General features: G+C 39.4%; 47 protein-coding genes (1 of these 47 running past the window's edge). 17 read left to right on the top strand and 30 right to left on the bottom strand.

Annotated elements, in window-relative coordinates:
* On the bottom strand, positions 1–422 hold the 5' portion of the coding sequence (locus HPC41_RS00260) for an HD domain-containing protein (RefSeq protein ID WP_172392015.1). The gene continues 172 nt to the left of window position 1, outside the view; only the first 422 of its 594 coding nucleotides appear in the window; it begins with the start codon at positions 420–422; its stop codon lies beyond the left edge, outside the window.
* Between the two features lie 187 nt (positions 423–609).
* Between HPC41_RS00260 and HPC41_RS00255 the strand changes: the two genes are divergently transcribed.
* From HPC41_RS00255 to HPC41_RS00225, 7 genes are all read left to right on the top strand, one after another.
* The gene (locus tag HPC41_RS00255; protein WP_172392014.1) at positions 610–1,632 is read left to right on the top strand and encodes an LLM class flavin-dependent oxidoreductase; all 1,023 of its coding nucleotides are present in this window, start codon (positions 610–612) and stop codon (positions 1,630–1,632) included.
* 13 nt (positions 1,633–1,645) lie between these two features.
* Positions 1,646–2,731 (top strand): NAD(P)-binding domain-containing protein, encoded by a 1,086-nt coding sequence (locus HPC41_RS00250; RefSeq protein ID WP_172392013.1) that lies wholly within the window; start codon positions 1,646–1,648, stop codon positions 2,729–2,731.
* Between the two features lie 46 nt (positions 2,732–2,777).
* Positions 2,778–3,548 (top strand): helix-turn-helix domain-containing protein, encoded by a 771-nt coding sequence (locus HPC41_RS00245; RefSeq protein ID WP_172392012.1) that lies wholly within the window; start codon positions 2,778–2,780, stop codon positions 3,546–3,548.
* Positions 3,549–3,642: 94 nt separating this feature from the next.
* Positions 3,643–4,140 (top strand): anthrone oxygenase family protein, encoded by a 498-nt coding sequence (locus HPC41_RS00240; protein WP_172392011.1) that lies wholly within the window; start codon positions 3,643–3,645, stop codon positions 4,138–4,140.
* Positions 4,141–4,485: 345 nt separating this feature from the next.
* On the top strand, positions 4,486–4,989 hold the full coding sequence (locus tag HPC41_RS00235; RefSeq protein ID WP_172392010.1) for a hypothetical protein: 504 nt from the start codon (positions 4,486–4,488) through the stop codon (positions 4,987–4,989).
* 32 nt (positions 4,990–5,021) lie between these two features.
* On the top strand, positions 5,022–5,201 hold the full coding sequence (locus HPC41_RS00230; RefSeq protein WP_172391971.1) for a hypothetical protein: 180 nt from the start codon (positions 5,022–5,024) through the stop codon (positions 5,199–5,201).
* A gap of 156 nt (positions 5,202–5,357) precedes the next feature.
* Positions 5,358–6,440, top strand: coding sequence for a hypothetical protein (locus HPC41_RS00225; protein WP_172392009.1), 1,083 nt, complete (start codon positions 5,358–5,360; stop codon positions 6,438–6,440).
* A gap of 386 nt (positions 6,441–6,826) precedes the next feature.
* Here the strand turns inward: HPC41_RS00225 and HPC41_RS00220 are convergent, their stop codons facing one another.
* Positions 6,827–7,630, bottom strand: coding sequence for a hypothetical protein (locus HPC41_RS00220; RefSeq protein WP_172392008.1), 804 nt, complete (start codon positions 7,628–7,630; stop codon positions 6,827–6,829).
* A gap of 356 nt (positions 7,631–7,986) precedes the next feature.
* On the opposite strand from HPC41_RS00220, the gene HPC41_RS00215 reads away from it, so the two are divergent.
* Positions 7,987–8,610 (top strand): hypothetical protein, encoded by a 624-nt coding sequence (locus HPC41_RS00215; RefSeq protein ID WP_172392007.1) that lies wholly within the window; start codon positions 7,987–7,989, stop codon positions 8,608–8,610.
* Between the two features lie 86 nt (positions 8,611–8,696).
* Here HPC41_RS00215 and HPC41_RS00210 read toward each other — a convergent pair whose 3' ends face one another.
* The 4 genes from HPC41_RS00210 to HPC41_RS00195 all read right to left on the bottom strand — a co-directional run bounded on the left by HPC41_RS00210 (position 8,697) and on the right by HPC41_RS00195 (position 11,633).
* The gene (locus HPC41_RS00210; RefSeq protein ID WP_172392006.1) at positions 8,697–9,209 is read right to left on the bottom strand and encodes a hypothetical protein; all 513 of its coding nucleotides are present in this window, start codon (positions 9,207–9,209) and stop codon (positions 8,697–8,699) included.
* Positions 9,166–9,543 (bottom strand): hypothetical protein, encoded by a 378-nt coding sequence (locus HPC41_RS00205; protein WP_172392005.1) that lies wholly within the window; start codon positions 9,541–9,543, stop codon positions 9,166–9,168. The genes HPC41_RS00210 and HPC41_RS00205 overlap by 44 nt, the downstream gene beginning before the upstream one ends.
* On the bottom strand, positions 9,530–10,024 hold the full coding sequence (locus HPC41_RS00200) for an N-acetylmuramoyl-L-alanine amidase (RefSeq protein ID WP_172392004.1): 495 nt from the start codon (positions 10,022–10,024) through the stop codon (positions 9,530–9,532). Before HPC41_RS00200 ends, HPC41_RS00205 begins: the two co-directional genes overlap by 14 nt.
* A 313-nt stretch (positions 10,025–10,337) precedes the next feature.
* Positions 10,338–11,633 carry a M20 metallopeptidase family protein gene (locus tag HPC41_RS00195; RefSeq protein ID WP_172392003.1) on the bottom strand — a complete coding sequence of 432 codons (1,296 nt, stop codon included), beginning with the start codon at positions 11,631–11,633 and terminating at the stop codon, positions 10,338–10,340.
* Between the two features lie 568 nt (positions 11,634–12,201).
* Here HPC41_RS00195 and HPC41_RS00190 point away from each other — a divergent pair.
* Together HPC41_RS00190 and HPC41_RS00185 are read left to right on the top strand one after the other, a co-directional pair.
* Entirely contained in the window at positions 12,202–14,391 is a 2,190-nt protein-coding gene (locus tag HPC41_RS00190; RefSeq protein WP_172392002.1) for an ATP-binding protein, read from the top strand.
* Positions 14,392–14,602: 211 nt separating this feature from the next.
* Positions 14,603–15,493 carry an SIR2 family protein gene (locus tag HPC41_RS00185; RefSeq protein WP_172392001.1) on the top strand — a complete coding sequence of 297 codons (891 nt, stop codon included), beginning with the start codon at positions 14,603–14,605 and terminating at the stop codon, positions 15,491–15,493.
* A 112-nt stretch (positions 15,494–15,605) separates the two neighbouring features.
* On the opposite strand, the gene HPC41_RS00180 is transcribed toward HPC41_RS00185, so the two are convergent.
* Together HPC41_RS00180 and HPC41_RS00175 are read right to left on the bottom strand one after the other, a co-directional pair.
* Positions 15,606–16,757 carry an FAD-dependent oxidoreductase gene (locus tag HPC41_RS00180; RefSeq protein ID WP_246250229.1) on the bottom strand — a complete coding sequence of 384 codons (1,152 nt, stop codon included), beginning with the start codon at positions 16,755–16,757 and terminating at the stop codon, positions 15,606–15,608.
* Between the two features lie 27 nt (positions 16,758–16,784).
* Entirely contained in the window at positions 16,785–17,414 is a 630-nt protein-coding gene (locus HPC41_RS00175) for a helix-turn-helix domain-containing protein (protein ID WP_343043773.1), read from the bottom strand.
* A 314-nt stretch (positions 17,415–17,728) separates the two neighbouring features.
* On the opposite strand from HPC41_RS00175, the gene nudK reads away from it, so the two are divergent.
* Positions 17,729–18,310 (top strand): GDP-mannose pyrophosphatase NudK, encoded by a 582-nt coding sequence (gene nudK, locus HPC41_RS00170; protein WP_172392000.1) that lies wholly within the window; start codon positions 17,729–17,731, stop codon positions 18,308–18,310.
* 22 nt (positions 18,311–18,332) lie between these two features.
* Here nudK and HPC41_RS00165 read toward each other — a convergent pair whose 3' ends face one another.
* The 5 genes from HPC41_RS00165 to HPC41_RS00145 all read right to left on the bottom strand — a co-directional run bounded on the left by HPC41_RS00165 (position 18,333) and on the right by HPC41_RS00145 (position 20,778).
* Positions 18,333–18,758, bottom strand: coding sequence for a hypothetical protein (locus HPC41_RS00165; protein ID WP_172391999.1), 426 nt, complete (start codon positions 18,756–18,758; stop codon positions 18,333–18,335).
* A 96-nt stretch (positions 18,759–18,854) separates the two neighbouring features.
* Complete coding sequence (locus HPC41_RS00160; protein WP_172391998.1) at positions 18,855–19,286, bottom strand: MarR family winged helix-turn-helix transcriptional regulator; 432 nt, start codon at positions 19,284–19,286, stop codon at positions 18,855–18,857.
* A gap of 46 nt (positions 19,287–19,332) precedes the next feature.
* The gene (locus tag HPC41_RS00155) at positions 19,333–19,968 is read right to left on the bottom strand and encodes a nitroreductase family protein (protein ID WP_172391997.1); all 636 of its coding nucleotides are present in this window, start codon (positions 19,966–19,968) and stop codon (positions 19,333–19,335) included.
* Between the two features lie 12 nt (positions 19,969–19,980).
* Complete coding sequence (locus HPC41_RS00150) at positions 19,981–20,349, bottom strand: DUF1304 domain-containing protein (protein ID WP_172391996.1); 369 nt, start codon at positions 20,347–20,349, stop codon at positions 19,981–19,983.
* 3 nt (positions 20,350–20,352) lie between these two features.
* The gene (locus HPC41_RS00145) at positions 20,353–20,778 is read right to left on the bottom strand and encodes an organic hydroperoxide resistance protein (protein WP_172391995.1); all 426 of its coding nucleotides are present in this window, start codon (positions 20,776–20,778) and stop codon (positions 20,353–20,355) included.
* A 185-nt stretch (positions 20,779–20,963) separates the two neighbouring features.
* On the opposite strand from HPC41_RS00145, the gene HPC41_RS00140 reads away from it, so the two are divergent.
* Both HPC41_RS00140 and HPC41_RS00135 read left to right on the top strand, forming a co-directional pair.
* Positions 20,964–21,878 (top strand): helix-turn-helix domain-containing protein, encoded by a 915-nt coding sequence (locus HPC41_RS00140; protein ID WP_172391994.1) that lies wholly within the window; start codon positions 20,964–20,966, stop codon positions 21,876–21,878.
* Between the two features lie 93 nt (positions 21,879–21,971).
* Positions 21,972–22,733, top strand: a complete 762-nt coding sequence (locus HPC41_RS00135; protein ID WP_172391993.1) for an SDR family NAD(P)-dependent oxidoreductase — start codon at positions 21,972–21,974, stop codon at positions 22,731–22,733.
* Positions 22,734–22,937: 204 nt separating this feature from the next.
* Here HPC41_RS00135 and HPC41_RS00130 read toward each other — a convergent pair whose 3' ends face one another.
* The 10 genes from HPC41_RS00130 to HPC41_RS00085 form a co-directional block, all read right to left on the bottom strand.
* Positions 22,938–25,094: an IPT/TIG domain-containing protein gene (locus HPC41_RS00130; RefSeq protein WP_172391992.1), complete on the bottom strand. Its 2,157-nt coding sequence runs from the start codon at positions 25,092–25,094 to the stop codon at positions 22,938–22,940.
* 89 nt (positions 25,095–25,183) lie between these two features.
* Positions 25,184–28,495 (bottom strand): TonB-dependent receptor, encoded by a 3,312-nt coding sequence (locus HPC41_RS00125; protein ID WP_172391991.1) that lies wholly within the window; start codon positions 28,493–28,495, stop codon positions 25,184–25,186.
* A 37-nt stretch (positions 28,496–28,532) separates the two neighbouring features.
* Positions 28,533–29,531 carry a fasciclin domain-containing protein gene (locus HPC41_RS00120; protein ID WP_172391990.1) on the bottom strand — a complete coding sequence of 333 codons (999 nt, stop codon included), beginning with the start codon at positions 29,529–29,531 and terminating at the stop codon, positions 28,533–28,535.
* A 2-nt stretch (positions 29,532–29,533) separates the two neighbouring features.
* Complete coding sequence (locus tag HPC41_RS00115) at positions 29,534–30,877, bottom strand: fasciclin domain-containing protein (RefSeq protein WP_172391989.1); 1,344 nt, start codon at positions 30,875–30,877, stop codon at positions 29,534–29,536.
* Positions 30,867–31,979, bottom strand: coding sequence for a fasciclin domain-containing protein (locus HPC41_RS00110; RefSeq protein WP_172391988.1), 1,113 nt, complete (start codon positions 31,977–31,979; stop codon positions 30,867–30,869). The genes HPC41_RS00115 and HPC41_RS00110 overlap by 11 nt, the downstream gene beginning before the upstream one ends.
* Positions 31,980–31,991: 12 nt before the next feature.
* A complete protein-coding gene (locus HPC41_RS00105) occupies positions 31,992–33,197 on the bottom strand; it encodes a hypothetical protein (RefSeq protein WP_172391987.1) in 1,206 nt (401 codons plus the stop codon).
* Between the two features lie 198 nt (positions 33,198–33,395).
* Entirely contained in the window at positions 33,396–35,129 is a 1,734-nt protein-coding gene (locus HPC41_RS00100; protein WP_172391986.1) for a DUF4397 domain-containing protein, read from the bottom strand.
* Between the two features lie 4 nt (positions 35,130–35,133).
* Entirely contained in the window at positions 35,134–38,601 is a 3,468-nt protein-coding gene (locus HPC41_RS00095) for a TonB-dependent receptor (RefSeq protein ID WP_172391985.1), read from the bottom strand.
* 130 nt (positions 38,602–38,731) lie between these two features.
* Positions 38,732–39,928, bottom strand: a complete 1,197-nt coding sequence (locus tag HPC41_RS00090) for a FecR family protein (protein ID WP_172391984.1) — start codon at positions 39,926–39,928, stop codon at positions 38,732–38,734.
* 60 nt (positions 39,929–39,988) lie between these two features.
* Complete coding sequence (locus HPC41_RS00085; RefSeq protein WP_172391983.1) at positions 39,989–40,609, bottom strand: RNA polymerase sigma factor; 621 nt, start codon at positions 40,607–40,609, stop codon at positions 39,989–39,991.
* Positions 40,610–40,932: 323 nt separating this feature from the next.
* Here HPC41_RS00085 and HPC41_RS00080 point away from each other — a divergent pair, with 323 nt between their 5' ends.
* The 4 genes from HPC41_RS00080 to HPC41_RS00065 all read left to right on the top strand — a co-directional run bounded on the left by HPC41_RS00080 (position 40,933) and on the right by HPC41_RS00065 (position 44,124).
* On the top strand, positions 40,933–41,499 hold the full coding sequence (locus HPC41_RS00080) for a Crp/Fnr family transcriptional regulator (RefSeq protein ID WP_172391982.1): 567 nt from the start codon (positions 40,933–40,935) through the stop codon (positions 41,497–41,499).
* 59 nt (positions 41,500–41,558) lie between these two features.
* A complete protein-coding gene (locus HPC41_RS00075; protein ID WP_172391981.1) occupies positions 41,559–42,140 on the top strand; it encodes an NAD(P)H-dependent oxidoreductase in 582 nt (193 codons plus the stop codon).
* 128 nt (positions 42,141–42,268) lie between these two features.
* The gene (locus HPC41_RS00070; RefSeq protein WP_172391980.1) at positions 42,269–43,543 is read left to right on the top strand and encodes an adenylosuccinate synthase; all 1,275 of its coding nucleotides are present in this window, start codon (positions 42,269–42,271) and stop codon (positions 43,541–43,543) included.
* A gap of 11 nt (positions 43,544–43,554) precedes the next feature.
* Positions 43,555–44,124 (top strand): Crp/Fnr family transcriptional regulator, encoded by a 570-nt coding sequence (locus HPC41_RS00065; protein ID WP_172391979.1) that lies wholly within the window; start codon positions 43,555–43,557, stop codon positions 44,122–44,124.
* Positions 44,125–44,234: 110 nt separating this feature from the next.
* On the opposite strand, the gene HPC41_RS00060 is transcribed toward HPC41_RS00065, so the two are convergent.
* From HPC41_RS00060 to HPC41_RS00030, 7 genes are all read right to left on the bottom strand, one after another.
* Complete coding sequence (locus HPC41_RS00060) at positions 44,235–45,470, bottom strand: porin (protein WP_172391978.1); 1,236 nt, start codon at positions 45,468–45,470, stop codon at positions 44,235–44,237.
* 488 nt (positions 45,471–45,958) lie between these two features.
* A complete protein-coding gene (locus HPC41_RS00055) occupies positions 45,959–46,762 on the bottom strand; it encodes a hypothetical protein (protein WP_172391977.1) in 804 nt (267 codons plus the stop codon).
* A 22-nt stretch (positions 46,763–46,784) separates the two neighbouring features.
* Positions 46,785–48,326: a RagB/SusD family nutrient uptake outer membrane protein gene (locus HPC41_RS00050; protein ID WP_172391976.1), complete on the bottom strand. Its 1,542-nt coding sequence runs from the start codon at positions 48,324–48,326 to the stop codon at positions 46,785–46,787.
* A gap of 20 nt (positions 48,327–48,346) precedes the next feature.
* Positions 48,347–51,520 carry a SusC/RagA family TonB-linked outer membrane protein gene (locus HPC41_RS00045; RefSeq protein ID WP_172391975.1) on the bottom strand — a complete coding sequence of 1,058 codons (3,174 nt, stop codon included), beginning with the start codon at positions 51,518–51,520 and terminating at the stop codon, positions 48,347–48,349.
* 390 nt (positions 51,521–51,910) lie between these two features.
* The gene (locus HPC41_RS00040) at positions 51,911–53,272 is read right to left on the bottom strand and encodes a SusD/RagB family nutrient-binding outer membrane lipoprotein (protein WP_172391974.1); all 1,362 of its coding nucleotides are present in this window, start codon (positions 53,270–53,272) and stop codon (positions 51,911–51,913) included.
* Positions 53,273–53,282: 10 nt separating this feature from the next.
* Positions 53,283–56,345 carry a SusC/RagA family TonB-linked outer membrane protein gene (locus tag HPC41_RS00035; protein ID WP_172391973.1) on the bottom strand — a complete coding sequence of 1,021 codons (3,063 nt, stop codon included), beginning with the start codon at positions 56,343–56,345 and terminating at the stop codon, positions 53,283–53,285.
* A 356-nt stretch (positions 56,346–56,701) separates the two neighbouring features.
* Complete coding sequence (locus HPC41_RS00030; protein WP_172391972.1) at positions 56,702–56,914, bottom strand: hypothetical protein; 213 nt, start codon at positions 56,912–56,914, stop codon at positions 56,702–56,704.
* Positions 56,915–57,671: the final 757 nt, after the last annotated feature.

Genomic DNA, 57,671 nt, shown 5'->3' with positions numbered 1-57,671 from the left:
GGTTCTAAACGATCCATTGCCCTTGCAAATTTTGCTTCTTGGGTTTCTCCAGCTTCAAACTCTTCCCAGATGTTAATAAGATCTTCGGCTTGAGACTCCGGTAAAAGGCCAAATATTCTGTTGGCAGCCAAGCGCTCCTCCTCCGTATTGCTATGCGCTTTTTGTGTATCGTAGATAAAGGTGTCGCCTGCATCAATTTCGACAATATCATGAATCAGTACCATCTTAATAACTTTCAGTAGGTCCACAGATTCATCAGCGTGTTCAAATAAAATCATCGCCATCAAAGCTAAATGCCAGCTATGTTCCGCATCATTCTCATACCGGTCACTATTGAAAAGCTTAGTCTTTCGTTGAATGTATTTAAGTTTATCAATTTCCTTGATAAAGTCAATCTGTCTTAATAATTTTTCTGGAGTCATAGCAATTCTATTTTCATGTTTACGATATACAAAATTAGGACATTAATAAGTTCCCTCAATTGTCAAATGGCAATTAAGGGATAACTATTCCGACAGCTAACTTTATTGACATCCGTCGGACAAATTTGAGCTCGCAAATCAGTGTAGTTTTGTTAAATTTGATAAACATCAAATCCCATCCTGACGCATGAAGAAAATAGGATTTTTATCTTTTGGGCATTGGTCCAAACATCCGGCTTACAGCACACAGACAGCAAGCGACACCTTGCTTCAGTCCATCGATCTGGCCGTAGCAGCAGAAGAAATAGGTATAGACGGGGCTTACTTTAGAGTACATCACTTTGCCAACCAGCTTGCATCACCTTTTCCCTTACTTTCGGCTATTGGTGCAAAGACCAGTACAATTGAAATAGGTACCGGAGTGATTGATATGCGCTATGAGAATCCGCTATACATGGTGGAAGACGCTGGAGCAGCTGATTTAATTTCAGAAGGCCGATTACAATTGGGAATTAGTAGGGGTTCACCCGAGCAGGTGATAGACGGATGGCGCTATTTTGGTTATGAACTTGCTGAAGGGGAAACCGATGCTGATATGGGACGTAGGAAGGCGCTGGAATTTCTGGAAAAGCTTAAAGGTGTAGGTTTTGCCGAGCCCAACCCTTACCCGATGTTTCCGAACCCACCGGGCTTACTCAGGCTAGAGCCACATGCCGCCGGGCTACGTGACCGCATCTGGTGGGGAGCAGCCTCAAATGCAACAGCAATATGGGCAGCTCAGAATAGAATGCACTTACAGAGTTCGACATTGAAGTACGATGAAAATGGAAAACCTTTTCATGTACAACAGGCTGAGCAGATACGCTTATATAAAGAAGCATGGAAAGAAGCAGGGCATCATGGGGAGCCGAGAGTTTCCGTGAGTCGCTCAATTTTTGCGTTGGTAGATGACTTAGACCGCTATTATTTTGGGCAGGAGTCGGATCGAGCTGATAAAATTGGGTTCATCGAAGCGGACAAACGTGCTATTTTTGGCCGCAGTTATGCCGCCGAGCCTGATCAACTTGTGAAAGAACTCGCTCAGGATGAGGCAATCCAAGAAGCAGACACCGTCCTCTTAACAATTCCAAATACCTTAGGTGTAGATTACAATATCCATGTACTATCCGCTATTTTGGAACATGTCGCACCTGAATTAGGCTGGCGTTAGCGCTCTTATACAAATGATAAACAACATTCGTTACAAAACCAAAATCGCAGTAATCGGTGCTGGCCAAGCGGGTCTTTCTTCAGCTTATCATCTGAAAAAACTGGGGCTGGAAATTAATCGGGACTTCATTATTCTGGATGAAGCTCCTTCCCCCGGCGGAGCATGGCAATTTCGATGGCCTTCACTGACACTGAGTACCGTAAACAAAATCCATGACTTGCCGGGCATGTCGTTTGAAGAAACATTAAAAAATAATGAGACTGAAGTGCAGGCAAATATTGCTGTTCCACATTACTTCGATCTTTATGAAAAGAGATATGGCTTGGAGGTGTATCGTCCAATCAAAGTGGATCGCGTATCTTTATATGGACAACGTTTCCACATAGACACTGCTAAGACCTTATTTTCTGCGGAGGGCATTATAAACGCAACAGGCACCTGGGAGAGCCCATATATTCCATATTATCCGGGAGCAGATTTATTTCACGGACAACAACTGCATACGAAAGACTTCAAAACAGCGGACTATTTCAGAGGTAAGCATGTTATCATTGTCGGAGGTGGTATTTCGGCCATCCAGTTGCTGGATCAAATTTCAACTGTGACGACCACAACTTGGGTGACGCGACGACCACCTCTGTTTCGCGAAGGTCCGTTTGATGACATGGCTGGCCACAATGCTGTAGCAATGGTCGAAGAACGTGTCAGACAGGGCTTGCCGCCATTGTCGGTAGTATCAGTAACAGGACTCCCCTATTCCACTGAAATTCAGGCGATGGAAAAACGAGGTGTGCTCAAAAGATTTCCGATGTTCAGCGAAATAACCGAGACTGGTGTAAAATGGGAAGATGGCAGAGAAGAAAAAGCTGATATTATCCTGTGGAATACGGGATTTAAAAGTTCATTGAAACATTTAGACCCAGTATTGCCTAAAGAAGAAAATGGGGGCATCCTAATGGATGGACGACTTGCTACGATGGTTGCTAAGGAACCTCGAATTCATCTGGTGGGTTATGGCCCCTCTGCCTCCACGATCGGAGCCAACCGCGCCGGAAGTGCGGCAGCAAGGGAACTTGTAAAAACACTGAATCTTTTGTAGAGTTATTTAAGTCTATTTGAAGTCTCATCCAAAACTAGTTATCACGATGGATATCCAAAACATTGTTCAAAGTCAATCTACACTGTTTGTCAAAGATATCCTCGTATTTGAAAACAAGGACGATGTGGAAACAGTGCTACCGTTTTTTGCAGATGGGTACCCGGGACTTCTATTCCATCAAACCGAAAATGGTTTGACCATACAGCCGCATGGCAAAAAAATGCCAACAATCTTCTTATATGGTCAAACGATCAAGCCCATAGCTATAGAAGTGAATGGCCCCTTTCAAATTATTATTTTTCAGTTTTATCCATTTGTTTTACGCGCGTTCTGGGGGATCAATCCCGAAGATATAAATGACAGGTGCCATGATCTAACTAATGGGCACGAAAATGAGATCAATAAGATGATTTCTGAGATCCTATTGGTACCAACTATACCGGAAAAGATCACGATTATCGAAAATTTACTGCTCGATTATTTTGAACAGAAAAGAAATAAGCTCGATTTTTTAATAAGAGAAGTAATTCAATATATTATCGACAGCAAGGGTACTATTCCCATCAAAGAAATTGCTAAAAAAGAAAAATTGAACATCCGGACACTCGAACGAAGATTTCTCAAAGAAACAGGCATTTCTGCAAAGCAATTTGCGAAAATAGTCCAATTTCAGTCTTCGCTCAACCAACTGACGACAAAAGATTTTAGCAAAAAAAGTGATATCGTCTATGCGAATGGCTTCGCCGACCAATCACACTTTATCCGGGTATTCAAAGCCTTTACAGGAATGACTCCAAATACATTTGGTAAAATGTAGTATTGTCGTTTTTATTCTATTTTGGAAGCTTATTGATGACGATTTTTGATAAAGGAAATTAAATAAAATCGCTACTCTTTTAAATTCGACTGCAATGAAATTACATGAAATCACGATAGCAGCAGCAGCAATCACTTCAGCATTAATATCAGGCCTGTTTTTCGCATATACATTCTCTGTCAATTTAGGACTTCAGAAACTGGATGACAAGACTTATCTGATGGCGATGCAAAACATCAACAGAGAAATCTTAAATCCAGTATTTTACAGCTGTTTTCTGGGGGCACCATTATTGTTAATTACTTCGTCAGTCCTGTATTTTGACCTTTCATCTCCGAAATTCTATTTGATATTGACGGCATGCTTAAGTTATATTATCGGTGTATTTATGATTACCGGCGCCAAAAACGTTCCCTTAAATAATCAACTGGATTCGTTCGATCTTTCAAAAGCATCATCAGATGCCATACACCAGATGCGCCTTCTAATTGAGGATCCCTGGGTATTCTGGAACAATATCCGAACTGTATTCTCCTTTATAACTTTATTTTGCCTCATCATCAGCCTTATCTTTTTCAGAACCAAAGATTAAGGAAAAATATAGGCATTCGCTCAAATTATATAATTTTGTAATATCCTTAGCAGGCAGTTCCGCTCTATTTTTAGACCTCTTTATTGCTTAATCCACTCGCTATTGTGCTTTCTCCCACAACCAACAAGACCAAGCGTCTTAGAGGTTACAATATTACAGGCAATTGATTATTCGAAAAGCGAAAAAAGCAAAAGAGCTCACGGATTTAAATTCGTTCACAACGAATTTAAATCCTGCAACAAAGGGCAGCATATTCTATTGTACTTTTATAAAAAATAAGGACAAAAAGTCCGAATGAAATGATCATTATCTTAAACTAATCAAAAACAATAAAACTATATTTCCATGAAAACACAAAGAATAATCGCCGCCACGCTCGCTGCATCTGTAAGTTTAATATCCTTATCATCATGCAATGGCACATCAGTAGATACGATCAAAGCAATGGAATCCAGCTATGACAATCACAACAAAACTATTGAATTAATTGGTGAATTTGATGCTCCTTCCTTTACCTTTTCATCGGGTAAATCAAAGACAATGGCAATGAATTTTATTGTGAAACCGCATGCGATCAGTTCCGAAAAATTCACAGCATTTAGCGTGATACTACCTGTTGGAACAGAAAACAACAATGTTCTATTTGAACTTCCGGCAGATCAAAAGAACTATACGCTCAAAAATTTCAATGTTATTGATAAAAATGGTGAGAAAATCAATCTTGACACACATACTACGTTTAAAATGACCGGCACCGTACATTACAGTGAATTAGAAAAACCTGAAGGTGAGCGCGACAAAACCAATTTCAACTACAGGATAACGGACGTAACATTTGAAAAAGAATAAGAACGATCAAACACATAACAAAATTTAAAGAAATGATAAATATTGAGCTTGGAAACAGTTTTTCATTTGGATGGGTAATTATTGCAATTGCCCTGATTATGGCCCTGGGGATCTACATCGCTTACAGAAAACAGCAAGTGATTAAAATAAAATACCTAATCGCAGTGATCATTATGTTGGTTATAGGAATAAAATGGCTTTTTGAAAATTAAAACGACGAGTAGGCTGGCAACTCGGTACAAACTAATCCTGAAGACAACCCGGGTAAGTAGAAAAACTTTCATAGTTGAATAGATTTATTTTTGTAAATTCAAATTTGAAAGTGCACGCGATCGCGATCGGCACCGAATGTCAAAAGTCAGTTTACGATGAAGTTTATTTTCGCTTTTATTATTTTTTTCTTTTTCTCCTGTGTATTCGCTCAGGAACGTCCGCAATTTGTCCCTTTTAAATTCGAAGGTAAATTAGGCATATTGAACGTTTCGGGAACGGAACTTGTTTCTCCCGATAGTTTTATAAACGGTCCCGGTAATTATGATGTGGTTGGCGATTTTCAAAGCTATATCGTAGCGAAAAATGAAGGGGGGGACGAGGTCATTGATGCCTACTCAGGGAAAGCACAGTTTTCGGGGTACTTGGATAGGACCTGCGGCCGTTTGAGAATCAAGAACGACAGTTATTATCACTTTGAATTGAATGGAAACTCTGTTCTACTAAGGCCAGGAAATTCACCAATACGGCTTGCTACACACTATAAAAAAATTGAACCAAATATTGACGCTTGGGACAATGAAAGTTTAGATGGCAAACAATATCTCTGGGCATTGAAAACAGATGAAACCTACGATGTTTTAACTCCCGATAATAACTTTGCGCCCATTAATTCTTTACCCAGTTTTGAAAGTTTTGATCTCATATATCGAATAAATGAAAATGCTCCCATGACGCTGATCGGGTTTGTGCTAGGAAGCAAAACCGCGATCCAACGTGTGTTCGGTCAGAAATACGGTATTCCCGAATCGAACCTTGCGGTTGAAATTTATAACACTGATTTTAGCAAGTTAGGTACCGTCGCTTATGAACGTGATGCAATCGCACAATTACTCAATCAAGAAATTGAACTGCAGGGAAGCATGATACCACCGCCGAGCATATCAAACCAGATAGTTACCCCTCAAAATAAAGCAATTGTATTGAACAATGAATTTAGCCTAATACCAGCAAAAGATGATCAAACACAACTGATACTCGTCAATACACAGCAAGGGAACCTTCCTGTTCTGGGAAATGACCGCTTCGATTATAGATATATCAGTACACCCAAAAGTTTAAAGGCTCTTTTGCAAATCAGACATGCTGAAACTGGGACTTTCTTTTATTTTGATTTTAACGGACTCTATTTTCCAAAAGGAATCCCTTTAATCCCAAAAAATTACAGAAAGTGGAAATGATAAATTCGTAATGTCCCTGATGGTATGTGACCGGCACAACACAACTCGAAATTCATCGCGTACGATCTATTCTTTCAATTTGTCAGAATTGAAAGCAATGAACATGCAAGAATAATGAGCAACCAATTTTCTTTATGTACGTTATACGTAATAGCGCATATAATATATACTGTTCGACGCTATGACATCATACATTAGACATGTTCACCGACCTTCAATCCACCGCCAAATATAGCAAATAAAACTAATTTAATTAGTTTTATTTGCTATATTATTTAGTTTAAAAATTAACAGGCTGTAACTATGTATTTTAATTTCCAAAAATATAAAGCTGTGCATCATTTCAGCCTGCTTAAGGTGGAGAAAGTGGTGGGTCAAGACAAGCCTTATAATGAGCGGCTGATATCAACAACATTAAAGATCTGATCCACATCATCCAAACTGACTTCAAAATCTGGATAGGTAGCTTTATCTAAATTGAGAGAACGTAGTGTAAGGATTCCATTGGTGACATCGTGGTTGGCTATTTCCTTAATAATTACTCCTTCATAGCGATGTACGATGACCCAATATCTATATTTATGGGTATGGAATTTTGATTGCCATAGTTCACGCTTAATCAGACGTCCAGTAACAATATCACCATCAAGGACACTAGCGTCAGTCCCATCAGTCATACTATCTCCACTAACTTCAAAAGAACGGTAAGCACCTTTGTGAAATTCATTTACCGTAATAAAATGCGCCGGTAAATCGTCCATGTATTCCGCATCTGAAAAACCCGAAAGATAACCAGCTTTTGCCTTCTCGGTAACAAGCTTGGTCTGCATCAGATAACGTCCCGGAGATACCTCAAAGAATATATTGTTTTTATTTTCATCAATAAACTTAACATCATTAGAAAAATATCCAATGGACTTACCGTTTCCTACATTGATCATTGAAATAGTATCAGACTGAGAAGCTCCAGGCTCATTTCGTTCTCCTTTCCCATAGAGCAACCAATCGTATTGAACTTGAGGAAAAGCATTTTGAATCCTGGTTTTCATCGTAAGACCAATCGGATATTCACCTTTCTTGATACGCGAATATACCTGCTCGCGCACGCCCAATATGCCCGCAAACTCCCGGTTGGTAATCCCCATCTCCAAGCGCAAAACTTCAAAATTATTAGCTGGATAAGTTTCCATGTTTTTATAGGATATTTAACAAATGTTACACTAAATCATAACAATCTGACACTAAGTTACACAACTTATTAAACCTAAACAAATAAATAAACAAAATAAATACATTAATATTTGATTATCAAATAATTAATACTAAACAAATAAGTTTAACACTTTTTAAAAAGCATAAATTATTCAGTAAAATAATCATAAAAACGCTTGAATGATTAACAAATTTGTTTAACTTTGTTTAACAATATATATTCATAATGACAGATCGCTCAGCGGCACTATCACCAGCAGGAAAAAGGCCACTCGTGGCATGTATTAAAAGACGATAAGACAGAGAAAATAATATTCATTTTAAAACATCAAATATGCAACGCTTCTTCACAACAAATTCACAGCTAGAAAGGTCCTTCGCATTGAACCAGGGTTATATTAGTACCCAGGACATTCATCCAAAACAGACACAGCAGGTAGAGTTTATGTCAGTTCTACTTCCACAACAAGAATTAACCACATCCCCAATACAACAAAATGACAAGATCAATTCCCTACGTATGAACACATTATATTATTCTTTCATTTTGAGTTTCTTAAAAGAAAATCATCCTGAGATATTGAGATCAATAGATAAGATATATGAACCCGATCTTACCAAAATAAGTCAAGTCATCGACTGTTATTGTGAATTTATGGGTATCCCCAACCAACAGATTAAGGGCGAATACATCAATTACAAGGACATCCAACATCGTTACAAAGCAATCGCAGTCGTTTTACGGATTTTTCAGCCGGAAAAACTGGACAACCTAAAGACGAAAGTAAAAAGCACGATATACAAAGAACTCGGCCCATATCTAAAGATTAATAGCGATACCTTACAAAAATCTATTATTTGTGCTTGCAATCAATTTGACCTATATAACGATTTCAGGAAAGATATTAAACAGGCTGTAAATTACTATTTTATCAACAAACGTTTCAATGATAAGTAAGAAAGTTTCCCAAAGAACGCTAGATTATTATACCGATCAAAGGACACAAGCAGACAGGTTGCTTCCTTTGATCGGCATAGTAGGCTTTAATCCTTCCCCCCTATCCTCCTTCGCATCCACCAAATCACGGCGCCTGCCAAGACAAGTAGGCCGATAAAAAAATACAGCATGCTTGTTACCACTGGCCTAGCTGTTCGTGTTGTCATTTTATCCGCCAACTGGAGTTTTTCCTCTTTGTGCAAGACACGCTGTTCTACCGCCTGTCGCTGCTCGGAAACAGATTGCTTAAATCTCTTACTGCTATCCACATTACGGGTTAGCTTCTTATGGATCTTTCCTTTAATTATATTTATCGTTCCATCCGGACTGATCTCCATTTTTTCACCCTCAATATGCATCAGATCCACTGTATGTACCGAAAGACGGTTATGAGACTGTGCAACTTCCAAGCGTATCCTACCAGAGTCCACTTTTGACAGTAGGGTCATTTCTTCATTCGTCTTCAGGATTTGTGACTCCTTTGTTCTTACTGTCTTTTTAAATAGACCGCAGCTACTAACGAGCAGTAGCATTACGGTCAATAGAAATATATTTTTCATTTTTTACTTTTTTTAGTTCAATTTGCAATTCATTATAGAGTTTCATCAGATCATCATATTTAACCTGCAATTCCGCTAGCGTTTTCGAACAAGCCACACGGTCCTCATTGGCAAGTTTGAGCCCCTGATTAAGATCCTCAATAATAGCCCTTAAATGCTCTATATCCTTTTCAAGCCGGTTTGCATAGCTCTCCCACTTATCAATGACCTTTCCAGCATTATCCACATTTGTAGCTTCCACTTCTGCCTGCTGTTTCGGCCGACCAACAAGGTAACCTCCAATAGCTGTAGCAATAGGAATAATTAACTTTTCTAAAATTTCAAATAGTTCCATCGTGACTCTTTTTTAGTAGTGGCTTAAACTTCTTCCAGGGGAACTGCTTCCCCGGATCCTCCTTTCTCCCTGGAGCAATATCGCTATGTCCTAAAATCTCCTGAATCGGATAATGAGCAATAATTGCCTGGCATACTTCAATCGCTGCATTGATTTGCTTTTCGGTATAAACTTCTGTTCCCTTATTTTGCAACTCGATTCCAATGCTATACCTGTTCAAATCGTTCAATCCTCCCCAAAAACTCAAACCCGCATGCCAGCATTTAACGTTAAATGGTGCCAACTGTGTCACTATCCCTTCCCTACTGATGTGCACATGAGCCGAAACTTTACTTCTCGGATCCGACATCCAATGAATGGCACTAGTCGCATTAGTGGCACCATCATAATGTATAATGATATAAATAGGGTTAATAATCCCGTTCTTATTCGGTGTATCGTGAAAGGAAACTCCTATCAATTGATGTTCTTTAATATCCATGTCTTCTTTAATTTTTTTAAATTTCCTGATCGTGAGTAAGCGCTTATTTTTTATTAAAATCTAGATTTCTGTTTTATTCAATATATGCTGCAAATGACTACTCCCGCAGCTATTTCAATACAAATTTAAAGGAGAACCAAGCCTGAAAAATCAAATTCCGTAGGTATATAAGCGGTATGAAACAGCTACCGAATATCAGTCAAGGACTGAGCAAACAAAAAGCCACATCGCTATTGATGTGGCTTAAAAGATACACTGAATAAATTCTGAGAAAAATCAAAACCATTTAATTTAATGAACTTATTTCCCGATACTATTCTGACAGTCTTCTACTTAATAGATACGCAAATGCACTAACTCCGGTTTTTAAACAGGTATCATCAATTTGAAAATGAGAGGTATGGTTCATAGCTACAATTCCTTTACTAAAATTAGATCCGCCAAGAAAGAAATAGACACCTGGAATTTTTTGCTGAAAATAGGCAAAGTCGTCGTTAAAATAGGGAATCTGACCTTGACTTAAGTAAATATCTATTCCTTTTTCCTGTCGAAGAATTTGATAAGCTTCGCTAGTCAATCTAGCATCATTCATGACCGTAGGATTCTCTCGACTAAACGAAATGGATTGGACGTACCTGGATAATCCCATTTCCTCTACCGCAGTTCTTACTTTAGGAAGGATATTCGGAATTGCAGCACTATTAGTCTCATACATTTCTAACGCCAAATTTTGTATTTCCCCATTTTTCGAAACATGGAACTTACCATCGGCAAATGAATAATCAAGGAATATTGTATTGGGGCTGGCCACGCCAAGCGCTGGATCTGCTATTTTCTGTATATCCGCCGGGTTAGTTCCTTTAGGAATTCTGTTCAATTTCTTTGCAACAACAGCAGAGATTTTATTAAGTTGTTCCGAATTCAATGTTATCCCTTTCATTTGGACATGGATCTCTCTTTGATGGGCAAACATTTCATTCGGCTTTACGAAGATTTGGCCAACAGGAAAAGCTGTTACGTGGAGCCCATAGATTTCTTCGATCCCTAAATCAGCCAAAAAATTAGTTTCCATAATCTTCTTTGCCCCATTAAAGGTCTCTTCCTCTGGTTGAAAAATAAAATAAACGTCCCCTTTCATCTGTTTCTTATTCTGAGCCATTACCTTGGCAATCCCCAATGCAATAGCCATATGTGCATCGTGGCCACAACCGTGGTGAACGCCCTTGGTATGAGATTTATAGAGCTCATCCAGATTACTATCCATCGCCAAGGCATCCATGTCGGATCGCCAGGCAATTTTTCTACCTGCCTTTTTACCCTTCAAAATGCCTATCACACTTTGACCATATAGATCTGATTTTACTTCTAAGCCCAATTTTACCAGATATTGCCGCACAAATTCCTTCGTCATGATTTCCTTACCCGAAAGTTCGGGATGCTGGTGCAGATGATTTTTAATACCGACAAACTCCGCGAAATGCCGCTCGGCCTGCCCTGTTATTTGAGATCGGGAGATCCCAGTAGTCTTATTTAATCTACAGGCCTGAAGCATGCAACTTGCCAGCACTAGCAAACCGATTTTTACACTTACTCTAAATTGTTCCATCATTTGGGTCAGTATGTAATTTATTAATGAAAAGTAGTGAATAAGAGGATCCCAAAAATAAATTTTAGGCCAACACCCCTAAAAAAACGGTAAATGTATGCTATAGACAGGTAAGTAATCTTGAGCAAAAGATTTAGGTCTCAAACTAACTTTGCTTTAACAATATAAAACATATTTGCTATTCCGTTGTTATTTGATCGTTATAGCATAGGATGAGTTATATCGTTAAGGCTAGGAAATCGGTTCACCTAGCCTTTTTTGTCAACAACAATAGAATGCTCATTCAATCCACAATTTTCTTATCTGACATTATGCTATCAGCATGTCGCTAGTTTTATAAATGGCTAATCAATCCCATTGCTTAGTGAAATGTAGCTTTAACTACAACGCCAACCTTTGGTACCACCAAAACTGATAAAACAACATCACTTTATTACACTTGACGCTATGCTGCCTTGCTATTCCAGAAAATAAAAAATAGCGCTTTGCGTGTCATGAACATTTCTTTAAGCGTAATAGCTATGCCTTAATTATTTATTTTGTACTTTAGGAGAATATATCGAAGGCGTTTATGGACAACAATCATTTTTCTAATTGCGACCAAGAAGCCATACATCTTTGTGGTCAAATACAGCATTTTGGTTGTCTCCTCCTTTTTGACGCCGCTCTTAATTGTATAGGCTGGAGCGCAAACTGGGAAGACACAGGATTACCTAAACAAAGTGTATTCCTGGGGCAAACCTTGATGGGTTTTATTGATTCTCTTGGTATCCAACATACGATTGATCTTAATGAAATCATACAGGATCATACTGATAGCTTCAGGTATCGCTATGTGGCTGATATTTCTCTAGCGCATACAGCACATTATCTAAGTATTTATCCTTTTGACAATAAGATATATGTTGAAATAGAGCAGCATCGTTCACAGTCTCATCGATTTAAAAATACATTCTTTTATGCCAAGCATATCAATGACAGTGGCGATACCTGGAAAGCGCTGGCCGAGAATATTTTTACAGTGACAGGCTATGATCGTGTTATGATCTATAAATTCTCGGAAAATGGGGATGGTCAGGTTATTGCCGAACATGTCGTTGGCGGACTTGAACCATTGTTAGGTTATCATTATCCAGAATTTGACATTCCCAAACAGGCTCGTGAGCTTTACACAAAAATATTTGCCAGGGTCACACCAGATATTGATGCGGCTCCCATACCGGTTTGGGGCATTGAGCCCGAAAACTTGGATCTATCCATGACTGCGATCCGTGCAATGTCACCTATACACCTGCAATATCTGCGAAATGCACAGGTGAAAGCAAGTGGCAGTTTTTCCATTATCATTAATGGAAAATTGTGGGGACTCGTCGCTTGTCAAAATAGAGTCCCCAAGTACATTGATTTAGCGCAACGACATCTTTCCGTTTTCATTGTGCAATATGCTGTCAATAGTTTTTTGGCCAAGAAGCAAATTGAGGATAATAATTTCAAACTTAAGACCAAGAGTGTCGCATTTGAGATCAGGCAAAACCTGTTTACAAAGAAAGATCTTGATAAGGTAATCAGCTCTCTGACATCGAGCTTAATGGACATCCTCCAAGCCGATGGAATAGCCTTCAAATATCTTGACAGATGGCATATTGTCGGCATTACACCACAAAAAGAAATGATATTAAGCCTGGACAACCACTTCCGAAAGACAGTTACTGAACCGTTATTCTGGCAATCGGATTTCCAATGGCCACAAGATAAAGAAGACAAAATTTTTACTTTCCCAGGAATTGCCCTAATTGATCTAGAAAACAAATTGGATTTCAAAATCTATTTCTTCCGAAAGGAAGTAAAAGTAGAGGAAACTTGGGCCGGGGTCCCAGAAAAACGGCTTATTTACGATCCGACAAAGGAGATAAATTTCCCTTCCCCCCGTACATCCTTCAATGCCTGGAAAAAAACAGTTGAAGGAACAGCCCCAAAATGGAAAAAGCGCGAAATCAACTTCCTAAAAAACTTGAGCATCACAATCCAGGAAGCCTGTCTAAAGAAGATCTTAGAAATTCAGTCGCTCAATGAAAAATTAATCGAAACAAACAATATCTTGGAGACATTCAGTTACACACTGAGCCACGATCTTAAAAATCCCTTAGCCGCCTTACAGATGACGGCACAGATGATTCGGGATAGGCCTGGTTTAAGTCAGGAATTCCTCGGGAAAGCAGGTAGAAACATGATGGAAGCAATCAAGTTGATGAATAACATGCTGGATAAAACGGTCCATTTCGCCCGTACCAAAAGTTATGAATTTGAATACGAAACTGTATATCCGGAACGGTTTATCGAAAATATCATCGATGATTGCAGCGTAAGATTTAATGTTCATAATCTACAATTCGAAAAAGGAAGAATCCTTCCAATTGATGGGGAAAAAACCTTAATTTATCAATTGTTCCTAAATCTTCTGGGCAATGCGATCAAGTACAGCAGCAATAAAACAACGCCACGCATCGGGATAGACAGTCTAATTGATAAAAATTATGTCTTGTATAAAATATGGGATAATGGAATCGGTATGTCAGCCGAGGAAACTGAACGAATTTTCGAAATATTTCATCGTTTACCTAATGCGCTACAATTTGATGGATCAGGGGTTGGATTATCCATTGTCAAGAGAATTGTCGATAGACTCGACGCAAAAATCACAGTAGATAGTAAGTTAAATCAGGGTACAACCTTCGAAATTAGATTTCCCATTAGAAACTGATTTTGCTCACCATAAATCCAAACAGATGATACCCCCTATTAGGTTCTGAGCAAATGAAGATTTAATGCGATCTAACGACCGGTTCATTCATTATTTTTTGTTAAATTAGAGACTAGTCGATAGATTCCTGTTCGACAGTTGTCATCAAAGTGGGCATGAAACGGTTTGATTGGTTTGCCCCAAGAGGAAATCTTCAAAGTATTATTTACAAATGGATAAATTCAGCTTATTAGTTGGAAATGATATCAACAATATTTCTCCAGGAATTAGCTGGAGCGACTTGCTGACTAATATTAAAATAAAATATCATGTAACAGCATTGGAAAATGGTCAAAAACCATTCCCAATGTTGTATGAAGAGATTTTTCTAAATGCAATTAAGATACAGCATCTTAATGAGAAAGAGCTTAAAACATATATTTCGGATAGCGTCTCACAAATAAAGCAAAATGAAATACACGAATTGATCCGGGCCCTTCCAACTAAAAACATCATTACGACAAATTATGAATTCAGCTTGGAAGGATCAATTCCAAAAAATAATACGAGCCTGGTGAGAGAAACCACATACAGTGTTTTCCGGCGGCATGAGACCAATGATAAAACATATTGGCATATTCATGGTGATTGTGACAGTCCCAATTCGATCAATCTTGGATATGAGCATTATTGTGGACAGCTTCAAAAAATGAGAGATTACGTGGTAAATGGCACTAACTATACGTCAGACACTGTTTTCAAGGCCGCTTTGATAAAAAGATTGAAGCAGAAAAAAAACTTGCAACTGCAATCGTGGATAGACTTATTCTTTACTCAAGATATTCATATCCTCGGGCTCTCTTTGGATTTTGTGGAGATAGATCTTTGGTGGCTTCTGACTTATCGTGCTCGAAATAAGTTTTATAAAAAAAGTAACTTCATCCAAAATAAGTTATTTTACTATACAACAAAAAAATGGCATCAAATAGCGGTGGATAAAATGCAACTACTTGGAGCCAATGACGTGGAAATCATCGTTATCGATGAATCTGACAAAACAAAGTATTACAAAAGAATATTAAAAGAGATCTATAATCGTTATCAGCTTCCTGCACATAAGTAGCAATTAAGGTCACTTTGATGGCTAGAAAAGAATTTCATCCTTTTAACAAGTAATTTGTTTTTGCTGTTTTATTAAGTCAGCTTTTGGATAGTTGTACTTTTACGCTCTCCTATCAATTTTCACCAAAAAAGTCTAGCATCTGCTGCAAAGCTGTTGTCGAATGCATTCGGTCGCTATTTTCCAATGTATCCTGTGTGGCTTCTGCTCCACGTTGGATCATCTGTTTCTCAAAATAAGAAATCGCAATTTCTAAGCTTTCAAAATTACCATTGGTCAGACATGCCGCAAGTTCAAATGCATCTTGCATAGCAACATTTGCGCCCTCTCCGGCAAAAGGTGGCATACGGTGGGCAGCATCGCCAATCATTGTGAGATTAGACTGTGTATTCCAACATTGATCAAGAGGGAAATAGTATTGTGGCCGAGGTATAAAAGACACATTTTCGTTAGCAAAAAATTCGTTCCACACAACGCTCCAGCCCGAAAAATTATCCTTTAACCATTTGGAAACTTGCTGTTTGATATTGACATCATTACCTGGTTCGGCAAATATATGTTCAGGCGCTTTTGTACTGGCAACAAACATGATGGATCCATCGCCCTTTGTGCCATACCCGATAAACTGCTCATCCCCAAAAGCCATTACTTTTCCTCCTTTTGTAAATTCGAATAGCTTGGAAGCGTTTTTATGCGCATCATATATATTTCCTTCTACCAACGTAATCCCCGAATAAATTGGGTTAGGCGCATTGAGATAAGAACGTATTTTGGAATTTGCACCATCGGCAGCAACAACAAGATCGGCATAGGCTGTCTGTCCCTTTTTAAATTGTAAAATCCAGCCTTCTCCATGTTTTTCCATCGAAACAAAATGGCGATCCCAGACTAGTGTATTTTTATTCAGCGAATTCAGCAAAATATCACGTAGCGGAGCCCGATCAATTTCCGGTCGGTTTTCAGCAACCGCAGCGATATGATCATGATCGTCAAATTTAATATGAAGATCCTTATCCACGATACGCAGCTTACTTGCTGTCGGGCGATAATGTTTATAAAATTCATCGATAAGTCCCGCACGTTTTAACGCCTCAAGACCTGTCCCTTCATGAAGGTCCAATGTAGAGCCTTGTACGCGCACATCGCGGCTGAAATCACGTTCATAAACTTGTACATCCGCCCCCTCCATCTGTAATAATCGAGCTAGGGTCAGGCCGGCCATTCCGCCGCCGACAATAGCAATTTTTTTATTTTCTATTAACATCATATTTGTTCTTAAAATGTTAAGACAAAATTATTTCGATGTCAGGGAAGATAATAGTATAAATCGGTCGTTTTTATTTTTTAGCAATTCCTTGGGAACTACTCCAGAGAACTTCTTAATTTCTTTGATAAAATGATTCTGGTCAAAAAAGTGTTCATCAGGAAAAAGCTTCCCTTGGGCAATGTGATCTAAAGAAGCCCGAAAACGTAAAATGTTAGAATATACTTTTAGGGATAAGCCAAACCACTGATTAAAATAGCGATTGATCTGCCTACTTGTCCAAAATACTTTTTCTGAAAGCTCAGAAACTGAAATAGTGCCTTTACTTTCGTATATAAGATCAAATAATTTTTGTTTACGTGCATCGATAGTTGCAGGTAACATTGATGAAAGCACTTGGACAGACTTGTCAATAAAATAATCAAAATCCTGTAAATCCTGTTCGCTAAAACCCCAAAAATCATGTTCCAATATCTTCCCAGAATTTATAATATCAGCTACACTCTCGTTTAAAATATATTCTATTGCAAGTAATTTTAAGCTGATACAAAATATTACCCCATCGATTGGAATTGTAGCCTGTTCATGCGGTAGCGTACCCAGTCCGAGCAAAATGATCCGAAAACCTTCAGCTGGAGAACGAAAAAGAAATAAATCCACCCGCCCATCTGGCAAGCCTATTGTTTCTTTGACCTGCCCCGAATGATTGTAGAGACACCAAAAACTATCTACGAAATCAGAAAGTGTGTGGTCAGGTTTAACAATTTTATAGTATAGCCCATCCCCAATCATACTATCTACTTATATATTTTGCCATGCCATTTTAGGATCTGTGCACTGTTACTTTTATCCCTGCTAAATTTAGAAATTAAATCTTACAACATCCGAAAAAGAAAATAGAAACGAATTTACTCTTTCACTCTTAATATGAGCCATAATACTTACTTTTATAGCTTGACTTTAACGCTCTAAAAATGGCAATCAAAGATATCGAAATTGTAAAAACTGAAATCCTATCCAATAATTGGTATACCTTAAAAAAAGTCACCTATCAATATACAAAGCCAGACGGCACAGTGCAACAACAAAGCCGAGAAGCTTATGATAGAGGGAATGGCGCGGTGATATTGCTTTATAATACCGTGTCCAAGACTGTTATATTAACCAGGCAGTTTAGAATTCCAACCTATATCAACGGAAATGAGTCTGGCATGTTAATAGAAGCCTGCGCAGGTTTGCTAGATCAAGATTCCCCACAAGATTGTATACGGCGGGAAACAGAAGAAGAAACCGGTTATCAGATCAAGGAAGCAGAAAAGATATTTGAAGCCTATATGTCGCCCGGTTCAGTTACCGAAATTCTGCATTTCTTTATCGCCGAGTATACGAACAATATGAAAGTCAGTGATGGTGGAGGTTTGGAAGAAGAAGAGGAGAATATCGAAATCCTCGAGATTCATATTCAAGATGCGTTACGCATGATCGAAAGCGGCGAAATCAAAGATGGCAAGACCATTATGCTCCTGCAATATATTAAATTGAAAAATATTTTGTAGCCTATTCTTTTAGCTAAATATCTTAACGGGCCTCACTAAAAATAAATTTGGCCTGCTGAAAACTGATCGTTGACGGAATATAATGCGGAATCCCCATATATACTTGCTCAGTACCGGATCCTAAAATATATTGAGACCCTTTCTTAAGTAAAACAAAGGGTCTCCTTTTCTTCTGCCCCCATCCAAACGGAAAATAATAGTAATCTCCGGCTAGCGTATCATTTTTGATATTTCCTTGAACTTCTCCCGAATCAATTTCACCTCCCGGTCGGTAGAACCGTAATTTTCCATGAAAACGGCGTTCAAAGAGATTAAGCTCTAATTGAGCACTATCCCGATTGCTAAAAGCAACATATCTCAACAACTCAGTATCTCGTCTCTTTTCTTCACAACTTGCAAACGAAAGTGCCAACAGAACAAAATAAGCAGCAAAAGTAATTAAACGCATTCTTTTTTATAAAATTTCGATACACCCTGATTCAGCGAAAAATAATTTCCCTATTTAAAACGCTAAATTATAAGTCGCCAATCTAGTGTTAAAAATTCAACTTTTACCTGCATTCGTCACAATTTTATCTGCTAGCATTTTTAGCTGTTGCATATCGGAATAATCCAACTTTAGGGCTTCAAAAATTTGCATAGGAATACAGTTTGCTTTTTCTTTCAATTCTACACCTTGATCCGTGAGACGAATTTTCACGACCCGCTCATCTGCCTTACTCCGGGTTCGGGTAAGCAGCGACTTCCCTTCCAGTCGCTTCAGCAATGGTGTTAGTGTGCCATTGTCCAAAAACAACTTTTCTCCAAGCTGATTGACCGTTTGCTCACCATTTTCCCATAAAGCCATCATTGTAATATACTGTGGATACGTCAAATCTATTTCTTCTAAAATAGCACGATATTGCTGCATGATCTCACGGTGCAGGACATATACGGAAAAACAAAGCTGTTTGTCCAATTTCAATAAATCATCCATTTTGCAAAGATATTGTTTTCCTAAAGTTTAGTGGATAAGATGTTTCCTATTTATATTCAACGACAAACTCCTCTTTTGGTATTCTTACTTTTTTCATTGTAGAGATCCAGTCGCGAGAAGCATCGGCAACACCTACATACATTAGCGATACACTTTTCAATCCAAGTTTATCCAATTGCAACACTTCATCCACTACATTATTGTCGAAGCCTTCCGCTGGAGTAGAATCTACCCGCAATTCTGCTGCTTGTGCCAAGGCCAATCCCAACGCAATATAGGTTTGTCGCGCAGTATGGGCAAAATTGCGCTCTGCTTCTTCATTTAGATATATGGACTTCAATTTATCTGTATACGATCCAAACCTACCGCGCGGTAAATCCCGTACATCAGTCGTAAAATCATAAACTTCATCAATACGCTCTTCTGTATATCTGTCCCAAGCAGCAAAAACCAATACATGAGAACATTCTCTCATACATTCAGGATTTAAGGCACCTTTTGCCAATTCCTCTTTCAAAGTTTGGTTTTCAACCACCAATATTTTAAATGGTTGTAGGCCCGAAGAAGTTGGTGCAAGGCGCGCTGCCTCCAATATTTTATCTATATTTTCCTGTGTTACCTTTTTTGTCGGATCATACGCTTTTACAGCGTGTCTCCATTGTAAATCTGTAATTAATGACATTTAGTTAATTATTTATTTTGAAAAAAGAACGAATAATATCGCCAACAACGCTGGAACTCCCTGTACAAAGAATATTTTGTTACTTGCAGTGATGCCTCCGAATATACCCGCAACAAGAACACAGCCTAGAAAGAATAGGCGAACATTGTCACTCCAGATCGGATCATTGATAAAAAATGACCAAGCCAAACCGGCGACCAAAAAGCCATTATATAGGCCCTGATTGGCAGCAAGCCCTTTTGTAGGTTTAAAGAGCTCGGCTGGTAGCGCTTTACCGAAACTACGCCTTCCAGCAGTTTCCCATGCGAACATTTCCATCCACACAATGTAAATATGTTCTATTAATACAAGTACAGTAAGCACTGTGGCAATATGATTCATATATTATTCGTTATTTGACACGGTTAATTTCACATCGATATTACCTCTGGTCGCATTGGAATACGGACATACCTGATGTGCTTTTTCAATCAGTTGTTGTGCTACATCCAAACTAACCGCAGGGATATTGGCATGCAACTCCGCGGCCAGTCCAAAACCACCATTTTCTAATTGACCTATACTCACCTGGGCGGTAACGGTTGTTTCACCTGTTTTTATCTTTTCTTGTCTAATCACCAAATTCAGGGCACTATCAAAGCAAGCAGCATAACCAGCCGCAAAAAGCATTTCTGGGTTTGCATAATCATCATTTGCTCCACCAAGTCCCTTCGGCATACGCACCGCCAAGTCCAATACAGCATTTTCACTTTTTACCTGACCATTTCTTCCTCCTGTGGCTGTAGCGCCGATTGTATATAACGTTTTCATATTTATTTTGTTTTGTTTTTGTTTCTACTACACAAATGTAGATTGAAAAATTATATTGTGCAAAATATAATTGGACTAATGACATTTAAATGAAAATTGTCTGCATTGTCCAAATGAGTAGATCAGGAAACCTGTAAGTGATTCAATAAAAAAAGCTAAATTTGATTCTTGCAAATGTAATTGTTATGAAAACAACTTCAATTGAACAGTTTTACAATGAGATAAACGCGAGTATACCGAAGGAAATCGCGCGTGAGATTGGGCATTTTAATGTGTTTAGTTATGTGGAGCTTGCGGCAAAGTTGAAAGAGAAACCCGTTATGCCTTATAACAAACGAACCTATTACAAAATCAGTCTTATAACAGGAAAGAACACAGCCGAATATGCTGATAAGGTAATCGAAATAGAGGAGTCCGCGTTGGTCTTTGCGACACCGAAAGTACCCTACCATTGGATACCTAGAGACGAAAATCAACAAGGCTATTTTTGCGTTTTTACAGATGATTTTTTAGCAAGAAATAAAAGTGGCGTCATATTAGATGATCTGCCAATCTTTCAGCCCGGCGGGCTTCCTGTTTTCCAAATCACTCCCGAACAGCGCCTTGAAATTGAACACATTTTCAAAAAAATGAATAATGAATTGTCTTCCGATTATGTATTTAAATATGATCTTTTGCGAAATTATGTACTTGAAATTATTCATTATGGGCAAAAATTACAACCGAAAAGCATCAGTAACCCCACGCATAATGCCTCCAGTAGAATTACTTCACTTTTCATCGAATTATTGGAAAGACAGTTCCCTGTAGAATCACCAATGCAACGGTTACAGCTCCGAACAGCAACTGATTTTGCTGAACGTCTCGCGGTTCACGTTAACCATCTGAATAAAATCCTAAAAGACAATACGGGAAAAACAACCACGCATGTAATTAGCGCCAGAATTACGCAGGAGGCAAAAATTCTCCTTAAACAAACAGACTGGAATATTTCCGAGATTGCGTATTCACTCGGTTTTGAAGAAATCGCCCATTTTTCTAATTTCTTTAAAAAGCAGACCAATCTTTCACCAAACAATTTTCGTTCTCAACCGATATAGTTTGAATTTCGCAAATATTCATTTGCTTTTCACAAACTCAACAGATGCCTTTCAAACGAAATTTGTCTTATAAAATTTTAAAAAAAAATAAAAATGGCAAAAAATAAAATCGCTTTAGTAACTGGTGGAAGCCGGGGTTTGGGAAGAAACATGGCAATTAATCTTGCTAAAAAAGGCATCGATGTCATACTGACTTACCATAGCAATAAAGTAGAAGCAGATCATGTCGTCTCTATGATTCAGGCTTTGGGACAACATGCGGCTGCATTTCAATTCAATGCAGGTGATACAAAATCCTTTGATCAGTTTATAGCACAAATAACCGATCATCTCAAAAATCAAACAGGTCAATCAAATTTTGATTTCCTGATCAATAATGCAGGGACGGCATTATATGCCCCTTTTATGGAGACCACGGAGGAACAATTTGATGCGGTATACAATATTCATTATAAAGGAGTCTTTTTCCTAACCCAAAAAGCGCTTCCCTTTATAAATGATGGCGGACGTATTATCAATATCTCCTCAGGCCTTGCCCGTTTTGCTTTTCCCGGTTCTTCGGCTTATGGTTCGATGAAAGGAGCCATCGAAGTTTTGACAAGATATCTTGCCAAAGAACTAGGATCTCGTGGTATTGCGGCGAATGTCGTCGCCCCCGGAGCTATTGAAACAGATTTTGGTGGCGGACATGTGCGCGATAATAAAGAAACCAATGCACATATTGCCAGTGTAACAGCCTTAGGTCGTGCCGGTTTACCCGACGATATCGGTGGAGTTGTTGCCTTCTTGTGTACAGAAGATGCCCGATGGATCAATGGACAACGCATTGAAGTATCCGGTGGTATGAACCTTTAATGCGCATTTCATCAATACGAAGCATATGTCTCGCTACTAAACTAGCAGATAGATGTATACTATTGAAAATTATGGCTTAGATAATAGTTACATCTGCAGTAACAATACTTAACAAAAAAATCCCCGATGCTTATTTTAGATCGTCTTCAAAAAGAACCCTGCTTTTTGAGAACAATCGTAACGCATCGGGGATAGAGAAAAATCTTATTTCAGGAACAATTTTCGAATCGCTTTGTTCGCTACATCCATAAGGTAGACATTGCCCTCTCTGTCCACTACAACATCTTTTACCGACGTAAATTTAGCTGTTGCCAAAGTACCATCCGCATAGCCATAGCTTGTTTTTATCAGGGTTGTTACCTCTTTGGTTGTCATATTGACTTCACGGATAGCATAATTATTGTTATCAGCGACGATTAATCGGTTATTCGGGCCAGAGCTAATTCCACCGATACCATTAAACCTTGCGGCAGTTCCTATGCCATCTCCGTATCCAGCATCCGGATTTCCAACAAATATTACCCCGCGGTTATCACCTGGTTTCACTATTTCAATCCCATTGTTGCTGCTTGTATTCTGATCGGAATAATACAGGTAGCCCTGGTTATCCACAAAGGGTTTGCCCAACACCCAGGATGGTCCCGTTACCCTTGTATAACTTCCAGTGTTATTGACTTTGTTGACCCCCAATCCAAATCCAGCAACCGAGACATACAAATTTCCTGATAAGTCAATACACATGGCTATTGGCGAAAATCCGCTTGCGTGTACTGTACGTTTACCTGAAGGTGTAATTTTAAAGATCTGATTTGCCCGTTGATCGCTGACGTAGATATTATTTTGTTGGTCAATTGCTATTCCTGACGGATAATCAAAAATTGCGTTGGCGCCATCGACCTGCAGGATGGAAACATTCCCTGTAGGCGATACCTTCTTCACTTGTTTATTCTCTGGATCTGTGACGTAGATATAGCCTTGTTGATCAATTGCCATTCCAGCCATGTTATTGCCAAAAGTGGTCATTCCTGGGCCACCTGCCAAGGTCATTATTCCTGCCCTACGGAATGGTCGCGGTGCCAGGGCGTCTTGGCTGCCAACGACAACTTTCACCTGACCTGTTGTTACTCCTTGTGGGGCTTCCAATACTAATTGATTCTCACTAGCACTGCTTACTCGCGTCAAAACTCCGTTAAAATAAACGAGATTTTCTGCCAGATTGGTACTAAAACCAGTTCCCAGGATTGTAACACTCGTCCCGGCCAGACCATTGTCCGGACTCATTGAACGTATCCCCAATGTCTGATCTTTGAACTGTGGGCCTTCGACCGATTGATCATTGACAACAACCTTTACCTTGCCCGATCCGGTCCCCCCTGGAATGGTCAGCTTAATCTGATTTTCGCTAATTGAAGAAATAGCGACCTGCTTTCCATTGATGAATACCTGATTTTCGTCCAATATCTTACTAAATAATAGTCCACTAATCGTCATTTCGGCTCCCTTTGGACCACTTAACGGTGAAACCGCTTCAATGACTGGCTTGCCAACCACTGTAAACACCGGGCCGGAGATCTTCTGTTCATTGATATTGACGGACAAGAGTCCCGTACCCACTCCTGCTGGTGCAACAACGACAATTTTCTCAGGGCTGGATTCCAGGACGGTAGCAATTTTACCATTAAAATCTACCACATTGCCCGAATTCAGCTTCTCGAAGCCTTCTCCTGTCAACGTAACCTTTGTTCCCTCTCCACCAGTGGCTGGTTTAATGCTGCGAATAACCTGATAGGTAAAATTCTGTCCCTGAGACTTTTTCCCGTCTACACGTACTTCCACAGCACCATATCCAGCATCTTCGGGAACTTCAGCAATGATCACCTTATCGGTCACGCTTACTACCAATGCTTTCTTGCCATTAACGTAAACCTCCGCTGGAGTTTCAGTGCTGCCAAATCCCTCACCGTCAATCCGTAATTGGGTACCGAGGGTACCATTCGTCGGAAAAACTTTTGCTATAGACAGGTCCTGATAAGTATACGTGCCCACATCAAAGCTATTGTTACCATATTTCAAGACAACTGTTCCACTTTTATCGCCTTTCGGCACACGTAATACAACCGCTTTAGGAGTCGCACTGATTACGTCTGCCGGATTTCCTGCAATTGTGGCGGTAAATTCAGTTATTGAAGTACCGAATCCCTCTCCTTCAATGGTAACCAAGGTGCCTGCCTTTCCTGAATTAGGATAATAGCTGTTCACTTTCGCTACATCTTTAGTTATCAATTCCTCTTTTTTATTACAGCTGATGAATGCAATCGCCATTGCTATGCATATCATTGTTAGTTTTATTATATTTTTCATGAGCTTAAATTCTTTTCTACACCTTATTTTTTTGAGCTTCCACTCGAATCATTGTTACAATTTAAACTGTTGTCTTGGCGTCTTTTTAATTAGAAAGTATAGCGAATGCCACACTGTATCTGTGCCCTCGAGTTAAAATAATCTATGCTATAAGGCTGGCCCGGATCGCTGAACGTAAATACAGGCCAGCTATCCGCATTTTGGCCTGGAGGAAACAACGTCGGTGTTAATCCTACACTGCTCGTCGAATTAAATGTATTGGGCGAAAAGTATTGAACACCCCATTTTCTATAAATCAGGTTAGTTAAATTCATGATGTCCATTGAAAAGGTAATAAATTGTTTTTTTGACTTCTGAACAAAGAGATCATGCGCAATACGTAAGTCAGCCTGCAGATTCCATGGTGTTCGTCCCATATTTCGTTCTGTGAAGTCTCCTCTACGGGAACTTAAGTATTCGTTGCCGTCAATAAATCGGTTAAAAGCTTCCGCCTGCTGTTGGGCAGACATCCCACTGGCGATATCCTTGAAATAATGGATTGCTTCTGTTGCTCTTGGTATGTATACCAAGCTGACCTGCTGCGGCAGTCCCTGAATACTATTGTTGACAATACCATAGGTGAATGGGCTACCCGATTGAGCACTAAAATATAAGGTAAAACTTGTCCTTCCGGCACTGCGCCATACTTGTTCATAATTTATGCTTGAAACGATACGATGACGTATATCGAAGTTGCTATAGGCCAATTTCGGATTGTTCGGAATTAACGATTGATTGAGCTGCCAATTACTCTCCATAGAATTACGGACCCCATTGCTCAAATCTTTGGACTGACCATAAGTATAGCTCAAAGACGCATTCAACTTTTCTTTGATCCTTTTACCGATCGTCCCTGTGATGCTATACCGATAGCCCTGGCTGGTATTGCTCAACAGATAAACATTTGAAAAACGATTATCTACGGTACCACTGTAAACAGGTTGCTGCTTGCCTACATCATATCCATACCAAAATGGATTATCTTTATTATTTAGCTGCTGAAACAATACATCTTTTATATTTTTTGTATAAATACCTTCCAGTGTGAATTTCCAACCTTCCGCCTGATAGTCTATCCCTAAACTTGACCGTAGAACTTGCGGCAGTACAAAATTATTGTCAACCAAGTCTACCTGTGTCTTACCCGTGCTTGGATCATTGATTATGGCACCGTTTTGTCCAATAAAGTCACCTATCCCATTCGAACTAGGTTTAATGGGATCAGAGCCGGGAGCAAAAGGTTGTTGATCTGCTTTTTGATCAAACGCACCATAACTGTCGCCCGTATTGTAATAAGCATAGGCGAGCCAGGCGAATGGTATACGTCCCGTAAATAATCCGGCCCCTCCTCTTATGACCAACTGCCGGTTGTCCGTTGCTTCCCATCGAAACCCAATGCGGGGAGAAAGCTGGATTTTATTTAAAAATTCATTTTTGAGCCTATTGGCGGGGGTATATGTATAGCTTGTTCCGAAACCGGGATCAGCCCACATATCCTTCACTTTATCGCTTAGCGTTGGCATATCTGGTAGGCTAGCGAAATCTGCTCTAAGCCCAGGGATAATTTGTAAATGATCATTTACACGGATTTCATCCTGAAGATAGAGACTATACATATTGACTGAGAAATCGGCTGCGGGATGATCCAAAATATAGGATCGTGTATTGTCTGTATAATTATAGCTCCCTCTAACACGATAAGGTACATTGGCAACAAAATCGGCAATACTGTTATAATCCACACGACCATTCCAACTGTTGACAAAACCATACCGAATACGATAAAGTTCATTATGTGTACCAAACAAAAACTTGTGTCTACCTTTCGTCCAGTTCAGGTTTGCTGTAATCTCCCATGTCCCTTGTCGCATATTAAAAATACTGGCTTCACGATCAGTTCCGAGATAGATTGTTGTTCCCGGTGTACGTCCCTGAATCTGCACCTGAGGCAAAGAAGGATCACTCAGCGGATCACGGCGGTCATTTACCTGCGTATATCCCAATACAACATTGGAGGAAAGATTGTTACTAAATCTACTTTTTAATTCCGCGACTGTACTCGTTTGGTTATTTTCCTGCTGAAATGCCATCCCACTGAAACGAAAATCTTGTTGATCCCTGTCCATATGTGTCGCTTTGCTGAAGATCGTATTGTTACGGACGGCTAGCTGGTGCAGGGCATTGATATTCCAGTCCAAGCGGTTAAAAAATTTAGTTGAACGTGACCAGTTGGTATAATTATCAGCTGTTCCAATATTAAAAATATCTCCGTAACGCGACTGAGCCGCCGTTTTTATCGCCTCGACATCAGCGTGATCCAGAATATGGGCCGTTTCAACCGTTCCTACACGCAGTTGTGTAGGATCTTGCCGTCGTGTAAACTCTTCATTGCTGAAGAAGAATAATTTATCTTTTATCAACGGAAACCCAATTCGAAATCCCGTTTGATAATCATAAAAATCTTTATTCATTTTCCCAAGCGTTCCCACACGATCTTTCCCTGTTAACGCGGCATTACGTCCATAAGCGTACACCGAACCCTCGACCTGATTCGTTCCGCTCCGTGTTACGGCATTGACAGATCCACCCGTGAAATTTCCTATTTTAACATCGTAAGGCGCTAGATACACTTGCATATCCTGGATGGCATCGATGGATATCGGATTGGTCCGCGTGCTGCTTCCTGCCATTCCAGAAGTACCCGTCTGTCCGCCTAGAGAGGGGCTAAAACCTATTGCATCATTATTGACAGCTCCATCCACCGTCACATTATTGTACCTGAAGTTGGTTCCGCCAAAGCTATTATCCCGGCTTCCCTGTGGTGTCAGTCTAGTCACATCCGTAATCGAACGATTCACTGTCGGCATATTCCGTACCTGTTCACTGCTAATATGACTCCCTGTTCCCACTGTACCGGCCCTAGTTTCCCGCTTTCGCCCCGTTATGACAACCTCACCGAGAGTTTCTGTCCGCTGCTCCAGGATAAAGTCAATTTGCAAAGCTTCTCCCAGGCGTACAAAGATATCCGCTCTATGATCAGCCTGAAGACCTATACTGCTCACATTCACTGTATATGGACCGCCAATACGAATATTGTTCAATGTAAAATGCCCATCTTTATCTGTGGACTGTACATAACGCGTGCCGGTGGGTGTGTGCACGACAGTGACTGTTGCTTTCTCGACAGCGCGTCCGGCACTATTTTGCACCTTACCGACGAGCGCACCTGAGGTTTCCTGTGCCAAAGAAACAACGCCTTGCAAAAGAAGTAAAAAGAGGAAAATTATTCTGAGTGACAATAGCGGATAGGCAATCTTAATTGATCTTCCTATGCATATATTGCCATATTGATATCTATTCATTTCTTGTTTTCCTAAATCGTGAGATAAAACTTTTTTATTATTGTGTAATCTGCAAGCCTTGATCGACAATATGCAGTACTCCATCACCGGTTAATATATCCTGTCTATGCAGCAGAACATCACTGGTATTCCCCAGGCCACGAAGGGCTATACCTGTAAATGATCCAGGGGAATTTACATTGGGAATCAATCTAATTTGAATGCTATTTCCATCCAACATCGTTTGCTTAGATAGGTTTGTGTTACCTGTACTTAAAATGTAATCGTATACAAAGCGGCGATCACGGACGATATGATAGTTGACTAGCTGTTTCAACTCAGCCAGATCTGCGTTATCGACCTCTTGTACAGAAGCGAATCCCAGTTTCGCCATCGCCGCATTCATCGGTGCGAATACAGTATAAGGTCCCTGATTGGCTGTATCGGATAGCACAGCAGATCTTTTGACAGCTCGGGCAAATATGCTGATGCTTGCATCTGCATTGATCGCGTCCACAATCTTATCATGTACATAAGGCGTCATTACACGATCAAGCACCTGTACCAATCCATTGGAAGCCGGCAAATTCTGGGTCAATATACGGGCACCATTTAGCGTGAGCACCGTATCTGCGCCTTTGACCCAATGTGTGGCATAAACTTTACCTTTTCGTGTCTTCAGCTCCTGATTAAATAAAAAGGGTAGTTTATCCAATTCATATTTCCCATCCAACAAATGATAATTGGCGATATCCGCAATGATCGATGCACGCTCAGCTAATATTTCCACGACACTGGCGTATCCTGCTTTGGCGAAAGCATCATCTGACGGTGCAAGTAAGGTATAAGGTCCCTTTCCTGTTTTCAGTTCCTTATCCATATTGCTTACACGCAATGCTGCATTGAATGCCGATAAATTAAAATTATCAGCGACGACAAGATTGACGCTGTTATTGTCGAAGCCAACAGCACTTTCCTCCTTTTTACAGGCGAATGTTAGGCTGCTGATCAACACAAGCATAACATATCTGCCAGCACTAAAATTATATTGTTTCATCTCTATTTAAGTTTAAAACCTTTCGGAACTAACAAATTATCAAGGACATGAATAGGCCCATTGATGGTATTGATATCCGTTTCCACCATATTGACCGGCGCCTGATCTGCATTTTTTATCTTCATCTGGATTTGGTTCGCATTCCGGGAAAAGGCAAATGGCATTTTATAAGCATACTGAACCTGAGCTGAACCGCCTATATTCACATAATAATCGTTTAATAATATGGGATCCAGATCATTACTATAAAACACGGTATTGTTAGACATGGCCATACCATATGATGGATCCACTGTCGCGGCTATCCTTCCCCAATTGCGATGATAGCTGAACAAGGTGTCCATTGGATATGCACCACGGGGCTCAAAGTATAATTCATCATATCTTACATCTCCCCTTTTGGCATTGAACGCTAAAATATCTTGTACACTGTTAAATCCCGCACGTTTAAAGGCATCATCCGTAGGTGCAAATGTTGCAGTCAAGGTCAGATTAGCCTCATCTTGATACATGGGATCACTTTCTGCTATCCAGCCACGGGTATAAGGTGCCCGGGCATCAGGATAATAGCTTAAAAATTCCTCCTTGCTCATTCGATAACCCCATAATGGTTCAATATCGTCCAGCATTTTATCAAAAAATGCCTCCTCCGCCAATCGTTGGGATTCGATAAAAAAGGTAAACCTTCCATCTGCTTTTAATGCATCCAATATGGTCATAGTAGGTTTTTGGACAGATTTATCCATGAGATAGATCCCTCCATCTGTTGCAGCTTCGTAAATTAATTTGCCTACAGATTTACCATTGACAAGCAGATTCCCATCTTTTAGCGCCAGGTAATGTCGGTAATAATACGGATCATAGCGTCGTCCTATAGGTTCCTCGTTATCATAAAAAGGAACACGAAATTTTGAATTTTTCAACATCGAACGAACCATTAAACTATATTTTCCAAGTTTAGCCTGGTCAAGCTCCCCCCAAAAACTATAAAACTGAATAAACTCGCTAAGTTCTTCTATTGTCATTTTTTGGATAGTCTCCGCTGTTATTCCGGCTTGCTTGAGCGCATTGTCAGTTGGAGCCAAAACCGTGACTTTTGTATGAATACCTTGCGCTTTTATAAGTGCTGTGATGTTACTTTTTTGCCAGGCTGCCAAAAACACTTTCGTCTCGCTATGTTTAGCCAGTAATTGACCGATCTCTTGTGTTGCCCCATTTTGATAAGGAACCTGTTCACCTACAATATCAGGCATAAATTCAGTCTTGCGGCAAGAGAAGACCAAGAGTAAGCCCGCAACCCACATCAGCACGATATTTCGGGTGACTTTAATTGATTTATTTTTCATTTTCTTCCTTTTTAATAACCTGATCAGGACTTACCAAGCCTTGATCCAAATCATGTACCACACCATTACTACACAGATAGTCCATTTTAGCCCCGACCGAATAACTTACGTCAGCGAGGATAATTGAATAAAATGTATCGTTACTTCTGAGTTTCATATAGTAACTCATTTTCCAGGTCGGATAGGCCTCATTCGCAAAGTATTCCATGTAATGAATTTTATCTTTCAAATGATATTTGTACGAACCGTTCGAATTAATAATGCTGAATACCTGCGAATCCGAGATGAAAAAATGTTTGTCATACATGATATAGGCACCGAACAACACCTCAGCGCTATATCTTTCGGGCACAGCAACATCCAAAAAACTCATTGTAATCCCCTTCTTTTCCAATGCCTCATTCGTTGGTGCAAACACCGTAAATGGACCTTTTTCAGCAAATTGATCCCACAGTCCAAATTTTTTCAACCCGGCGACAAACACCGTGTATTCTTTTTTATCACTCAACCATTCCTGAATATTTTTTTCAAACTGGGGCTTCATCAGCTTATCAAGCACGTGCAGGACACCGTTGGACAGGACCACGTCCTTGCGGATTGCCTTTGCACCACTGAAAAACAACATATTGGACGGTGAAGTTGCGCCAGGCATGATCGAACCTATGGAAGCGTATAACTCTGACCCCTCAAGAGTTGCATACCGAAAATCAACAGCGTTACTTGGGATATCACTCAGGTAAAGACGGCGGGGAAGAATATGGTAGCCAATAATTCGTCGGAGACTATCTTTATTCATCTTGTCAAAATCAGTCGCCCTAAAGATCCCTATTTCATTAAATGCAAGATCATTAGGAACGAGCACTGTAAATGGACCCGCTCCATTGAGTTCCTCTGCCATCCCTGTTTTTTGGAGCGCAGCGTCGAATAGGCGCATTTCATAATTATTATGAATAAAATCTGCTGCAGGCCGTATATTTTCATTCGGCACAGGCATAGTAAGATTGTCATGTTTACAACCTTGCAGGATAGCAATAAACAGGTATACAAAAAAGCAGCCTATGCACCTGATCTGAGACATCTTATATTTTATATTTCGATTCATTTTTGCTTATGTTTAGTAAATAGGAGGGGCATATTTTCGTTGTATCGTCGTTAAGTATACCCGTCCATTAACAACTTCAATCGTATTGACCGTAGCGAAAGTGCGCGGGTTGTCTTTTCCCGAATGGACATTGACCAATAAATTCGGGAGCAGCGTCCCGTTCTCATTACTTGTTAATCCAATTTTTCCATTCAGAAGACAGTTGAGCACAGCCCAATTGCTTCCTGTATTGCGGTCACTATCGTAAAATGGATTTGTAACTGGATTCATTCCCGGCGCAAAAAAGTCAAACCTTTCCCATATATCTGTTCGAATGCCGTTCGCATGATTACTTGCCCATAATGGGAAGCTCACATAGGGGCTTACAGCACCTGTGCTTGTATTGCGTGTGGTTGTCGCCATAAACTTACCACGGTAGCCTTTTACCGTAGCTGCATAATGGCTCAGCTCTTCCTGGCTTTCATACAGCGACATATACACATTCATTTCATCCTTGATGCCGTGCTTAAAACTCGCGAGTTTGTAATCGTCATCCTTTAGATTGGCATCAGCCTCCCAAAATCCCTTTGCGCTCATATTGTAAAAATTGACGTAGACCAATGAATCTGATAAAGGGAGTTTATGGAAGTTTTCCTGCCGCAATAAAATTCCATGGTCTTTCTTGACGAAATCTTTTTGCAGAAGATGCAATGTATAAACCTCTTTACTTTGCAGGTTAATCACCGTATCTATCAGGATGTCATTTCTTAAGCGTTCTTCCAATTCAAAGAATGGAACTGTATTTTTGGGCCGGTAAGCAAATACAATACGGATCTCTCCAGATGGGATCTGCGCCCAGCTGCTCAGATCAAATCCATTTAACACAGGGCCAACCAGTACATTCTCTTTTCCCGGATATTCTGGATTGCTCAAACTTGTGCTGTTGCCGATATGTGAAGGATAAGGGGGCGCATAAGGATCACGCTTGTCCAAAAAGTCACCTACGATTTCTGCTCCGGTAAATTTTCCGTCAGCCCCAGTTTTTGGATTGATGAGCATACAGAAATAAGGAACCTTATCGTCCTTACTGCCCATAGTCTGCACGTAATTGATGTTATTAAACACCCTGAGGTAAGCAGGCTCAGCGATCTGTGTGTAGTCAATTTTAGTACATGCAGCAAACAAAGCGAGAAAAATACCTAATACGCTTACGCCATGTAATATTCTTTGTCTTTTCATCCGTTTAATTATTTATAAGTGTTGGTCTCATCGGTATAAATGAGCTCGGTTCACTAGATTTGTTTATTCAGTTGTAATGAAGCTATCAGATTTATTTTCCACACAATACTATATTCTAATTAGTGTCCAAGGGCTCATCTGAATACTTCGGATTCGGTTCAATTCCCTATGTGAATGAATAAATCAGGATGGTCTTCCTTACTTATTATGTTTGATAATGATCATTCTAGCTTTCTCGTTAGCAGATACTCCAGTACCGCTTTTTCCAATTAATGCTATGGTATAAATTCCAGGTTCGTGAGCAGGCAATGCTCTTTTGATTTTTGTATAAAGCGATTTATCTGCGATAAAGTCTGTAGACTTCAGTACAGGAATATCTTCGGCCCACACACCGGGAACCACATCAGGCTTGGATCGATAAGCCATAATATCGTAGGGCGGCATCATTGTATTCATATTCGTGTAAGGCATATTTGTCGACGGGATTCCCGGCTGAAGATTCACATTGGAATGATTTCCGATGGGCTGCCCATTTGGAAGCGTAAACGTGATATAAGGGTTACCAATAGATAGATTTAAGAAACGGTTGAAAAAGAAAAACTTAAAGGCCAGTCTACTATACGTTCCATCATCTTCGGTAGGTAAAGGGAGCGTACCGCTGAGATCATTAGCGATCAGTAGCAGCTGAGCCTTTCCATGTTGATCGGGGTATAACCAGATTGTATAATTTTGATTGCTCCGTAATTCCTGATTTAAGGAAGCGATTACATTGCCCGAATTGTCGACCGCCTCGATCGTATACCGTTTCTGGGTAAATACACTGTAGGTGCTCACTTTGCCGAAATCAAGGCCGGAGCCAAGCGTTTTTCCGTCTATCTTAAACCCGATGGATTGGTCTTTGTATGCATTGACTCCCTGTATCCGAAGATAACTTTGGTTCACCGGTGCGGCGATATCCGTAATAATCTGAAATGAATTCTGGTAGACATCCACAGTTTCATCTATTTCATTGGAGATATAGCTAAATTTCTGAGGAGCAACGACAATTGTATATACGCCACCGGGCTGGAAGTCCTGAATGGGCGCATAGACCAGATTCGTTGACTTTGCGTGATTTTCTGGGATAGTAGACGTCGGTAGATCAATCAGACCATATTCATGTCGTTCGGATCCCAATGCAGGAAGCGGTCTCCCATCCTGAAGCAATACCTTGAATTGATAAGTACCGTAAGGCAATTCAACATATTCCGATGTCATTCTGGCAACAGATATTGCATTGGTCTTTGGGCTAACCAGCGCACCGTCGGCATAGGCCAGCGATACCTCTCCGACCAAATTTTCCTGTGGCCCCGTTAATCCGTTGGCTGGATTTTTAATCGGCCCAGCTAGATTCACAATCCTGATCTTGAAATGATCAGGTTTGCTGGGACTGGTTGCAGCCCGCGCTATAGAGACAACCTCAGGCTGACCATTCATGAACGTAGTTGGCAGTAAAAAATAGTCTTTGGGCGTATCATAGCTATTATTTACATGGACTTTAAGATCATGGTCTAGACCAAATCCCGTATAATAACGTGCGGCAAAACTCAATTCAGCCTCATCTCTCTGGTTAAAAAGATCTTGTGGAATACCCCATATTTTCCCCAGGCGTCCATCCGTTGGGAAATAGGATGTCCCCGGATATTTGTGGTTACCCGGGTTTAGCGGATGTAATACCACGAAATTGGTCAAGCTATCACCATTGGCAATAAGTTGGTTGTAGTCAAATAAGTTAATAATTCTCGAATTCGAACTTGGCCTATTTTCGGTTACAGGGCGGTTGTCGGTAATAACGTCCAACTTTTCTTTTTTACAAGCGGAAAAAGAAAGGGAACATACAGCCGAAATTCCTAATAACCACCAATAGCTATTGGCAAATACATTGATTTTCATTGGATTAAAATAAGTTATAGGTAAAACCGATCATAATTTCCGCACCACGTTTGTAGCTCCGGTTGATGTATTCATTTCCATACCATTTCCCGCCGGTTTGTGGATTTGCATACACTGTTTTTATGGCAGGATTCATAATATTCTTTGCATAGCCTTTAAATAAGATTCGTCTATTGAGCTTTTGTGAGAATACAAAATCAAGATAAGGTACAGGTTGTGTATACAGATCAGGCTCCCCTGTCAGATTGATCTGTACCAAGCGTTCGCCCACCATATTGAAGGTCAAGGTCAAATCTGTTCCAGACTTGTCGTTATCATAATTTAACCAAGCATTGATGGAATAAGGAGCTTGCTCAAACAGTGGGCTATTTTTAGGCGTGTACCGGTCAAGGGAACGATTCGCTTCATAACGCTCGGCAGATTTTTTTATCTCACTTTGCGCCAACAATAGGTTGGTACCGAGAAACAGGTTTTTTAAAGGATCATATAAGCTTCCTAAGTTCTTGACGATCTCAAACTCCAGTCCCCAGACTTTACCGACATTAGCATCATTTTGGAATTGAATTGTCGGAAATTCGGGATAAGTGGCGGCCAGACCCTCCGTTTTTAAATTAAAGACTTTGACCAATTGGTTCTCGATACGTTTTCCAAAAGCAGAAATAGCGATCACTTCCCCTTTTGCGGGAAACCATTCCCAACGAAAATCTGCATTTTGTGTATACTGATTTTTCAGATTAGGATTACCTACGACCAACCCCATCTGGAAAGCATCAAATTCAAATACGTTCGTAATTTCTCTCAACTCCGGTCTTGCCAAGGTCGTATTGAAAGCTCCACGAAAATTCATATTATCGTTAAGCGTATAAGTAGCATTTACCGAATAAAAAGGTTTGTAACCCGTTTTATAGACAGAATTTGGATTAATTGGATCCAATGGAATACGTGTTCCATCCGGAGATGTTGCCGTTAGTGCAGGATCTAAAAACACATTAGCTGTATCTACTGCTGACCCGATATTGGTCAGCTCAAACCGTACACCACCCGCTATACGTAGTTGCTCTGCAATTTTAAGATCCAACATACCATAAAGCGCATTCGTCTCGAAATAACCTTTATAGTTATTTGGTGATTTTTGGCTATTGTATAGAAATCCCCCTATAGGCATCATTCCTTCTCCCTGTCCGGCCTTGGGTAGCACAACGCCAACTATTTCATTACTGACCAGGCGATCCAGATTGCCCTGAACATCATACAATGGAATGGATTTATTGCCCGTAAAATTCGATCCTGGCAGAAACAATTGGTTTTCCATGAATTTACGGTCTCTGAACAGGTAGTTAAAGCCCGTCTTTAACGATTGTTTCTGTCCAAACAGCTTAAAAGGAATATTTAAATCCGCTTTTGCATTAAAATTGTCCTCATTTAAATTTCGCCATCTCCGACCATTGGGTTCAGCCTGAATAATGCCATAATTTCCAAATCCGTTGACATAGCCTGATGTGAGTGCATACAGGTGTTCAGAATAGACATAATCATCGCTACCTGCCTGTTCTCCAACAATCGGCCGTCTATACCAGCCTCCGCCCCTGGGGGTGTAATCCACCAGACTTACAAATCTAAAATCCGGATCATTTTGGGTGGATTTTGATGTCGCCACATTATAGCTCAATCGTGGGGAAAATTCATCTTTCAAAAACTTATGTTCACCTTGTAAATTAAACGTATTCAGATTTCGGAAAGTCTGTTTTAAAGAATGAATGGTGCTTCGGACCTCTCCCGGTAATCCGGAATATTCATAACGTCCATTCAGATTAGTTGCGATGGATTCACCACCCCAGCTTCCGAGGTATTGCATGCTGATTTCATGTTGCGGATTAAACCGATAGGTAACACCCACAAGCGTACCATAGTTAAGAGTTTCTGTCCCTGTATTTTCTTGATAGGTCTGATATTTGCCCATAAATAAGCTATTGGGTGTAATATAATTGGGGATATTTCTAAAACTAAATATATCGGGATTGCCTGTGACGACACCTTGGTAGATACTGTATTGTGTCAGTTCGCCTTGATAAGTATCAGAGAACCTTCGGTAATAATTTCCACCGACAACAAGTCCCAACTTGTGTTTACCGAAGACATCGTAGCTATTTCCAAAGGTAGCGGAATACAGTTGATTCATAGGTGCCCGTCGATATCGCGTCGTCATGACAGGATCAAAACTTTTCATAATACCATTGATACGGTTCACTTCCTGATAGCCGGAAGGGCTATAATTGCTATTGGCAATCATATCCTGAATAGAACTGAGTCCATTTGGGTATTGCTTTGAGAGATCCAGGAAATCATTCGACAGGTCTTTTTTATTGATTCGTGTCCCTAATAATCCCATTTCACTATTCCAGAAGCTATTATAGTTACCACCTATACCGATATTCGAATTGAGACCCGTCTGCGCGATAAGTTCGAATGTCATCTTATCAGGTACAGATTTCGTTTTGAGCTCAACGATCCCTGAAGCTGCATCCGCAGGCTTATCTGGCGTGACTGTTTTATATACGGTAATATTATCCAGCAGTGACGCAGGCACGAGATCCAGGGGGATAGCACTGCGGTCAGGATCTGAAGATGCCAGCCGTACCCCATTCAACTGTCCAATCACAGACCGGTCTCCCAGCCCTCTAACGGCAATGTATTTATCATCCGTTACGGTCACTCCAGTAACACGCTGTAGCGCCTGTGTAGTTGTGATACTTCCTGTACGCTCTATCATTTCAGCAGAAATAGCATCCTGTACAATGGATGCACGTTTACGTTCTTCCAGCACGGCCGTTTCTGTATTCGTTTTGCGCCTCGCTTGAACGGTGACCTCCTCCAGAGCTGTCGCAAGTGGTGCCAAACTAATCGCAAGATTTGCCTGTGCTTCTTTTATCTCCAGTTCCCTTGTCTGATAGCCTAAATACGAAACAACCAATGTTGCTGGAATTCTGGCAACCGTTAAGGAGAAGTTTCCATTGGCATCGGAATTTGTTCCGCCCGAGGTTCCCTTGACACGGATGGACACACTGGCCAGCGCGCGCTTTGTTTCCTGGTCGGTTACCCGCCCCGAAAGGAGCTGTTGCTGTAAAATAGAAGCCGCTTTGTTGGAACCCGAAGGCGCAGCCGTCACAACAACCAATTTATTTTTCACGACATAACCAAAAGGCTGTCCTGCAAAACAGGTCGCTAACGCCTCCTCCACGGTCGCATTTTTGAGGCTTATATTAATGGTTTTCGCTCGATTAAATAAGCCATTATCATAAAAAAAATCATAGCCGCTCTGCTGCCTTATTTCTTTTAAAATAGTTGGGATATTGCTATTTTGCCTGTTGAGTGTAATCCGTTGACCATAAGTAAACGCACTGACTTTCACCAACAAACAAGTTAAAAATACCATGGTGATTTTCATAACACGCATGCATTGATAAAAACTCATATATTTGTTGTTGTTAATATTATTTGATGATTATTGAATCGCAACGTTATCGATAAGCTTAACACATTGACCAAGGGTGTTACCAGCACCTTTGGTTGTTTTCGTTTAGCTTATCGCATGATCAGATAGGTCAATCTATCACAATAAGCCTCCTTCCATTTAGTTTTAATTTTACTTTTCCAGTGATTTCTAACATATCAATGATGGTAGACAAGGGTTGAGAACGTGATACCATACCATCAAATCTGAGTTTTTCGAGTCGTTGTGGGCATTCCACATCCACGTTGTACCACCTTGAAATCTTACGTAGTAAACTACTCAACTCTTCACCTTTAAATACAAAATCGCCCTGTGTCCATGACACATCTTGCGAACTATCCGTATTATCTATACGCAAACGCTCACTTAACAATGACCTTTGTCCAGGTTTCAATAAAACAGATTCATTCCTTTTTAAAGAAGTGACACGCACACTGCCTTCCAGCAACGTTGTCGTGGTATAAGGTTCATCGGGATAAGCATTGACATTGAAATGAGTGCCAAGTACTTCAATTTTTTGTTCTGCTGTTTCCACATAAAAAGGAATCCGTTTTCCATCCGTTCCCCGATCCATCTTGGCGACTTCAAAATAAATTTCACCCGTCATACGCACAGTTCGGGCATTTTGAGCAAACTTCAATGGATAAGTCAATGTTGAATTTGCATTCAGAAAAGCTTTGGATCCATCGGGTAGAATAACCTGATATTGATTGCCCCGATTGGTTGTAATTTTATTGACCGCAGCAGTGGCCACAGCATCCTGCTCAACGGCTCGATAGACCAACTCACCGTCTTTGTTCTTTTGTATCTCTACACCACCTTGGAGCGCCACAACACTCCCCCTGCGAATATCTGCCAAAGAAATTACTGAGCCATCTTTTAACGTAAGTACTGCGGCATCTTTTCCTGGAGAACCAACCTGTTGGACTATTGCTTTTGTTTCCTTAGGAGCTTGTTGCCGGAATAAAAACAGTGAAATTGCCCCCACAGCAAATAAGGCGGCTGCAATTTTAAACCAGACCATTTTACCAATTTTCTTAAAACGGTGCTGGTCAGAACGCTTTTTTATCTGTTGCTGTAAGCGGAAATAATTTGCCTGCATGGATTCTTCACCGGAATAATAGCCCAATGCCAGGATAGTCGCCTTTAACTCTCCAATGGACTGTTGATGTTCCGGATATTTTTGCAGCCATTTTTCCCATTTCTCGATGTCCTCTTTATCCGTTCTCTTGCAATAGTTAATAAAAGATTCATCTTGCAATAAAGCCTGTAAATTAAGTTCGTCCATTCTGCTCTAATTGTAATTTATCCAATAGAGCAAGAGGAATCATTTTTTCACTACTTATTTTTAAGAAAAAATCAACAAAAATGAAGAAAGCAGTCCTACGGCCACTTTAAGAAAGATTTCTTGTTCATTGGACAGATTATTTTTGATCTTTTCCAGCGATTTATAGATGGTATTATAAATGGTATGAATAGAAACTTGATTTGCATCGGCGATCTCCTGACAGGAAAGATCCAGAAAAAAGCGCTGATAAATTACCAGACGTTGTTTTGCGCCCAGCTGTTCCAGATGTTCTTGTACCAACTGCGCAACAGTATCTGTTGTTACCGTACGAATATATTGTTCTTCGACAGATTGATGGACTGCTGGATCATGTGCTTCTTCTGAAAAATCCAGATCCGCTAGTTGCAGCATTTCCTTGCGAAAGAGCTTTCGAAAGAACACGGTGATAATATAATTGTGATGATTTTGTATTTGTCGATTGCCTGTTTTTTTCTCCCACAGATGTAAGAACACATCATTGATACTATCCTGAATGCGCTGCATCGACATTTTTTTCTTCAGCCCCAAATACGAAAGATAATGGTAATAGTGTTTATATAAAATATAAAATGACTCTTCACATTCATCTTCCACAAATTGGTCCCAAGCATTCCTTAAATCTTTTCCGGTTAGTGCAAACATGATCTCCTGGTAACGATGACTTTGAACAAAAGAACAAAAGTCTTATTAACAAGAGATTAAGCCAAGATGAAGAATAAGGAAATTGTACCTATTAGCGAAGGAAGAAACTGATCAATAAACCACATAATAAGTCATGGATAGAAATTCCTTCATTGCAGACAGACTTACCGCTCTCACTTATCATGTCAATTATTCCATCCTATCTCAGGAATATTGAGGGTGTGATTGAACACAGTTAGTATCATCTAGGGCAAATTGCCCTGATTAAGAAAATGATCAGATAATAAATCGCATATTGAGAAATTTAGCTAAGTTTGATGCCAATGATAGCAGCTTACTTTCAGTCTTTGGGACTCTTCGATCGGGAAGAAATTACCCAGATCGTTCAGCTTTTTGAATATAAAAAACTCAACAAGAATGATTTTTTTGTGAAAGAAAATCAACCATGTAACGAAGTTGCTTTCATTGCATCCGGAATCTTCCGCTCGTATTACAACTCCTCAAATGCTGAAGATGTTACCTATTGTTTCCGATTTCCCAACAGCTTAATCGCAGCTTACTCTTCTTTTATCACAGGAGGTCCAAGTGTTGAGAGCATGCAGGCCATTTCACCTGCTGAACTTTGGGTCATCAAAAAAAGTGCTATTGACAAACTTGCAGCTGAAAGTCTAGTCTGGACAAAATACCTCAGGATGATTGCTGAACAGCAATATCTGGAACTCGAAAAACGTATCTTTCAATTGCAGAAAGAAACTGCATTGCAACGCTATACGGTCCTACTTCGGGATCAGCCGGAATTTGTCCGACAAATACCATTACAGTATTTATCGTCCTACCTGGGCATCACACAACGGCATTTAAGCCGGATCCGCAATGAGATTACTTTTTAGACATTTGTCCTATAATTCAAGTACCAGTACCTCTACTTTTGTGTTATCAGAAGAATAACATGAAAAAGAGAATACTTATCATCAACGGTCACCCCAATAGGGAATCCTTCAATTTTGGTATTGCCGCAGCTTATAAAGAAGGCGCCAAAGAATCTGGAGCGGAAGTTCGCTCGATTAACATTGCAGATTTGAATTTTAATCCCAATCTCCAGTTTGGATACCAGAAGCGGACAGAGCTCGAACCAGATCTCCTGCAAGCCTGGGAAGATATCCTATGGGCCGAACATTTAGTTTGGGTACACCCTGTATGGTGGGGTGGTCTTCCGGCGATTATGAAAGGTTTTATCGATAGACTCTTTCTACCTGGCTTTGCTTTCCAGTACCGTGAAAACTCGCTTTTTTGGGACAAATTACTCAAAGGGAAATCCGCCAGAATTATAACGACCCTAGATCAGCCCGGTTGGTATTATGCCCTTATCTACGGTAGGCCCAGTGTCAATCAGCTCAAAAGATCAACCTTGCAATTTTGTGGCATATCACCTGTGAAAGTGACTTATCTTGGTATTATAAAAACGTCCGATGCGACAAAGCGGGATAAATGGTTATATAAAATCAAACAGCTCGGAAAAAGACAAGGTTAAAAACTGACCCGGTTCTCTTTGCTCAATTTTTCAGGAATAAACATAAGCGTCTGTTTTTTTGTCAAATGGCAATTGTACCCTTCCTGTTATCCCCTAGCTTTGATCCATTAATTCAACACAATAGTAAAATGGATATTTTAATTGGACTCCAGTGGGGAGATGAAGGAAAAGGAAAGATCATTGATCTGATCAGCCGTGAGTATGACATTATTGCCCGGTTTAATGGTGGTGCAAACGCTGGGCATAGCATTTACCACAATGATAAACGGATTACGCTGAAATTACTGCCCTCGGGAATCTTTTATCCCCATATCAAAAATATTATCGGTACCGGCGTGGTGATCGATCCAGTTGCACTCCAGGCGGAAGTGGAACAGCTTCAAGACTGTCTGTCTGACGCTAATTTAATCCACCGGATCCTGCTATCGGTGAAGGCTCATCTTGTGTTGCCAACCTACAAGTACTGGGATATGTATTTCGAAGAATCACCGGAATACCGTACTATTGGAACAACAAAAAATGGCATTGCACCCACTTACTCCAATAAAATACTTCGGCAGAATGTACGCGTGGAGGATATCTTTTCCAAAGATTTCGAAGCCTATGTTTTCCAAATTTTGAATAAACAGTATGCCGAATTACAGGCTTTGGGGCAGGATATGCCGGCAGTACAAGAATTATATGATAATTTTCTAGAGGCATGTAATTTTTTAAAAAAGCTACAAATTACTGATACAGAAATTTTCATCAATGAAGCACTCAGCAACAATAAAAAAGTATTGGCCGAAGGTGCTCAGGCCACTTTATTGGATATCGATCAAGGCAGCTACCCTTATGTCACTTCCTCAAATACCATCGCGTCCGCAGCATGTGTAGGTTTAGGCGTATCGCCTAAGCTTATCGATAAGATTTATGGTGTTACCAAAGCCTATTGTACACGTGTTGGAAACGGTATATTTCCAACGGAAATCACGGGCTCCCTTGCAGATGAGCTACGTGAAAAAGGTGGTGAATTTGGATCCAATACCAAACGCCCGCGAAGAGTGGGCTGGCTTGATCTTCCCGCATTAAAATATGCTGCCATGTTAAACGGGGTGACCGACCTTGTACTGACAAAGGCAGATATCCTAAATGGCATGTCCGAGGTGCCAATTTGTACAGCATACGAGATAGATGGTGAAACAAGAACCTTAATTGCTCCAACATTTGCAGACAATGTCCCAAAGCCGGTCTGGAAATTTTTAGAAGGATGGGATGCTCCACTGAATAAAATCAACCAGCAGACACAAGTTCCAAAAGCACTGAAACTATTTATCTCCTTTTTGGAGGAGGAATTAAAGATTCCTGTAAAATACCTATCCACTGGACCACAACGGGAAGAATTGATTATCTTAGGTAATTAATACAAAGTATTATGGAGCAGCTTTTAGCCTATATCCGAAAATTTGGTCAGCTTGATAAGCGAGAGGAAAGTCTAATCAGGCAGGCCTTTGAGAAAAAGCATCTTCCAAAAGCGACCTATTTTGTTGCCTGCGGAAAAGTTACCAATAGTATAGCCTTCGTAGAAAGCGGGGTATTTCGTTCCCTTTATTACAATGATAAAGGTGACGATTTTACACGATACTTTATTTACGAAGGCCGCTTTATTGGAGATTTCCAAAGTTTTCTGGATCGTACTCCATCCAACGACTATATCGAATCCGTTACAGATGCACAATTGTGGAGCCTTGATATCCATAATTTTCTGTTGTTGGAAAAGGAGATCAAAATCTGGCCCCTATTAATGGCAAAGCTGTACGGTTTTGTCATTGAAAGCAAGTTAAAAACAGCGAATACCATGATGAACCTCGATGCCAGTGAACGCTACCTGCTGTTTCTAAAGCTCTATCCCGGGCTGGCAAACCGAGTTCCCTTAGCAATGCTGGCCTCCTATTTGGGCATTACCGCTTCATCCTTAAGCCGCATCAGAAAAAATGTCATTTGAGGATGCTATTCATAGCGGATCATTTTTCCCGGGAACCCGGCGAGCTGTCACGGAACTATGCATCAAACTATGGTTTTGCGATATAGAATGTAGTTTTTATCTCATTTGCTCTACCAGCGATAGAGCAATCGCGTTGTAAAAACGTTGTCTTTGAGATCATCAGAGAAATTTGGTAAACTAGTCGTCTCATTGGTGACATGTTCGTTGTAAACTGTCAGTTTCAATCGATTACTGATCTGATAAGCAACACCGTAACCCAATGTACTGAATTTTACATCGCCATCTGCCGTAAAATTATCAGGCATTCCGATGCTCATACCACTTGCCTTTTTATTCGGATCATATACGTCATACGCCAATAAAGCTGTTACACCTGTTTTTGCGATTTCCTGGGTAAACCAAAGGTAATATCCGTTAAATTTTCGCTGGTACAAATCCGTTGCCGGCTGGGTGGTAAAACTTCTACTTGCGTATGGCCCTTTGATATCCTCTCCACCAGCTACACCGGGTTGGTCGCCGGTTACATATTCCGTCTTAAAGCTGGACTTTCCAAAGCTATTATCGAGTTCTATCTGCAAGTTTGCCCCGTAATAGTTCCGTCCGATTCCTTTACCCTCGTTCTCATCGCTGGTATGTGCAGTATAGCCAGCTCCATTAGAGGTATAGTAAGTCTTCGTATCGTTTCGGACTGATCCTTTATAGAATGAACCACCGAAACCAAGATGTAATCTTTTATCCGCAAGGCTGTCGAACTTAAAAGCCAAGTTACCGATCAGATCTTTTTTGGAATCATAGTCTTTGGCTGAGTGCCCACTTCCATTTACCAGTGCTAAATCTAAATTCAAAAATTTCACTTTGCCCCCGGGGTGATAGCTAACCATACCGCCAAGATCACGTTCACGCGGCATTAACGTTTGAAACACGCGCGCTCTTTCTGGGAAATCGCGGTACCCCGAAGAGTAGACAATAGAATAGCCAAAGGGTCTGTTAAAGAGTCCTGCAGTCAGGCTCAAGCCTTTTTGACTGGGATGCCGTAGTTGGATAAAAGCATCCATTAATTGCACCCCGTCTTGGGTTGCATCGAGTTGGAACACAATACTTGAATAGGTATCCACGCGGTCGATCTTAAGGCGGCCACGTCTAATCATAAAACGGTTGTCAGAGTTCTTAGAGAAATCCCCACCGGAGAATGAAGTTATTCCTGGAGATTGCGCCTTTTGAAACTGTGTCTGAAGGTATCCCGTGATTTTGATATCATGTGGATCATAACTTGAAGGCGCATTGTTATTTTGCGCCATGGCTACCGCTGGACCGATCAGAGTTGCGAGTAAAAGTGCTTTTTTCATTGAATAACTTTTTTTTGTAGCAATGGATATCATCAGAACTTATGCGTATATACAGATTTTACGTTCAGATGGTTCATTGGTATTATAATAATCTCTAATATAATGAATGAATCTTAAGAGGCTTATAGGTTCTGATTAAATATTATAAGCCCCCATATTTCAATGCCGTAAAAATAGATTCTCAATGTTAAGTTAGTATTAATAAATTGTTAGACTATTAATTTATATACATAAAATTAATGATTTGGTAATAATACTTCACCGAACGCCAAACCAATTATTTCTTAAACTAGGTAAAAAGTCACGTTATTTCAACTTAAAATTCCGGAACAGATTTCCTAAATGAAAAACTCAACATAAAAAAGGGCTTATGAATCTTGCATTCATGAGCCCTCTTCTTTTTGATATTAAAAATCTTTTCTCAAATAAATGGTTTATATGAAAAAGACCTCCACCCTTATATTCATAAGAGTTTTTATAAATAATACTTATTTGGGTAAATTAATAGTTTCTGTTCCTGGGCCAAAAGATCCAGCAGATACCCTATACCCTCCAATATTAAGCGTTACTACACCGTTATAAACCGTACCTGTCACATCTGACATAGTAACAGCTCCATAATCTGGGTCGTTACCAAGTACTTGATTAGGAAAAACAACAGTTTTTCCATCCGCTTTGATCATAAATGCCAAGCTATTTTCTTCAAATGGGCTTACTATTTTATAAACGGATGTTGTTTTTGCCTTTTGGATTTTAACATTAAGGATTTTTCCTGCCCATCCATTTGTAGAATTCATTGTAACATTCCCCTTATCTTCAAATTCCAAGACACTTGTCGCCATAATATCAACTTTTTTTATGTTGCTTGAAGATACATTTTCATCAGGAATAGTAAGTGAAAGCGGAAAAGCTAATCCAACAGTAACATCTTTCTCAACAGGCGTTATAGACAATGTGCTCGGATCTATTTTAGATAGATCACCGTAGTTTATTTTTGCATAAGATTTACCTTCACCACTTCCAAATTGCACTGGCCCAGCTATTTTAAAAACATTAGTATATCCAGCACCGCCAGCTGATAATGTTACCGGAAATGAAAAATCTCCTGTGGTTGATGTTCGACCAACCGGTACAGAAATTGATCCACCTTCCATGTTAAATTTCATAGTTTTATTAAAGAAACTAACTTTATTCGGCTCTCCTGAATACAAAGCTCCTTCCGTCTTGTCGCAAGAAGAAAAGAAAGACAAAGCTCCTGCGATAAGTAGACAATTAAATATATTCTTTTTCATATGTTCTATTTTCTTAAGTAGATTACAAAGGATTCTGATCCTTATTCGCATCCATAGCAGTATTTCCGTCAAACTCTTTCTGAGGTATAGTTAGGATAAATTCCTTATTAGCTGGATCTAAACTATTCCAAGTAGGTTTGAAAGTATGATTTGACCCTGTCGCTGTTCTGTCAAATCCAGTTTTGAGCCTTAAAATGTCAAAGATTCGTTCAGCCTCTCCCCATAATTCGATACGTCTTTGTAAAATAATCTGATCCATTAAGGTTTTAGGCGTACCTATTGATCCCATCGTAAGATCTTTAGACATTGCCGCCTGGTCAAGGATAGCTTGATAACCAGCTGGGTTACGCAATTTCATCAAATCAGCCAAAGCTGTTTTAGCTTGTGGTAGTTTGCCTTGATTAGCAAGAGCTTCTGCCTTTACTAACTGTAGCTCCTCTGAACGCATAAAGATATAATCGCCTAAACTAGAAGTTTTATCTGAGTATCTAAATTTAACCTGATTATAAGGCTTTGTTTGTGGTGTTCCCCCATCTGTAGCACCATTCCACCATTTTTTACGTGCATCCGTTGATGGAATTTGATCATATAACCAATTATAAATACACTTTCTTGATGATTCGGCATATTGACCAGCACTTGCGTCCATATGTGAAAAAAATGATGCCCAAATAGTTGATTGTGATGCAATAACTTCAGCTCCCCACAATACATCTTTTAACTTTACACTATTAAATCCACTGTAAATGTCGTCACCGCTAAGCATGGCCAAACCTGATTTAGAAAGAGCTTCGGTAGAATATTTTTCAGCATCTGCCCACTTATTTTGTACTAAAGATACATTTGCCTTTATAGCATTTGCAACATAATAATCCAAATGAGAAATATGTGATTGAAGCGATTTGTCTTTACCAAAAAGATCTATTGATTTGTCCAAATCCTGATTGATCTGTGTATAGACATCTTCCACTGTTCCTCTGCCTTTACCTTGTGATGCAGCAGTAGTAGGTTCCGTATAAACAGGAACACCGGGTGATGTTTGATGCCCAACATAAGTCTGTTGGAAAATCTGTATCAACTGAAAATATGCATATGCGCGCATGGCATAAGCTTGCGCCATAATATTGTCAACTGTTTTTGGATCACCAGTCAATGTCTTCTCAGCAGCCAGAATATAATTTGCGTTACTAATTAAAGTATAATAAAAATTCCATGTAGCATAAGACCTCCAACCAGTCGAGGCAAAACGGCTACGAACGTCATATTTATAATCAAAATAAAACCAGCCGCTGCCTTGTCCATCCTGAAGAAAGTCTTCTCCCATTAAGGAAGTAAACATTTTGGTTGATGTAATACCAAAGTTCTGAGAAGTATTACTTACTGACCATCCAGATGAGTATAGCATTCTATAAATTCCATCCATTGCTACTTGAGCACCTTGGGTAGTTTCTAAAAGCGTTCCTGCATCTACCTTATCAGTTGGGCTAGTTTCCAAAAATTCCTTGCTACAAGATGTTATACCTAATGCAAGAGAAAGAACAGACGCATATAATAATTTTTTCATTTTAATAAGCATTTAAGTAATTAGAATTTGAGATTTACACCTGCAGCAATTGTTTTATTCGGAGAATAAACATAATCTGTAGTTCCTGTAAAATTATATTGCGGATTTAATCCTTGGCGAGCAGAGAATACAGCTAAGTTGTCTGCTTGTGCAAATATTCTAATTGATTTTAATCCAACCTTTTTAATATCAAACGAGTAACCAATCGATACATTCTTTATTGCAAAATATGAGGCATCGACTAAAGTCCTATCAGTTAATTGTAATACCATATCCTTTTGAATTCTAGGTATATCTGTAATATCTCCTGGTTTTTGCCATGCTCCTAATACTTCTCGAGAGTAGTTATTTCCCAAATATGCGGGGTTCAGATAATTATACCCAACAGCATCGTTTATTTTACCACCGATAGAGTACGTTGTCATCAAAGAAAAATCAAAGTTTTTATAATTCAATGATGTGGATAGTGAACCCATAATTTTTGGAATTCTACTACCTGTTACAACACGGCTTGCAGCCGCTTTTGTCCGATCATTAGATACATAATGCTTGCTACGATCAAATTCATCTTCCTTCTTATCATATACCCAATATAATTGATCACCTGTTGCTGGATCAACTCCCGCACTGCGAGCCATGTAGAATGAATTAATCGTCTCACCTTCTCTGACGATTGTCGAGTTTGATATTATTTCCTTGCTTTCATCGGTCAATTTCAGCACCTTATTTTTGACACGGGAACCCATCACTGAAACATTCCACTTTAAATCTTGATTTCTTATAACATCATAGCCCAAAGAAAGATCAAAACCCCAGTTTTTCAGATCACCTATATTAGAATTAAAACCATCAAAACCTAAAGAAAAGGCCATAGGACGATTCAATAACATATCTGTTGTCTTACGTGTATACCAGTCAAAACCTATTGATAGACGGTTGTCAATAAATCTTCCATCAGCACCGATATTAAAGCTTTGATTTTTTTCCCAACTTACTTTAGCATTTTCTACCGAAGTCACGGCTCCACCATTATTATTTGCGTTATTCCACGTTAAATCATAAAACGCTTGCCACGCAAAATAGATAGGGTCTAAATCTGAGTCCAACAAATTATTGTTCCCTTGTCCTCCATAGCTTGATTTTAATGTTAAGCTGTTCACCCAGGAAACATCTTTTAAGAAACTTTCTTCAGAAATTTTCCAGGCTCCTCCGACTGACCAAAATGATCCCCAACGATTATCTTTTTGAAATCTTGAAGAACCATCCGTACGGAAACTTCCAGATAAATAATACTTATTATCAAAATTGTATTGTACACGAGAGAAATATGATTCAATCTTATCATTGTTTTCATAGGAATCTGCTTCGGCAATAGTAGCACCAGGCGCCAACTCATAGATTCCTTTAAAAGGGAAGCCAGTTTTTTGAGCATTTAATAAATTATATTTATAACTATATGCCTCATGACCTAGTAATACATCAATATTATGCTTACCAAAATCTCTAGTCCAAGTCAACAACTGGTTAAATGTATATGAGAAAGTTTTTGTCCATTCTTTGTTCAAACGTCCTCCAGTTGCAGCAGCATTACCAAAAACAGGATTATAATAATAAGTATATTCGTTCATGCGGTAGTCGGCACCGAGATTAACCGCAAAAGCAAACCCGCGCCAAGCGCCATATTTTTCATCACGTGTGTTAAATTCGACACCACCTCTCGTACCTACATTATCAATATTATTATAATACCGATCATCATATAGTGTAGCAATTGAATTAAAATTTTGTTGTGCTCCAGAAGCCCTATTTTTACCATAGTCAAATTGCTTTTGACCCAAAGCATCATTTACAAAATTACCGTTGTTATCTCTGATCCATATCGGATAGATTGGCGCCATTTGTTCCGACGAATACCAAACATTGGAAGTTGATGTCCCTGTTGCATTTAATGACCTCGAATTAGATTTCGCAAAATTTCCTGATAAAGAAGCTTTAAACCAATCTTTCGGCGTAAATTCATTGTTGACACGTCCAGAATAACGATCGAAATTAGTATTCTTCAATAATCCCTTATCCTTTACAGCATTCATTGAAGCCATTGCCTTATATTTACTCGACCCACCGGAGAAATCAAGTTGATATTCTTGACGAATAGGGTTATTCGCAGTCACTTCATCCAGCCAATTGTCATCCCATTTCAATTGCGCATTTGGATTAAGCTTACCAGTTCCTAAATCAAATAATTGATCCACTGGAACATTATATGGATTGTACTGCTCATTTATACCAAAAATTCCTTCAACAGTACCTTTCATCCTATTCACTGCGCTAGCAGCAGCCGCAGTTTCAGATAAGCCATTTACAAAAATATCTTGATTTTTATATGCTTGAAAAACGGTTTCCAAATATTCTTTGGTATCCATTACATCATATCGTTTTACAGCCCGAGAATTGACACCGATATTCGCTTTGAAGTTAACATCAATCTTTCCATCTGTATTTTTACCAGATTTTGTTGTGATAACAACTACACCATTTGCCGCTCTAGATCCATAAAGTGTAGAAGCAGCAGCATCTTTCAATACCGTAAGACTTTCTACGTCATTAGGGTTTATGGAGTTAAGATCACCATTAAACGGTATACCATCAACAACATACAGAGGGTCGGCAGAAGCATTTATTGATCCAAAACCCCGCACTCGAATAGCAGCACTAGATCCTGGTTGGCCAGATCCGGCGGTGGACACTACACCTGGTGCGGCACCATCCAACGCTTTTGTGATATTTGTAATTGAACGATTTTCAATCACATCGCTTTTAACTGTCGAAGCAGAACCAGTAAACGATGATTTTTTGGCCGTTCCGTATGCAACAACCATTACTTCATCAAGTTCTTTATTGGAATCTTGTAAAGAAACATTATAAAGTACAGAGGAAGAGCTAACAATAATAGTCTTATCCGAAAAACCTACAGACTTAAAAACCAAAGTTTTACCTACAGGAACACTGATTGAATAATTACCATTAGTATCGGTTTGAGTAGCCTGATTAGTGCCTTGAACAACAACAGTTACACCTGGTAATCCTTCACCTTGGGCACCTGTTACACGTCCACTAATCTTTTTTTCTTGGGCAAATGCTACTGAAGTTAAAATAGCACCACCCAATAAAAAACTGAGTAATTTGTGTTTCATATGTTTACGTTTATTTAAATAAGTATGTTTATTCTTCTATAAAATAATCTGGTTAGTATTTATTAAAACTTTCCAATATATGTGCTAGTTAGTTGGCCATCTTCCCTAAGTGGCGGAGCCCGCTTGTTAAAAAATGTTAAATACAAAATTATAACTTTTTTTAACATTTGCAATGCATACATAATTTTGTCATAACATTAAGCTAAAGAAAAAATAACAAACATCTAGTAATCAGTAAATTATTTTCTTTAAAATTCGTAAAAAAAGAAAATAACTGTAAAGAAAACACACTTAATTTATTGAAATAGAATAAAACATAAATATAAAAGGGCTGTATCACTTTTTTGATACAGCCCTTAGAGTTTTTATAAAGTTAATAATTTTATACTCTTACATACCCCACCAAACTGGAACATCCATTGGAATGTTTTTAGCGTTTGGATTATAGAGAGTAGTAGTTTGTGGAAATGGAAACCTTTTTGGAGTATAAGACAACTCTGCACCAGCGCTTTGTGGTCTAGGAGTTAAAACAGGTATCCCGGTCCTTCTGTAATCATTATATGATTCGATTGACTGATTATACATCGCTACCCACTTTTCAGTTAAGATATCAGTTTTAGAAGCTGTTGTATATGTCGCAACACTTGAACCGTTATCTGTTCCAGTTACATAAGCTACATTTGCCTTAATAGCATCATTTAAAACTGAAGATGCATTACTGCCCTGCCTATTTTTAACCTCAGCCTCAATAAATTTCGCTTCGTAATAGGTTATTATAGGATAATTCTTACCAACAGCAAAAAATGGCCCAACTATTGCAACTTCAGGAGAGATCGATGTCGCGTTTATATCAGCTCCTATATATTGACCTGCTTTGTTAGGAGACAAGAAAAACTTCAACCTTGGGTCGTTTTTAGCATTTAGACGATCAACAAAAACTTTATTTGCTCCCAAATAACCGGCTCTACCGTTCTGAAAAGCTCCCCACTGGTTTTGAGCACCGCCACTTGCGGAATGAATAGCTTCAAGATTTCCCGCATTTGTGGTAATACCTTTGGATAGATAATCTAAAATTGTTGCATCTAATCCAGTAGATTTTCCAGCAATACGGTTCAAATATCTCGCTCTTAATGTATAAGATGCCTTAATCCATTTTGAAACATCTCCTTCAAAAATTAGATCATCAGAAGCCGGGATGAATAAGTTGGCAGATTCTGCAGTGGAAAAATCCTTTATAGCATCTCCCAATAAACCATCGATTGATTTATAAATATCTTCTTGGCTATCTAATTTGGGAGTTCTTATACCCTCATCTAAACGAAATGCTTCAGAATAGGGCACATCCCCCCAAAGATCAGTAGCTAAACCTAAATTAATAGCCATCAATACTTTTGAAATTCCTGAATAATACGGACTTCCTGTTCCTGCTTTACCAATAATAAGTTTAGCATTATTCATAGTCCCGGTATATAATCCCTCCCACATATTATCAAAATCACCTTGTGTAATTCTGTAATTTTGAACATCCGCATACTGAGCTCCTAACCCCGCCGAGTGTTGAACTAAAATACTGCTCATACGTGCCAATTCGCCCTCAACATTTTGAAAAGTATTTACTTCTAATGCAGTAAGCATTGTCGATAGAGAAGCCTCTGCAGGATCATTAGGGCTTAAATACAAATCATCACCTGTTTTACATCCAACTATTACCGTTAAACATAAAGCATATATTAAATTTATTTTCTTCTTCATTTTTAATAGATTAAAAACCAACACGCAAATTAAATGAATAGGACTTCGTTCCTGGGTTATTAAAGAAATCATAACCTGCAAAATTTTGATTAGATCCTGTCAAGCTAGTTTCTGGATCAATACCCTTGTATTTTGTAATCAAAATTGGATTTCTCAAATTTATTCCAACTTGTACGTATTGAATAGCTTTTGAAACTTTGTTAAACCTGTAACTTAAATCAACTGATCTCAATCTCGCCCAAGACCCATCTTGAATGGCTATTTCCGACGAACTATTACCTAAATAATTTCTAAAATAGGTTGTGGCAGGAATTTCAGTGGTATTCTGTTGTCCAGCATTTGCACCGTTAGCATATACACCGTCAATAACGTAATTGCGTTCGCGATCAGCAGTGATTCCAGCTTTGCCTCTGTTTATCAAATTAGCATTTGTCCCTCCCCAAATCTTGCCTCCTTTTCTAAAATCCCATAAGAAGGAAAAAGATAGGTTTTTATAAGAGAACTCATTATTAAAATTCATCAACCATTTTGGAATTGTACTTCCAACACTGCCCAATTCAGCTTCATAAAGCGGCAAACCGCTGTTCGGATCAATTAATACTTGACCTTGATCATTTCTTTGGAACTTTTGCGCATAAATAACACCAAACGGTTGACCAACTATTGCATAGGATTGTGGTGAAGAAAATGCGGAGCCAATAGACAATTTTTCAACCCCTTCTGCAAGTTCAGATACCTCATTATCATTTTTCGACCAATTTAATGTTGCATTCCAATTAAAAGCTTCAGATTTCACAATGTGACCATTCAACGATACCTCTATACCAGTGTTTTTGATTTTCCCAATATTATTATAATAATTGGCATAACCAGTAGTTGGGTCAATAGGCTGAGAAAGTAGTAGATCAGAAGATTTTTGTTGATAATATGTGAAATCGAATCCAAGCCTATTTTGTAAAAATTTCATCTCAAGACCAGCTTCGTAACCAACATTTCTCTCGGGTTTAAACGATTCCGCAACCGCTACAGAACTTATTGCAAATCCAGTTTGACCTAAATAAGGAAAGGAAAATCCATTAGTCATACCATCAGCGATAGTAGGTACAGTATAATAGGCTCTGTCTGAATAAACACTTGGTGATATACCCACATTGGAATATGCTAGACGAACCTTACCGAAAGATACCACAGGGGATTCCTTAAATAGATCCGAGAAAATGTAAGAAATATCTGCTTTAGGATAAAAGAAACCTTTTGAATCTCTACCAAAAGTAGTAGACCATTCGTTCCTACCAGTCAAAGTTAAGAACAAAATACTTCTATAGTCGAATGTTGCGTCTAGAAAGATTGCTCTACTATTTCTATACGATTCTGAATTACTTGCATAAAGGTCCTTAGCGGATGCAAAATTATAGTATCCGGGCATACTCAATTCGCGTCCTCTTGCAAAATTTGTTAAAGCTTGTGTATAATTAAAATTACCACCCAACAAACCACTTACTGAGAAATCCTCAGAAATACTATGTTTGAATTTCAGTAACAAATCACTGTATACATTCTTATAATTAACATTAGATCTTTTTATCTCCCCTAATCCTGAGCTATTATCGTCTCCAATAGATCCTATAGCATATACTTGAGTACCATTTGTTGAATACGTATCCAAGCCTGTCTTCCATGATAATGAAAATATATCATTCAACTTAATATCAGTATACACGTTCCCTAAAAAACGCGTATTCTCTTCTTTATACGGATTATTCTCAGTTGACCAGTAAGGATTGTCGTAAGAAGCGAAATACTGTTTTTGAGAGCCATCCTCATTTTTGTAATCTGCTAAATTAAAATCAACAGGAGAACGCAGCAATGAAAGCATAACACCGGCCAAATTACTACCGTTTTGTGCAGCACGAGTATTAGAGTTTGTAAGACTAAAATTACCTCCAACGGTTATATTATCATTCAGCTTTGTCTCTGAGCTCAAACGTGATGTATATCTATTGAAGTTTGAATTGGGAATAATCCCCTTATTATTAGTAGATCCAACGGAGAAACGCATAGTAGTTTTATCACCACCAGAAGTTATAGCTAAATTATTTGTAAATACACTTCCGTTTTGAAAGAAATCCTCTACGTTATTGTAGGTAGGTTTTCCTACTTTTGCTAAATTTTCACCCCAACTATCCGCTGTGCTTGAACTAAAGGTTCCGCCAGTCCCCTGTCCATATTGATTTTGAAACTCAGGTAACTTATTGACTTTCTGCAATTCAAATCCAGAAGAAAATGTTACACCTAAACCGCTTCCTAACTTACCTTTCTTTGTCGTATAAATTATAGCTCCGTTACCTGCTGCCTGACCATATAAAGCTGCTGCCGCTGGTCCTTTCAAAATAGTAACAGTCTCGATGTCGTCTGGATTGATATCTAAAGCTCTATTACCTAATTGAACACCAGCCAAATTTTGATTATATGGATCATCACCTGCTTTGACAAAGTTCATGTCGTTATCAATCGGCACGCCATCAACGACAATTAGGGGCTGATTATCTCCCGAAAATGTAGCAGCCCCGCGTAGCACTATTTTTGAAGAAGCCCCAGGAGTGCCGGCAGACGACGTAATCTGAACACCAGAAGCTTTAGCAGCCAAGCCTTGAATAATGTTTGCTTCCCCAGATTTAACTAAATCATCTCCGCTAACTTTAGAAGTTGAATAACCAATTCCTCTTGAACTTTTAGAAATACCCAAAGCTGTAACAACAACTTCTTCCAATGCATTGTCAGAATTGTCTAATGTTACATTAAAAGCTGACTGTCCCTCTCTTACGATTAAGGTTTTGTCAGCAAATCCAACAGATCGAAAGACAATAACTTTACCTGTTGGAACAGATAACGAGTAGTTACCATTCGCATCTGTTTGCGTGGCGACGTTAGATCCTTGTACAGCTATCGTCACACCTGCTAATGGTTTTCCATCAGCTCCAGTAACACGACCGCTTACCTTCTTTTCCTGCGCGAACGCGACAGAAGTCAGGATCATACTACCCACGAAAAAACTGAGTAATTTGTGTTTCATATGTTTATGTTTATTAAAAATGTTTATTTTTCGAAAAAGTACTATGGTTAGTAATATATTTTCTAATAATTTATGTGTATTATAGTTAGTAACATCTTTTCCACCAGATTGTTTCCGTTTGTTAAAAAATGTTAAATACAAAATTATAACATTTTTCAACTTTTACAATGCATGCATAACTTTGTGATAACAATTAATTCACAAATAAATATAAATAACTGAAAAACAGTATGTTATTTTAAAAAAAAAATCTTATTAAAGTAACATCGTTGATGGCTAAACTAAATTTCAAAACTAAACGTAGATGATTTTGACGACCGAAGCTTGGCGATTACCTTGTCTAGTAACCATTTCCCCTATCTTACTTTACTGCTGTCTTTACCATCTAATAGCCACATTGCCACTCTATCGCGTTTATCCTCCGGGCAAAAGCTGATCATCCCTTTCTCTTCATGCAGCAGCACACTTGCTTTACTGTCGTTCAGCTGTGCTCTTTGGATGCGCAGCCCTCCCTGGTACGGATAACAGCCAACTCCCCCAGCTGTTCGATTGTACCAAAAGTAACCCACTCAACCCTTATCCATGGGAGTCGGCATCCAAAACACGCATGTCAAAAACAAGCGACAGGTGTTTTTATAACAGCATAGAGAAATAAAGGATTTTAAAGGCTTTTGAGCACCTAATTTCTTTTAAACGACAAAACACCCAACATCACACCTACTAAATGCACACACAACTTAAAATCTTTTAATTCAAAGAGTATTCACTTGCTCCAATTGTCAAATTGGTTTTCGCCCCTTTTGCACATTTTTCTAATACATTACAGAGTTTACACCCCAGATCCGCCAGATAGCTACTGACAGCTCGTACCTGTTTAGTACCTCTTTAGTATATCTCCAGTAGCTCTTTAGTACATTCCCGGTAGCTTAACGGTGAATTAACAGTACCTTTCGTACCGAGGAATAGACGATTTAAGTACCTACCAACTCCTGACCAACTTCTACTTTTCTCCCAGCGCTGCTCGAAATTTCTTCGGGAGGGCTTCGGGTCACCCTCGGGAAAAATCAAAGGAAAATTCGAGGAAGACTGACGGCCCACTGCATGAAAGGCAGAAGTTGGGGCGAAGTTGATTCGAAAATTGTCAGAAGAAGGTGGTCTTTCGGCTTCCCTTCGAGTGCTCTTCGGCAACGCTTCGGGACCTCTTCGGGGCTTGTTCGGGACATGTTCGGCAACGCTTCGAGTCCGCTTCGACTGCGCTTCGGGAACGTCCCGAAGAACAGCCGAAAAGCAGCCGAAGCACTCCCGAAGGAGGGGCGACGCAGGTAC

The sequence above is a fragment of the Sphingobacterium prati genome (assembly GCF_013167215.1).
GTDB lineage: Bacteria > Bacteroidota > Bacteroidia > Sphingobacteriales > Sphingobacteriaceae > Sphingobacterium > Sphingobacterium prati.
Note: the sequence above shows the minus strand (reverse complement) of the source record. Positions and strands in the feature narration are given on the sequence as shown.

Excerpts from the sequence above, each read along its gene's own strand:
- HPC41_RS00255 (WP_172392014.1), top strand. The coding sequence starts at position 610 with ATGAAGAAAATAGGATTTTTATCTTTTGGGCATTGGTCCAAACATCCG.
- HPC41_RS00250 (WP_172392013.1), top strand. The coding sequence starts at position 1,646 with ATGATAAACAACATTCGTTACAAAACCAAAATCGCAGTAATCGGTGCT.
- HPC41_RS00245 (WP_172392012.1), top strand. The coding sequence starts at position 2,778 with ATGGATATCCAAAACATTGTTCAAAGTCAATCTACACTGTTTGTCAAA.
- HPC41_RS00240 (WP_172392011.1), top strand. The coding sequence starts at position 3,643 with ATGAAATTACATGAAATCACGATAGCAGCAGCAGCAATCACTTCAGCA.
- HPC41_RS00235 (WP_172392010.1), top strand. The coding sequence starts at position 4,486 with ATGAAAACACAAAGAATAATCGCCGCCACGCTCGCTGCATCTGTAAGT.
- HPC41_RS00230 (WP_172391971.1), top strand. The coding sequence starts at position 5,022 with ATGATAAATATTGAGCTTGGAAACAGTTTTTCATTTGGATGGGTAATT.
- HPC41_RS00225 (WP_172392009.1), top strand. The coding sequence starts at position 5,358 with ATGAAGTTTATTTTCGCTTTTATTATTTTTTTCTTTTTCTCCTGTGTA.
- HPC41_RS00220 (WP_172392008.1), bottom strand. The coding sequence starts at position 7,630 with ATGGAAACTTATCCAGCTAATAATTTTGAAGTTTTGCGCTTGGAGATG.
- HPC41_RS00215 (WP_172392007.1), top strand. The coding sequence starts at position 7,987 with ATGCAACGCTTCTTCACAACAAATTCACAGCTAGAAAGGTCCTTCGCA.
- HPC41_RS00210 (WP_172392006.1), bottom strand. The coding sequence starts at position 9,209 with ATGAAAAATATATTTCTATTGACCGTAATGCTACTGCTCGTTAGTAGC.
- HPC41_RS00205 (WP_172392005.1), bottom strand. The coding sequence starts at position 9,543 with ATGGAACTATTTGAAATTTTAGAAAAGTTAATTATTCCTATTGCTACA.
- HPC41_RS00200 (WP_172392004.1), bottom strand. The coding sequence starts at position 10,024 with ATGGATATTAAAGAACATCAATTGATAGGAGTTTCCTTTCACGATACA.
- HPC41_RS00195 (WP_172392003.1), bottom strand. The coding sequence starts at position 11,633 with ATGATGGAACAATTTAGAGTAAGTGTAAAAATCGGTTTGCTAGTGCTG.
- HPC41_RS00190 (WP_172392002.1), top strand. The coding sequence starts at position 12,202 with ATGGACAACAATCATTTTTCTAATTGCGACCAAGAAGCCATACATCTT.
- HPC41_RS00185 (WP_172392001.1), top strand. The coding sequence starts at position 14,603 with ATGGATAAATTCAGCTTATTAGTTGGAAATGATATCAACAATATTTCT.
- HPC41_RS00180 (WP_246250229.1), bottom strand. The coding sequence starts at position 16,757 with ATGATGTTAATAGAAAATAAAAAAATTGCTATTGTCGGCGGCGGAATG.
- nudK (WP_172392000.1), top strand. The coding sequence starts at position 17,729 with ATGGCAATCAAAGATATCGAAATTGTAAAAACTGAAATCCTATCCAAT.
- HPC41_RS00165 (WP_172391999.1), bottom strand. The coding sequence starts at position 18,758 with ATGCGTTTAATTACTTTTGCTGCTTATTTTGTTCTGTTGGCACTTTCG.
- HPC41_RS00160 (WP_172391998.1), bottom strand. The coding sequence starts at position 19,286 with ATGGATGATTTATTGAAATTGGACAAACAGCTTTGTTTTTCCGTATAT.
- HPC41_RS00155 (WP_172391997.1), bottom strand. The coding sequence starts at position 19,968 with ATGTCATTAATTACAGATTTACAATGGAGACACGCTGTAAAAGCGTAT.
- HPC41_RS00150 (WP_172391996.1), bottom strand. The coding sequence starts at position 20,349 with ATGAATCATATTGCCACAGTGCTTACTGTACTTGTATTAATAGAACAT.
- HPC41_RS00145 (WP_172391995.1), bottom strand. The coding sequence starts at position 20,778 with ATGAAAACGTTATATACAATCGGCGCTACAGCCACAGGAGGAAGAAAT.
- HPC41_RS00140 (WP_172391994.1), top strand. The coding sequence starts at position 20,964 with ATGAAAACAACTTCAATTGAACAGTTTTACAATGAGATAAACGCGAGT.
- HPC41_RS00135 (WP_172391993.1), top strand. The coding sequence starts at position 21,972 with ATGGCAAAAAATAAAATCGCTTTAGTAACTGGTGGAAGCCGGGGTTTG.
- HPC41_RS00130 (WP_172391992.1), bottom strand. The coding sequence starts at position 25,094 with ATGAAAAATATAATAAAACTAACAATGATATGCATAGCAATGGCGATT.
- HPC41_RS00125 (WP_172391991.1), bottom strand. The coding sequence starts at position 28,495 with ATGAATAGATATCAATATGGCAATATATGCATAGGAAGATCAATTAAG.
- HPC41_RS00120 (WP_172391990.1), bottom strand. The coding sequence starts at position 29,531 with ATGAAACAATATAATTTTAGTGCTGGCAGATATGTTATGCTTGTGTTG.
- HPC41_RS00115 (WP_172391989.1), bottom strand. The coding sequence starts at position 30,877 with ATGAAAAATAAATCAATTAAAGTCACCCGAAATATCGTGCTGATGTGG.
- HPC41_RS00110 (WP_172391988.1), bottom strand. The coding sequence starts at position 31,979 with ATGAATCGAAATATAAAATATAAGATGTCTCAGATCAGGTGCATAGGC.
- HPC41_RS00105 (WP_172391987.1), bottom strand. The coding sequence starts at position 33,197 with ATGAAAAGACAAAGAATATTACATGGCGTAAGCGTATTAGGTATTTTT.
- HPC41_RS00100 (WP_172391986.1), bottom strand. The coding sequence starts at position 35,129 with ATGAAAATCAATGTATTTGCCAATAGCTATTGGTGGTTATTAGGAATT.
- HPC41_RS00095 (WP_172391985.1), bottom strand. The coding sequence starts at position 38,601 with ATGAGTTTTTATCAATGCATGCGTGTTATGAAAATCACCATGGTATTT.
- HPC41_RS00090 (WP_172391984.1), bottom strand. The coding sequence starts at position 39,928 with ATGGACGAACTTAATTTACAGGCTTTATTGCAAGATGAATCTTTTATT.
- HPC41_RS00085 (WP_172391983.1), bottom strand. The coding sequence starts at position 40,609 with ATGTTTGCACTAACCGGAAAAGATTTAAGGAATGCTTGGGACCAATTT.
- HPC41_RS00080 (WP_172391982.1), top strand. The coding sequence starts at position 40,933 with ATGATAGCAGCTTACTTTCAGTCTTTGGGACTCTTCGATCGGGAAGAA.
- HPC41_RS00075 (WP_172391981.1), top strand. The coding sequence starts at position 41,559 with ATGAAAAAGAGAATACTTATCATCAACGGTCACCCCAATAGGGAATCC.
- HPC41_RS00070 (WP_172391980.1), top strand. The coding sequence starts at position 42,269 with ATGGATATTTTAATTGGACTCCAGTGGGGAGATGAAGGAAAAGGAAAG.
- HPC41_RS00065 (WP_172391979.1), top strand. The coding sequence starts at position 43,555 with ATGGAGCAGCTTTTAGCCTATATCCGAAAATTTGGTCAGCTTGATAAG.
- HPC41_RS00060 (WP_172391978.1), bottom strand. The coding sequence starts at position 45,470 with ATGAAAAAAGCACTTTTACTCGCAACTCTGATCGGTCCAGCGGTAGCC.
- HPC41_RS00055 (WP_172391977.1), bottom strand. The coding sequence starts at position 46,762 with ATGAAAAAGAATATATTTAATTGTCTACTTATCGCAGGAGCTTTGTCT.
- HPC41_RS00050 (WP_172391976.1), bottom strand. The coding sequence starts at position 48,326 with ATGAAAAAATTATTATATGCGTCTGTTCTTTCTCTTGCATTAGGTATA.
- HPC41_RS00045 (WP_172391975.1), bottom strand. The coding sequence starts at position 51,520 with ATGAAACACAAATTACTCAGTTTTTTATTGGGTGGTGCTATTTTAACT.
- HPC41_RS00040 (WP_172391974.1), bottom strand. The coding sequence starts at position 53,272 with ATGAAGAAGAAAATAAATTTAATATATGCTTTATGTTTAACGGTAATA.
- HPC41_RS00035 (WP_172391973.1), bottom strand. The coding sequence starts at position 56,345 with ATGAAACACAAATTACTCAGTTTTTTCGTGGGTAGTATGATCCTGACT.